This is a genomic window from Legionella parisiensis (assembly GCF_001467945.1).
In the GTDB taxonomy this organism is placed as follows: Bacteria; Pseudomonadota; Gammaproteobacteria; order Legionellales; family Legionellaceae; genus Legionella; species Legionella parisiensis.
Window position 1 is genome coordinate 452,626 of the sequence record NZ_LNYQ01000013.1, and the last position, 57,671, is coordinate 510,296.

The window sequence follows — 57,671 nt, forward strand, 5'->3', positions numbered from 1 at the left end:
CTTAATATACGTAAAATGTGAACCTCTTTATTTACCTAATGCATGTTTCGGGTATAATACGCCCATCCATGCAAAAACAGTTTTCCTGGCGACCATAGCGGTTTGGAACCACCTGAATCCATCTCGAACTCAGAAGTGAAACGAACCCGCGCCAATGATAGTGTGAGGTCTCCTCATGTGAAAGTAGGTCATCGCCAGGGTTTTATTCTTAGAAAGCGGCTCAAAAGCCGCTTTTTTTTTAACAAAAAATTCATTTTCTTGTTGTGATTATATAATTAATTGCATATTTAAAAAATTATCAACTTTTCCTTGTTTTTTCTCCTTTTTCGCTTTAAACGAGCTAAGGCCCTCTCGATAAAAGCCAATTCTCGAGTTACACTGAGTTAAAAATCGTTGGGGTTGAATTGATGAAAAAGAATTTCTTAATTTATGGTTCATACGGATATACAGGTAATTTAATTGCCCAATTAAGCGTGCAGCAAGGGTTAAAACCAGTATTGGCAGGAAGAGATGCGCAAAAATTAAAGCTCCAAGCTAGAGCTTTAAATTTGGAATACAGAGTGTTTGACGTAAATGATCTGGAACAAACTAAAAAGGCGTTGAAAGATCTCGTCGCGGTAATTCATTGTGCTGGTCCATTCAAATATACCTATAAAAACATGGTATTGGCTTGTCTTGCTGTAAAAACCCACTACTTGGATATTACTGGTGAAGTTAGAGTAATAGAACAGTTGATGGCAATGAATGAACAAGCTCAAGCAGCTGGTATTATGTTATTACCCGGCTCTGGTTTTGATGTAGTGCCTAGTGACTGTTTGACTTCTTATTTAAAGCAATGTTTACCTGATGCGAACAATTTAGTTCTTGCCATAGGAACATTTAATAAAGGTAATGGTTTAAGTATTTCACATGGAACTGCTAAAACTATGATGGAAGATATTCCTGAGGGCACTCTAATTCGTGATGGTGGAGTTTTAAAAAAAGTTCCTTTCTGCTGGAAAACCCGATTTTTTGATTTTGGCACCTCAAAGAAGCTGTTATGTGCCACGATTTCATGGGGAGATTTGGCATCAGCATGGTGGTCTACTCAGATTCCTCATATAGAAATTTATATGGCATTGCCTAAAAAGATAATTCAGCTTAGAAGCCTTATTAATCCTTTTAAAAAATTTTTGGCGTGGTCTCCAATTAAAAAATATGTAATGCAAAGGATTAATCAATTACCCTCCGGTCCTACTGAGGAACATAGACAAAATTCAGTTGTAAAGATTTATGCAGAAGTTAGCAATGAAGCAGGGAAAAAAATTGCTGCATTGATGACTACGCCTAATGGTTATACCTTTACTGCTTTATCCACACTAATGATTATACAACACGCTCTAGCAGGAAATGCTCCAATTGGTTTTCAAACCCCCTCCAGTGCATATACAGAAGATTTAGTCATGAAAATTCCTGAGGTGACTCGAGTTATGATTCAATAATTGTTAGTATTCACCTGAATCTCAGGCTTGGGAATATCATGACACAAATAAGTTAAGCCGACGAGTGGATTGATATTCAAGAAATTTTCTAAAAAAAGTATAAGGAGTATCATAATGTTTGGTAAGAGGCTTGTTGAGCTAGACGGTGGGATGGACGAGGTAAGGTTAATGCAATTGGATTTAGCTGAAAAGAGCGCTCGTTTACAACTTCTTATAGAACAGATGGAACAAGAACTAAATCGTATTGAGCGCTATAAAGATTCAGATGGACCCACACATGTGAATCAAGGTGAGTTACTTAGTACATATGGCATCATGAAAGCACCAAAACAAGAAGTTAGATCCTATGAGATATCCACAACACCTACTCCTTAAAATTTAAATTAAACACATAAAGTTTTAGGAATTATGAAGGTAGATGTAGAAGTTAAGCTAATTTGTATAATTTAATTGGATTGCCGCGATGTTTTAGAGTGGCGTTACCAACAAATTCAGCATTAACTTCAGATAGCTGCTTCATCGCATCTTCAGAAATAAGAACCTGGGAATTATACGTTTTATTTAACTGCTCTATATGGGCAGCTGAATTTACTACGTCCCCTATAATAGTATATTCCTGCCGTTTTTTTGTCCCGATTGTGCCTGTTACTGCATGACCAAAATGTAAACCAATTCCTAATTTCAGATCAGGTAAATTCCCCTTTTTTATCTCTTCTTCGATACGTTGAATAATCGTTAATGCTGCTTTTGTAGCATTAGCTACATCATTGCCGTTAGATAGTGGTGCACCGAACACTGCCATAAAACCATCTCCTAAAAATTTATTTATAATTCCTTTATTATCATGGATTATTTTTACAATATGCTTAAAAAGACTATTGAGATAATTAACAACAACAGATGGTTCGTTATGTTCGGTAAAATGAGTAAAATTTCTTATGTCCAAAAACATAATGCAAACAGGCAGGTTTTCGCTTGAATTAGCATCTTTTGATAGCAGCTTGGATACAACCTCCGGCGAAACATGCTGACCAAAAATACCCTCAATCCTATCTCGCTCCTTTTGAGCATCAAAAGCTGTAAAAAGCTGTTTTTTAATTTGAGAAGTAATGAATCCGGTAGCGATCCCCCCAACTAATAGAATGCCTCCACGGGCAGCGAAGGCATACCATTCTACTAAATATGAATCAATGTTTGTGGTATCCGTATAGTTTAGAACGAAATAAGAAAGCCCCCAATATTCAAGGGAAGCAACCAAACCCGAAAATCGGCATATCCATTCGTTTAAGGTCAGTGAAGAAAGAATAATGAAAATAAAATATAGTAAAACAGGCGGCATTAAAAGAGCATAGATGGGGGTTTGAAGATTCATTATTACAATGATCCCTAATGTTGGGATATTGATTTCTATAAATGCATTAAAATAACGTAAAACGGTCGGCATATTTTTCTTATGAAGAGCGTATCGACAAATAATTTTTCGCATTAATAAAAAATAAAGAGCCACGGCTGCTAAAGAACTAGGCATAGTTATGGCCGATACTTTCGCATGTCGATAATATACTTCCGGTGAGTGAATAAAAAATATTATCCATATGAGTGCCATAAAAATAAATATGATAGATAAAATCGTTGTTCTTAATTTTTCAGTTTTTAATATTTCCTCTTCTACAGGTGATTGCGGCATGTGTTTAATCCCTTTTCCTTTTTTTCTTTAGTTTAGATTATTTCAAATAAATTGTTGCAGTGAGAAGGGGCTATTCCCATCGTTAATATTTAAAAGAAATGAGACGGAGTTAGGAATGATATTTTGATAATGTTATATTACAAGGTGGAAAGCGTTGTATTTTAGCAAGCTATAATGATGCCAAATGTTTGTCTTTGAGCCGCACATAATGTTGTGCTGAATATTCTAACATCTCCAGTTCTTGCTGAGTTAATTTCCTGATTGCTTTAGCTGGGTTACCAAGATATAAATAGCCGCTTTCCAATATTTTTCCTGGGGTAACCAATGCCCCAGCACCAACCATAACATGATGCTGTATATGCACAGCATCTAAAATTAATGCGCCCATGCCAATGAGGGAGAAATCATCCACGGTGCAACCATGTAACACTGCTTGATGCCCAATTGTAATTCCTTGGCCTAAAATTAATGGCTGTCCGCCTGCAGTATAGGGTCCATCATGAGTAACATGCAAAACTGCTCCATCCTGAATGCTGCAGGCATTACCTATGTTAATCGAGTTTACATCGCCGCGTAGAACAGCCATCGGCCAAATAGATACATCGTCACCCAAAGATACATCACCAATGATTACTGATTTTGGATCAACATAGACTCGTTGACCCATCGAAGGAGATTTACCTTGAAAACTGCGAATGGCATCATTCATATTATTTAAACCAGAGTTACAAATTCTTCTGCACTTGTCGGATGAATGGCAACAGTATTATCAAAATCCTTTTTGCAGGCTCCCATTTTTATTGCCACACCAAAACCTTGGAGCATCTCGTCAGCTGCTAATCCAATGACGTGCAAACCAATAATTTTCTCTTCTTTTCCAAGCGTTACCAGTTTCATTACTGTAGGTGTTTTTTCTTCAGAAAATGCATCAAATATAGGTGTAAAACGGGTTTGATAGATTTTAATTTGATCCTTGCCGTATTGCTCAACAGCTTCCTCTTCACTAAGCCCAACTGTACCTATCGGAGGATGGCTAAAGATGACGGTGCAGATATTGTCATAGTTTAGGCAAGCTTCTGGTTGCTGGCCAAATAGACGATCTGCCAAACGGCGGCCTGCAGCAATTGCTACAGGAGTTAGAGCAGGCGCATTAGTCACATCACCTAAAGCATAAATACCTTGAGTACTGGTATTTTGGAAAGCATCGACTAAAACCAATCCCTGTTCATCAGTAGCCACACTTACCTTCTCGAGGTTTAATCCTGATGTTCTGGGCTTTCTTCCCACAGCGGCAATAATTACATCGATATCCTGAATAATTGAGCCACTGGAGCATACTATAGATTTTCTGCCATCACTATGTAAGTTTATTTCTTTTGCTTGATGATTTTGGTGAATATGAATGCCTTGTTGTTGCATGAGCTCCATTAAAGTATCACCCAAGACATTGTCAAAACGCGATAATGGCCGTAAGCCTCTCATTAGTAGGTGGGTTTCAGTGCCTAAACTATTCAATACGCCAGCCAACTCTACTCCGATATAGCCACTTCCGATTATTGCCACTTTTTCAGGTTGCTTCGTCAAGGCAAAGAAACCATCCGAGTCAATCGCATGTTGGCTCCCATGAATTGTTGGTTGAGAGGGTTCGCCGCCTGTTGCAATGATAATATGTTGTGCCTGATAAAGAATATCATTTACTTTAATTGATTGTGTATCATGGAATGTACCAGTACCCTGAATTAAAGTGATATTAAATTGAGTAAAACGCTTTGCATAGTTCTCTCTGAGTCGTTCTATATAGGCATTACGTTTATTAACCAGGGTACCCCAATCAAGGGCTGGTGCTGTGAGTGAAAAACCATATTCAGGTGCATGGTGCACGATATCATTAATCATGGATGCATTAAACATCACTTTTTTGGGAACGCAACCTAAGTTAACGCAAGTACCGCCCAAAAAACTGGGTTCTACTACCGCTACTTTGGCACCATATTTAGCAGCTCGAACAGCGCTGGCAATACCGCCGCTGCCCCCACCTAGTACAATGAGATCAAATTGATTGTTTTTCATAGACAATTTTTAAGAAATAAATTTATATTATCAGGAACTCTCCAACCAACCAACATAAAATTCCCAATAATGAAGCCTATTCATTGAGATAGTGTTTCTGTTGTCTTGTTTTTGTCACTTATGTTTAAAGAATTTGTATAGATAAGTGGTACAAACAAAACTTGATTTTAATACCGAATTATTTTTTGAAAAATTTGTAATGAATTATTTCTTTCCTTAGATTGATGCTTTTATAAAAACTTTTACTCAAGATACAGAAAAGATGAAAATAATAAAGCATAATAATTCACTATTTGATATTTTTGGATGTAAAAAAACGACTTATCCAGAGGATTATATTGGCAAATTGGGGAGAGCTGTTGCCGAAAATCTTAATGCACAGAAACAGCTCGCCATCTAATTAAAAAGTATGAATGAGGCAGCCCAAAGCTTCCGCTTCATTCAATAGGCTTTATTCAACACTTACTTTAAATTCCACATCGACATTGCCGCGAATTGCATTGGAATAGGGGCAAACTTGATGTGCTTTGGCGACTAAATCTTCTGCATCATTTTGACTTAAGCCCACAAGATGAGCATGCATTTCAACACCTAGCTTATATCCTTTTTCTGGTGTGGTGTATAAAGAGACCTGAGCAAGAATTGAGGCATCTTGTAAAGAAATTTTCTGTAAACTGGCAACATGACGCAGAGCACTCTCAAAACATGCGGAGTAACCTGCAGCAAATAATTCTTCCGGATTTGTACCGCCGCCTTGACCGCCTAATTCTTTTGGTTTTGCTAAGTCCAGTCTTAATAAACCATCTGAAGTTTCTATATGGCCGTTTCGTCCACCGTGCGTACGTGCTGTTGCTGTATAAAGTGCTTTCATATTAAGGTCCCTTTAATGATAACTGATATCAACGTTAGAATTGATTTATAGATTTGTCAATTAGTGAAAGCTTGATACAGCACCTGCCATTAAGTTCTATACATCGTTGCAAGCATTATGTACTTGTGTACTCTCCTTCACCTACTTTTACTTGCGCCTTGTCTAAACTTAAGTGATGACGCTATATATTGTGTTGCATTCATGACGAGGTACCTTGGAACTTTTTACTCCATAAAACAAACCCTTATCTAAATGATTACATACTTGTTCGGTATTTAATGTACTTAGGCATTGCGATAATATTTTGTGATGACACTGCGAAAAAATAGCACGTGGTGAGTGGAGAGCTTGGTATTGCTGATTTTTCCAATTGTTGAGATTACTCGTATAATAAGTAGTAAAATTATTAATTTTCAGATTATTATCCATGCTAAATATTTTCATGCCTGGGTAGTTATGATGGATTCGGCTAATTGCTGGCGTAGAAAAGGCATAAATATTGCCCCCATCATCTAGATGAATTTTTCTTATTTCATCCATATGCGTGTGCGATGTGAGGAGAGTAATTTCTCCATATGATTTTTTGTTGTTATTTAATATTTTTATAAATTCCTGTAAGTACGCTTTATGCCACATGGGTTGTCCCCGATATGAAGTTCCAGGTGGTACATGCATGGCAATTAATAGTTGTTTGGCATGATGTTTCTTTAATTGCTGATTCAGCCAGGAAAGCTGAATTAAAGCATCGTGTTTCTGATTAGGATATTTTGCAAATATGGGAGTATTTGTCCATTGAGTGGCATTTAGGGCAATTAAAATAATTTTTTTATTTCCTGGTATCACGTAACTGGAATAATACCCATCGTGATACATGTGGCTGCCATCAATAATTAATCCTTTGCAATGAGCACAAGCGCCATTCCAGTCCGTAGCAAAACTTAACGGGGAAACACCATTTGACTCGAAGGGTTGATAATTACCAAGTAAGGAGTCGTTATTACCAGTAATATAAAAAATAGGTTTTAAATCTTTATCGTTTTCATATAATTCATCAAATACCGTTTTTTCAAAAGCCCCTTTTTTAGGCATGTTAAATAAGGAATGAGTGGGTAAGTCACCTAAAAAAAGAATAAAGTCTACTTTTTGACTTAATTTTGCATATTCTTTCATCGTGATTTTCAGAAACTCCGGGCCTGTATCTTCTCCATCACGTGATGAGTTATTACTGCCATAATGAATATCACTAATTGTTAAAAAGCTTGGTGTTGCATATACAGAATGAAGAAAGCAAAAAAACACTAAAACAATCTTAAAAAATGAATTCAATTGAATCTCCATTGTGGTTTATATCAGGATATTGTTTATGAAAGTAGTCTCTACTTCACAGAGCACATTCCTAAGCTGCTTCACGAATATTCCAGGTCCTTTGCGCATGATTGGGAGTGTCTGTTTGCACCCAGAGTAGGGCAGGGCTAACTGAAGGATTAATCGATAGAGTATTGGAAGATAACATCACTCCAAAAGGATATTTCTTTACCACGGATTGCAGTGCGGTCCATACCTTTTCAGGATCGGCTTGGTTATCTTTTACTATAAGTTCATTACCTCTATATATTATATTTACAGATTGGCCCTTCAAAGCAGTTCGTATTGCAGATTCCAAACGCCTCCATTTGGCCTGATGGGCTCTTTGCTTTTCGGCTTGCGTAGGATTTGATTGGAAACTAATGCGTTGATGAGGTGAAAAAATTCGACTCAAACTACTGCTGTCTGGATTCTTTTGCAAGAAATAAGTGCATAAAGCATCCAATACAGGACGTCCAGGTCCAGAAGCTTTACCTGGCTGTCTGTTGACATACATTGCAAACGCTAAAGTATGGCCATTGGCAGTATATAAATATCCTGAAAGACTATTTATTCCAGTCATAGTCCCTGTTTTAGCGCGAACAAAACCCTGTTGCGTGGGGATGCGGAATCTCTTTTGCAAGGTTCCGTCACGTCCGGAGATAGGTAATGCGGATATGTATTCATAGGATAAAGGAAAACGCTGATATAAAAATTTTAATAGTGAAATGGTTTGCTCCGGGGTAACTAAGCTGTAGCGCGATAGGCCAGAACCATCCGTAAAAATCGCATTAGTAAAATCGATTCCTGTTTGTGATTGTAAAAAATTCTTAATTAAGGGTTCGGCATCTCGCCAATTGACTGGTGCACCATTGAGTTTTTCTGCTGCATGCAAATACAAACTGTCAGCATATAGATTATCCGATGGTTTTAAGGTATCTGCCATCAGTTGTGATACGGGCTTAGAGTGTTGTGTTGCAATTAAGATTGAGCCTGCCGGAGTTTTTCCTAATTGTACTTCGCCATTGAGTTGAATGGTCTCTTTTGCCAATTGGGCTTTGATCATGCTTTGAGCATACTTCAGAGGATTTTTTATCGCCAAACGTTGTTGTACTGCCCATTGAGCAACTCCAACACAGCCTCGGACAGTTAAATTATTGTCTTGATCCAAATGAAAACCGACGCCACAACCTTTGGCATTGGGTTTTGTTGTTGCCTGATTATTTAATGCGATAGCACCACCACCATCGTCTACTTCAACAATCGCAGTGTCTCCAGCTTGGGCTCCTGGGTTTACGGTAACAGTCAGACGATTGGAGTCAACCATGACCGGGGCATTTGGTGCTCCATAGCTGTAGGATAAATCGGTAGTGAGCCAGCCAGGTGGATAGGGATCGACTTGCGCGAGGCTGCTATCGATATATACATTACCTTGAATGGTATTGATATTCCATTCTTTCAATGAGGAAAGCAGTGCTATTAAATCATTACGATTAAATGAAGGATCGCCGCTTAGTTGCACATAAACATTTCCTTGGAGTATTCCCTGCTGTATTTTTCCCGCACTCATACTTAATCGATTTTCAAAGCGATAATCTGGACCAAGTACCATTAATGCAGCTGCCTCAGAAAAAAGCTTCATGTTACTTGCAGGGATATATAAACGTCCTGCATTGCGACGATAGAGCGTTTGTCCAGAAGTGAGGTCAAGAACGACGACTCCAAGATTAACATTTGGATTAACACGGCTAATTAATTTATCTACTTCGCCTTGAATACTTATCCCATATGATAAAGTGCATAATGCCAATAAAAATGCGCCGGTTAAAATCCTTTTCACTGGTGACGCTCCTTTTGTTTTATCATATACAGAATAGAAAATTGATAACCATTGCCTAATCATATCGCAAGCCTAACCGCTCCAAAAGACCCGCAAGCGTATCATTATCAAAAAATTTAACTTGTAACCATCCACCATCACTATTATCGTTTATTATTTGTACTGGTGCACCTAATTGTTCCCCCAATACGGATTGTAGCCGCTCAATATCTCGATCTCTTTTTGCATTTTGTGACGGAGAAAACTCTTTGTTTTTTTGAATTTTTACTGCGTGCTCTAACTGTCTTACTGACCATTGCTGCGTTATAGTTTGTTTTGCTAAATATTCCTGATAGTTTGGTTCTAACCCTACAAGAACTCGTGCATGACCAAGAGACAAGGTTTTATTGCGAATTAGATCTTTTATTTGTTCACTTAAACCCAATAACCGAATAATATTGGCAATATGGCTACGTGATTTCCCCACTAAGGTTGCTATTTCATCTTGATGATAATTAAATTCATCAATCAAACGTCGATAAGCACTTGCTTCTTCAATCAAGTTTAAATCTTCTCGTTGAATATTTTCTATTAGAGTGAGGGCACATGCTTGTTTATCACTATAATTTCCAATGAGGCAAGGGACAGTTTGTAATCCCGCTATTTTTGCAGCGCGCCATCGTCTTTCGCCTGCGATAATTTCATAACGCTGTTTTGCGATTGACCTAACGATTAAAGGTTCAATTAAACCTTGTGATGCAATTGATTGGGCGAGTTCTTTTAATGCGATGTCATTAAAATCTTGTCTGGGTTGATATTGTCCCGCTTGAATGTTTTCTATAGGTATGTGGTGAAATTCAACGTGCATCGAAGTAGTATTGAATAAAAATTGTTATGGATTGTTTCATATTTTGTTAGGAATGAAAATAGGAGTAGAGGTGTTCACCTTGTAAGCAAAGCAGCCCGAGATTTGCCCAGCCTGCGTTCCGTATTATAGCAAACCATACAATATTGCTGAAATAGCAATAATGCCCATGATTGTTGTAAATACATTACTGACACGATCTGTTTTATATTTTTTCATTGCTGGGATTTTGGCAATTGCATACATAGGCATAATAAACAATAGGATAGCAATAATGGGCCCACCTAGGGTTTCTATCATTTTTAAGATGTTGGGATTTATCGTGGCTACAATCCAGCACGTGACAACCATAAAAATTTCAATAATGCGTTGCAGTTTGCCTTGACTTATTGTTTTTCCTGTTGATTTTAAGAGGTTCACAATAATGCTGCTCAAACCTTCTTTAGCACCTAAATAATGTCCTAAAAAGGATTTGGAAATTGCAATAAAGGCAATAATAGGAGCGATGTAAGCAATCAAAGGTGTTTTAAAATGATTTGCTAAATAAGACAGGATAGAAATGTTTTGTTGCTTTGCTTGCAAAAGGTCTTGAGGTGAAAGACTAAAAACGCAACTGAATACAAAGAACATCACCGATAAGACCATGAATAAATGGCTGTAACGCATGATCGCTGTACTATTACTATCTGCATCAATTCCATATTGCTGTTTTTGATTAACAGCAAAAGAAGAAATAATAGGTGAATGATTAAAAGAAAATACCATGACCGGAATGACTAGCCATACAGTCATTAACAGTCCATGCACTCCATTCGCATGCAATAAGTTGCTATGTTGTAAAATGGCATTATTCCAGTTTGGAATTAAATAAATGGATAAAAATAATAATATTGTTGCAAAAGGATAAACCAATAAAGACATCGATTTGACAATAGCTTCTTGTCCAAATCGGACTATAGCCATGAGTGCAAGGATAAGTATTATGGATAGAAGTGCTCTTGGCGGGGCGGATATTCCTAGCTGATTGACAATAAAGCTTTCAGTAGTATTAGTAATGGCCACACTATACATTAATAAGATTGGATAAATTGCAAAAAAATATAAACCAGTCAGTATTCTTCCTGCAAAAATACCAAAATGTTCTTCAACCACATCGGTAATGTCATTCTGAGTAGAGGAACCTGATAAGACAAAGCGGCATAGCGCTCTATGTGAAAAGTAAGTCATGGGAAAGGCAAGCACCGCCATTATAATTAAGGGCCAAATCCCATTAAGTCCAGCATCTATTGGAAGAAAAAGGGTTCCAGCACCCACAGCAGTACCGTAAAGACTTAACATCCAAACGGTATCATGTTTTGCCCATGAATACTTTTTATTTACTGCCAGAGGTGAAAGTATTGCTGCAGATTCATTTGAAGACATTAAAACATCCTTTATATAATACCGGGCACGGTGTTCAATATTAACACTGCGAATCCAATATTTCAACAAAATTTGCTTTTGTACTGGGGATGTTTAATGTCTATGTACTTGATATTTAGTGGCTAATACTCCAGTTTTGTACCATAAAGTCTGTCTCCTGCATCACCTAATCCTGGAATAATATAGCCTTTTTCATTGAGCTGCTGGTCTATGGCTGCCGTGAAAATAGGAACATCTGGATGTTCTTCATGAAATGCTGTTATTCCTTCAGGAGAGGCGAGCAGACAGAGAAATTTGATGGATTTAGGCTCGATTGCCTTAATTTCCTTGACTGCAGCGATCGCTGAATTTCCAGTCGCCAGCATGGGATCAACTACAATCACATCACGGTCTCGAGTATGTTCTGGGAGCTTAATATAGTACTCAACAGCCTCTAGTGTTTTAGGATCACGGTACAAGCCAATATGGCCAATTCTCGCTGTAGGGACAAGTTGTAACATGCCATCGACTAAACCATTTCCTGCGCGCAAAATTGAAACAAAAACCATTTTTTTACCTTTTAAAACTGGCGATTGCATCATGGCTAAAGGTGTTTCGATTTCTTCATATTCCATTTCCAAATCACGAGTGACTTCATAAGCGAGCAGCATACTGATTTCATGCATCAATGTGCGAAATTTAACTGTGCTGGTATCTTTTCGACGCATAATGGTTAACTTATGCTGAATTAACGGGTGCTGCACTACAACAACGTGTTGATTATTCATTTTGACTCCAAACTGCGATTTTATCTGTAAGTTGTAACCTTACACCTTTTTGCCTGGCTACACATGCTTTAAATTAAAAAACGGTGCCATCACTAATAATCTGAATAGGTGGAGTACCTTGATGGCGTTTTTGTTTTGCAATTCGTCGTCCTGCTTCCCAAGTGCCTCCTTGCAAAATTTTAGCCAACGGAAGTTCTTTGGCATTTTTTTGCAGTTTTTTTCTGATTAATACGGCTAATTCATCCAATAGCACAATGGTCAATGCACGCCACTCTACAATCGCTTCTGCATCTGGTGGAAGTGCTTCTTCCAGAATTTTCTTATTTTTAATTTGCAACACTCCGCAATCAATGAGCAAACCACCATTTCGATATTCCGGCAAACCAGTTAGTTCTTCCAGATGAGTTACTGTAATTCCTGTTTGTTCCAGGGGTTCAATCAAAGAATAAGTTAACCATTGGGATAGTTTATGAAATGGAATGTATTCGGAGCCGGCTTCATTTGATTTTAATGCATTATATTGCCATACATCTCCAAGCGGGATTCCATGAAAACGCAGTCGTGTTGGCCATATTTCAGTAAATGTATCGAGCACTTCATGGAAAATCTGAGATGCAGTAAGCACATGATTTGATGCTAATGAATTAATGTAAGTATAAAAGTTACCTAAGCGGCTTCCTTTTTCAAAATGATGTTCGTCCTTTTGTACTAATGCACCGAGTCGATTCAGCAATGCAACTCGTCCGGAAAGCCCCTCTAGAGGATTGTTAGCAGTGACTTGAAAACCATCACGTAGGTCGGCTTCATTAAAAGCCAATAAACGCTCAGCATCCACTCTCAACGGTTGAGATGGATGAGCACTAAACATTCCTTTTTGATAAAGAGATAGGCTTGCCAGGGCAAGTCCTTCGGAGCGCGAATATTCGATTCCTGATTCGTATTCTTTATAGCGCCAGTATTGGCCGGCGCCTGCATCCAGGATTACACTAATGATAGCCAATTCGTAAAGAATTTTACCCCATTCATCTGCAGATAAGGTACCCAATTGTTCCTGCATTTTTTTTATTCGATTAATATTCCCAGCTTCAAAATGACGCCAACGGCTATGATATGGAATATCAAGATTTGGATAATTATCCTGAATGACTTCAATGACAAATGAAGCTGTAGTGGTCATTTTTTCTGGATCTAGGAAAAAGTATTGTGATTGGTTTTTTTTGACTCGCTCTAAAATAGCTTGGGAGCGTACGCGTATGGTACGTGGATCTCCTAATGTGGCTAATACTTTGGCAATTTCTTGTTCATTACTCATTAAGATCACGTCCTTTGGTTTTCGCTAACTCATTAATATCAACGATTCGCTCAGGTGAATAATAGCCTGCTGCACGTTTGGCATTCATTTCTACTTGTGCATCAAGAGGAATGAGTTCATCGGGAATGGTTACTCGTTCTACAACATGAATTCCTGATTTGAGTAACGCATCATATTTCATATTGGACATGGAAACAAAACGATGGATCTTGGTAATGCCAAGCCAATGTAAAACATCCGACATGAGTTCTTGGAATCGCATGTCTTGGACTCCGGCAACACACTCAGTCCTTTCAAAATATTTAGCAGCAGTATCTCCACCTTTCTGTCTTTTGCGGGCGTTATAAACCAAAAATTTGGTCACCTCACCTAAAGCTCTTCCTTCTTTTCGATTATAAACAATCAGACCAGCGCCACCTTTTTGGGCAGATTCAATAGATAATTCGATCCCATGTACTAAATAGGGTCGGCAGGTACAAATATCGGAGCCAAATACATCAGAACCATTGCATTCATCATGAATACGACAGGTAAGCTCAATTTTGGGATCGTGGATGGTGGTTACATCGCCAAAAAAATAAGCCGTTAATCCGCCTATAGGCGGTAAAAAAACATCAAAGTCAGAGCGTGTTACCAATTCGGGGAACATTCCGGCTGTTTGTTCAAATAAGGTACGACGTAAAAGTGATTCTGAAATTCCAAAGCGTTCTGCAATTCCAGGTAAATACCACACTGGTTCCACAGCGACTTTAGTGACCGAGACATCCCCCGACTCTTTTAATATTTTTCCATCGGGTGTGAGCCTGCCTTTTTGGATGGCGGTATGCAATTCGGGAATATTTATATGTGCTTTAGTAACTGCTATTGTAGGACGAATATCATATCCCGCTTGAATTTCTTCCGCGAATACACTGGCAACAAGATGTCCCCAGGGATCGATGGAGATGATTTTCTGGGTATCGTTCCACTGGGGATGTGGGCCAATGGCTACAGGAGGCGTAGTATCAGTAAGGTCAGGTACATGCTCGGAATCCAATACCCCGGCAGCAACCGCCAGTGCTCGATAAACGGAGTATGAGCCAGAGTGTGTGCCGACTGCATTGCGATTTTTTATATTCGTCAGAGAGGCAATTACCGGGCCGCGTTCTTTAGGATTTTCTGCTCCCCATTTTATTTTTAGCGGTGCAGCGGTATGCCCAGATGGATGGGATGATAGGACAATATGCCCTTTCGATTTTTTTTTTGACTCATCTTGCACCATAATACAATCCTTGAAATGATAACAACTCGATAAATTCATCATAACAGAAGAAATTAATTGGTAGAAAGTACTATTTTCCCTATTAGATAGGGGACGTGTGAGTCATTGTACTGGATTAATATTCTCGCTATTATGGTTTCGTTTTTAGTGATTAGAAGTAATCACTAACCCTTAGGCCTTGTAAACAGTACCTAATTTAAATTTTTTGTAACCCGGTTTGCATCGTTGCTCTAGGCTACGATGTTTTTATACAGAAGTTGCGAGCCATTACTAGCAGGAAAAATTGCCTATGACTACTTTAATTATTTGTTTGTTCATTGCGATATTGTTCCCTTACCTTCTCAAACTTGTTGTTGCTAATTTTATGCAAAAAGAAGGGAAATACGATAATCATTATCCACGAGTTCAACAGGCAAGGCTACAAGGAATGGGTGCACGAGCGGTTGCAGCCCACCAAAACAGTTTTGAAGCTTTGCTTGTCTTTGCTACTGCCACATTAACCGCAATAGCTACTCATCATATTGGAATAACAATTCAACTTTTGGCGATTATTTTTATCGTTTCTCGAGTTATTTATAGCTATTTTTATTTAATGGATAGAGCTTCCTTAAGATCAACTACTTGGTTTATTGGTTTTATTTGCTGTTTGATTATCTTAGGGCTATGCATGGTGTGATTGCACCATGGGTTAGTTTAGAGTAGATCATTAAATTCAGAAGTAAAAAAGGGCTTTTTGATGCACAAAGAAAATGATGTTCAACAGGTTTCGTTACAGCCTTTGCTGATTTTTGTTATTTTAATGCTTATGATATTGATGCAGATGACGACTGATCAATATATTCCTTCATTACCCGCCATTACTAAAGAGTTTCAAAGTAGTGAAGCATCCATTCAATTAACTTTATCTCTTTTTATGCTGGGTTTAAGTGTTTCCCATGTATTTTATGGTCCTTTATCGGATAAAATTGGTCGTAAACCACCTCTTATTTTTGGTGTCGGCCTAAGTATCTTAGGCAGCTTGTGCTGTTTTCTTGCTCCTTCAGTTTTAGTCTTGATTATTGGCCGTTTTATTCAGGGATTTGGTATTGGATGTTGTGGTTCAGTAGGTCGATCCCTGGTCCGCGATCTTTTTACTGATAGAATTTTATCTAAGATAGGTTCTTATGTAGGGATCGTGAGTGTTTTTATTATGGTGGCATCTCCAGTCCTGGGGGGATATATCCAGGAGCATTTTGGATGGCGTGTCAATTTTTTATTTCTGCTTGTATTCGGTATCGCGATATGGATTTTGGCATTATGCACGCTTCCTGAAACAAATAAAAATCTTAATCCCCAAGCAACTCAACTCAGGGTCATGCGCGATAATTATTTCACCTTGTTACAATCTAAAGTGTTTCTAGGCTATGCATTGTGCGCTTGTTTTGCTTCTGCAGGTATCATTGGCTATCTTGCGATTGCCCCCTTTCTTTTTCAGGACACCTTAGGCCTTAGTCCTATAGAGTTTGGTCAATTGACCATTTTTATTGCCGGTGCAATCTGTGTGAGCGGAATAATTAATAGTCAAATGGTGATGAGAAAAGGTGTATCCTACATGGTATTTATCGGAATTGTTTTTATGGTAATAGGTGGTTTTATCATGTTATTTTTGTCGCTCATAGGAGTGCAGAACGTACTCTCCATCATGATTCCCGTGTCGTTGTTTAGCATGGGGGTAGGGTTTACTTTTATCAATGCATTTGCTGGCGCTTTCCATCCATTTCCACATATGGCGGGAACAGTAGGAGCTTTATATGCATGCATGCAAGATTTAAGCGCTGCGTTGTCGAGCGGGATTATCGCTCTAGGTGAATGGTATGGCCAACTATCTTTAGCTATAATCTTACTTATTTTAGGCCTAGGTTCTTTCGCTTCATGGTATTATCTGGCCTCAAAAGATCATTAAAAGGTGTTGTTTATGAAAATTACTGAGACAGAATTAAAAAATATTATATCCAAATTATCAGGTAGTAAAGCAGAGGAAATTCATAATGATACGGCCCTAATAGAAGACTTGCATTTAGATTCTTTAAAAGTCGTTGAGTTACTGGCTATTCTTAGTGAAGAATATAATTTAACGGTGACTGAAGAGGATGCGATGAACTTTCATACATATAAAGATTTGTTTGCGTTTACTCAGGCATAACCGTTTTTTTACTTTTGTATTTTTGTTCATAGGGATTTGACATCTCTATACATAAAAGATCTGAAATAGCCCGGTTCCCATGTGAATACGTACTGAATCGGTTGTGCTTGACCACCTACACAGATCCTTAAAGCCGGGTTACGGCTGCTATGCCTCCACCCAGGCTTCGTGCATCCAATTCTAATCAGAGTTTCAATACAGAACCTAAAGAATTTTCATCATCTAATTGCATGAAATAAGAGATAAGCATAGAAATCGCTACAACGCCAGTTATAACGACTCCACTAAATAGCATAAGGTTTCGTGAGGAGTAGCCTGTCTCAGACTTCTTTTTTTCAGGAAGGGCAACCTTATACCATTCATGATCGGGAGAGAACAACTGTGAAGAAGGTTCAATGCTCTTATAGCGATTATATAAATTTTCCCATTTTTCTTTATGCTTTTTTTGATGGGATTCAGCATCTTCTTTTAATAACAGGCTACTGCTTTTTTCGAGTTCTGACTGGCGTAAAAAATTATCATATTTTTTGTGGAGCTCCTCAATTGGTTTTGCAATCTCTTGTGCGCAATAGCGAGTGGTAGCATTTTTTTTTAATATGATCCGTGCGTGTAGAGGTATGTTATTAGGGAGTTCCATTTCTGGATTCTCTTTGACGCTTTTAGCTAAATCTAAAATACGAAAGGCAATGGCACTACTGTCATGCTCACATTGTTTTTGTATATCAGTTAGTGGTTTGGAAGGTATGGCACTGTCAATTTGTGCTGACTCTCCTATTTGCTTGATTCGATGTAATTGTTCTTCTACCCGTTCTTTAACTTCCGAGTGAATGTTATTTTCAGAGAGCAACCACCCTGCATAGGCTCTTACATATTCTTGTTCAATATAAAATTTCGTTTGACTAAAAAGAGAAGTAAAATGTTCTTGAGTTGCGGTACCCTGTTGAGGATTTTCTAAGTCTTCTATAAGCTGTCCAGCAAACTCTAACAACTCATTCACTTCGTCTAAAACAAGTTTTGCATTAAGACGCGCATCTGGACCAACACCAAATTTTGCTAATGAAAAATATTTTTTAATTTGTATATCAATTAATTCACATAAAAACTCGAATAATTCTTTTTGACTCTTCATATTTTTGTTCCTTGTTTATTTGAGTCACTAGATTATTCGATGAGTCTGCTTGATGCAATTAAATCATATCGCTGATCTTCCTTAGTTGTTTCATTTGACTCTATTATTTTAAAGAGATGTATAATAAGAGAAGGAAGTCTTCGTCGGAAAAAATATGGAAACAAATCGTGGTTTATCAGTAACGACTCAATCATTGCAGGTTATAGAAAGCATCAATCACTTCCATCAACAAGTCTTGGGAGCAGGCAAGGAGCCTTATTTTATTTTAGATGCAGTCAAAACTAATCCTGATAATTTACTTCTCCAAGTTTATACCGCTGCATTTTATCTTTATGGCCAGACGGGTCCAGACACTGCTTTAGCAAAAGAACATTTATTGCATGCTGAAAAATTATTGTATTCGGTTAATTTAAGAGAAAAATTAACTTATCAGGCAGTTAAAGCGTGGATGAATTTGGAGTATGAAAGTGCTTTAACAATTTTAGCAGCTTTAACCGCTCTCTATCCGCGCGATACCTTAGCCGCAAAGTTTGCGGAATGGTTATTTTATTGTTCGGGACAAGCTTACAACGGCCATCATTATTTGAAATTTTGCGAACGAATAGCAGTACATAATCAGGATGAATCCCACTTTTTAGCCATGCACTCTTTTGCAGCGGAATTGTGTGGTCATATATCAGATGCACAACGTTTGGCAGAGCAGGCTTTGATCATCGAGCCGCTTACACCTTGGGCGCATCATACTCTGGCTCATATCTATCTCAACACAAAAAATAGTGCAAAAGGGATAGCAGCTTTAGAAACGTTCCGTGGGAGCTGGGAGCAGATCTCAACACTTCTTCGCGGACATAACAGCTGGCATTTGGCTTTATTTTACCTTGCATTCCGACAAGCCGATAAAGCAATGGGTTTATACCCTGTTATTTTTGGTACCTGTCCCCAAATCATTACTGAGCAAATAGACGCCATCTCATTATTATGGCGGATGGATATGGCAGGATTACCGCAATTAGAGCAATTTAATGCTCTTGCAAGTTATCTGGATGAAAATCCTTTTATGCATTATACCGGTTTTAACACAGTCCATTATGTATATTGTCTTACCCGTTTAGGCCGCGAGGACGCCGCTCAGAAATCCTTGGCATCAATTGAAACGTATGCCCAAACCCTGGTTAAGGGATATAATCAATCGTTGTGGTTTTCTGTTATCTTACCATTGAGTAAAGGAATTCATGCTTTTGTTAATAATGATTTTCAATCCGCCTGTGATTTGATAGCCCCTTGTATTTCCAGGTACCCTGAAATTGGCGGCAGTGATGCACAGTCAGAAATCATTGCACAGACTTATTTGATTTGTTTATTACAAAGCAATAAAAAAAAGGCAGCACAAGAATTTTTCAACCTTTATTTAGCACATTATAAAGGAACGCCTTTGGCTGAATATTGGTTTAGTTCAAAGCTAAGCTTTTAATAAAAATAGTAGCCTGGGTGTACGAAGCGGAACCAGTCAAAATTGGTCATCTCAACCCGGGTTCGCTGCACCCAGAGTACAATAATGCACTTTATCCATACTACGATGAAATCGTTTAAATCACTTCCAGAAGTCCACAAGCGGCAATACCACCTCCACCTGCAGCAACCAATAACACTTTATCTTTTGCTTTGATAGATGCATGTTCTCGAAGAAAATCCAGAGCAATACCTACACTTGATCCGGAAGTATTACCCGTTTCCTCCACGGTTTTAACAATACGCTCTTCGGGAAAACCCAATTGTTTTGCAACAGATAAAACTAAATTTTTATTTCCTTGATGTGGAACCAACCATTGGATATCCGCAGGGGTAAGATTTAATGCTTTGAGGAATTCTTCTGCTCCATCAACCATACCATGTACTGCTTTGACAAACAGGGCAGTATTTTCTTTAATCGTGATGTAAAACAGTTCGGGATCTTGGCAATGTGCTGCGGGCAGCCGTGACCCCCCTGCAGGGGTAGATACCGTATCGCTGACTTCGCCATCGGCAAATAAAGCGGAGGCAATAAAACGAAATTCTGCATTTTCTTTATTGGGAGATACAACACATGCGGCTGCTCCATCGCCAAAGAGAACACTGGTGGCAAAATTATTTTTATTTAAAAACTTGGAACGGATCTCGCTGGCAATTAATAAGACGGAACCCATACTTGCTTGGGTGATGGCTACACTTGTATGCAAACCAACTACAAAACCGGCACAGGCTGCTCCAACATCAAAGGCCCCTGTATTCTTTAATCCAAGTCGGTGCTGTACTAGTGGACTGGTTGGCGGTGCAAGGAAGTCTCCTGATATGGTTGCCAAAATAATTTGATTGATTTTGTTTTTTTCTGCCGGCTTTGCGGCAAACAGTTTTTCTGCCGCAAGTACAGCCAAATCACTGCATGCCTGATCTTCATTGACCCAACGTCTGTTTCTAATTCCTGTCGAGAAGCTGATCAATGTTGGACTTTGAGTACTATTCATCCAATTAAGCACTTCTTGATTACTCACAATCCTCTCAGGCAATGCGATAAAAGGTCCTTTGAGGTATATGTTCTTTTCAGCGCGCAACAAATTCATGATGATAATATTCCTTCAGAACGCATGAGGGGTAAACCTCCACTTACAGTAATGACGGAGCCTGTCATAAATGAGGTTTTGGATAATAAGGGATCCATCGCCTCTGCGATTTGAGCCGCTTCTCCCATCATGCCTTGAGGAATAATTTGTGCCATTTTTTCTTGATAGGCAGGTTTTTTCCAGAATTGTTCGGTTCTTGATGTTTTAATCAAACCAACACGTACAATATTGGATAAAATATTGTTGGCACTGTAATCTACTGCAAGATTTAAAAATAATCCTTCGAGGGCAGCTTTGGTTGCGCAATAAGCCCCGTACCGACTGGTTCCTGTAATTGCAGACAGACTGGAAACCAGAATCAATCGGCCAAATTTATTGGCTAATAAAGCAGGTAATAAGTGATGAATTAACCAGATATTGCCATGCAAATTATCATTAATGTAAGCGCGTAATGCAGGATAGGATAACGCATGTAATTTTCGTAGTTGGCTCACCCGTGTAAACGCGTTGAGAATGATACCATCTAAAGGTTCCTGCAGCATATTTTGCAGTTCTTCCTTACTGGCTTCCGGATTGGAAAAATGATACACCAAACCACGGACCTGCATTTCTTGGTGTTTATAATATTCCAGTGTTTTGTTGAGACTCTCCTTGCTGGAACTGGTAATAGTGACCGTGTCACCTAATTGCAGCCGTCGCTTTGCTATGGCTTGAGCGATACCCGATGATCCGCCAGTAATCAAAATATTCATTGTGCCCCCAGCTCAATTAAGTGTTTTTCAATACTGTTTATTGATTCATAATGTTCTTTTACTAAAGGCATAACAGGGATCTTAATTTTGAATTCCCGCTCTAACTCGATGATGAGTAAAGCTAACATTAAGCTGTCTAGACCTCCTTGTTCCAGTGAAGCGGATGTATCATGACGAGGATAGGCAAGTCCAATTTTTGTCAATGTATTGCGAATTCGTTCAGTGAGCATGGTTTTTTTCCTTTTGGCTTAAAAGCAGTGTTTTTCTATCAAGTTTTCCATGTTGGTTACGTGGCAATTTATCCAATAATTGGACTGTTATTGGCAGTTTTCTCGGTAAAAAATGCTGTTTTAACTGGTCACAAAGCATTTGTTCTGTGGTGGTAGTACTGAAACTATTCCTCTCCAGACATACAAGTAAATGGATACCATACAATTCATCAGGTACAGGGATTACAATCGCTTCTTTAATGCCTTTAATTTGGCAAATTTTGTGCTCTATATCAATTAAATTGACCTTTTCACCACCAATATTGACGATATGATCCAAACGTCCTTTAATTGCTACCAAACCTGAAGGTAATTGCTCTGCCAAATCCCCAGTAAAAAACCAACCATCTTGAATTCGGTTTTGTTTTTCCTCACCCAAATAGCCCAACATGAGTTGACTGCCTCTAATGAGTAATTCATTTTCCGCTGATAAACGTATTTGCCAATCTCCGACTGGATAACCGGCAAAATCTTCAAGGAATAATGGATCTTTGCTGGAATAAGTCAAGACACGCGGGGAGGCTTCTGTTAAACCGTAATTATTATAAACAATTGCTTTGGGAAAAGTATGCATTAAGCTGTCACGCAATATAATGCTCAAAGGAGCTCCAGCAGAGACAATCGCTTTTATTTTTGCTGCAGCTTCTGGGAAAAGCGTCGCCATTTTATGAATCGCGACCCAATGAGAAGGGACGCCGCTCCACATTTGCGGAATAGCGCAAGTTTCAAACAATGTTTTAATGTCAGTAAATTGTGTGATGAGTTGTGTTTTTATTCCAGTGATTAACCCGGGGAGTAATTGCCCAAGCAGGCCAAAAGAGTAAGATAAAGGTAAAAATAATAATTGATCGGTAATTCTAGGAAACTCAAGCGCTTTCATAACAGCCTGACAATTTGCAATGATATTTTTTAGAGAAAGCTGCACAGCCTTCATTTGGCCTGTGCTTCCTGAAGTAAAGAGCACTAAGGCGAGTTCTGGATGGTGGTTCCTCTGTGTATTTTCTTGAATTTCCAGGAGTTCACCTTGAGCATCTACGGTCATGCTTGTACTTAAAATGGCCCGTTTATGCTGTTCTGATTCTTGGTGGGCAAGAAGAGCGACAGGTTTTCCGATGTGTAAAGCAGCTAATAATTGAATTACAAATAAAGGTTGTGCGGTTGCATATAAAACCAATAAACCTTTGGGCAGTTTTTTTAATTGTAACGACATTTTGTGGACTGCTGTTTCTAATTCAGCAAAACTTAAAAGCTGATTTGCCACACTTAATGCAATTTTACTTGGCGAATCTTGTGCTAGAAATTGCATGTTCTTAACCCTCAACCTTATTCAAGCGCCACGAAGCTATCATAGGAAGTGTATTATCCAATACATGTTTGCGACAGAAATTTCGACGAATTTTGCCGCTGGTTGTATGCGGCATGGCTTTAAGCGGGATAAAAATAATATGATGAATTTCAAGTTGATGGGTTTGATAAACCAGTTCAAAAATACTATTGAATAAAGCATCTTGCTCTTCAGGCGACATGAAGCGGTTTTTTATCTCACACATGACCGTGAGTTCATATTCCTGTTCAGTTTGCATGACAAAAGCAGCGCACTTACCTAGATACTTATGGATTGGGGCATGGAGAATAGAATATTCTATGTCTTGCGGATAATGGTTTTTTCCATAGAGAATGATCAAATCTTTAATGCGGCCAGTCACATATAACTCCTCTTCATGTACAAACCCCAAATCCCCTGTTCTTAAATACAATTGATTGCTTGGATCATTAGCAATTTTACCATGAAACGCATGATGTGTTTCCTCATCCTGTTGCCAGTATCCCTGAGCTACACTGGCACTATGTACCCAAATTTCACCAATCTGTTCATTATCACAAAGCATACGTGTTTTTGGATCCACAATTTTTACTGTTTGAATAAACTGACCACAACTGACTAAATTGTGACTCTGTGGGTTTTCCTCCTGAGCAAAATGGACACGATGAGCATGATACTCTTCTTTAACCAAGGAAAGCGTTCGGTATGTAGCTTCGGGAATAGTTCCTGTCACTAATAAAGTAGCCTCAGCCAAACCATAACAAGGGTAAAAGGCTTTTTTACGAAAACCATAATTTTTAAAGGCTTGATAAAAATGCTCTAATGTTTCTTTTCTAATGGGTTCTGCTCCATTTGATGCAATTCGCCAGCAGCTTAAATCAAGACCATGTTTTTTTTCTTCTTTAATTCGTTTCACACAATAATCGTAAGCGAAATTGGGGCTGCCACTGATGGTTGCTCGGTATTTACTAATGTTTTGTAACCAGGAAAGGGGATTTTGTAAAAAAGAAAAAGGAGACATAAGATAGGCTGGTATGCCCGCATAAATAGGGGTCAGAATATAACCTATTAATCCCATATCATGATGCGGCGGGAGCCAGCTGAAGGATATAGTTTCTTCATTTAATTCAAACGCAGTGTATATCTTTTGGATGTTATCCCGTAAATTGCCGTGCGTGATAATGACTCCTTTCGGATGCATCGTGGATCCTGATGTGTACTGTAGAAAAGCAATATTATGTTCGCGAATAGTGGGTGGTTGCCAAAAAGCACTTATGTTCAGTTTCATACTGTCTATGGCTAAGCATGGAACTTTATCTAAATACGGTTTTCCTTTGTAATCCAGGGTGGCAAATTTAGCTAGATGATTAGCCGTCATCATCGCGAGCACCGGTTTTGCATTGCGGATGATGCGATGTGCTTTATCTAGTAATTTCGCTTGTGCGGGAGGATATATAGGTACAGCAATGCAGCCCGCATAAAGGCAGCCAAAAAAAGCTTGGATTAGGGGAAGCCCGGGGGTAAATAATAATAAGATCCTATCGCCAGGTTTTGCTCCCTGTGCCTGTAATTCCGCTGCAATGGCTCTTGCCTGTTCATCCAATTCAGCATAGGTCATCTTTTCTTCTAGATTTCTATTGATAAACGTACAACTTACTTTTTCTGGTGTATGCAGTGCTCTGCGGTGAACCGCATCAATTAGGGATACGCCTTTGCAAAGCTCTTTACTCATCAGGCATCCCTATGGAATTGCAAGACTTGTCCTGCATAAGAGAGCCCCCCGCCTACACTCATCATGAGTATTTTTCCAGGTTTATCAAAAATTTTTTCCTCTACTGCTCTTGCCAAAGAATAAAGAACAGAAGCGCCGCCAATATTTCCAATCGTATCTGAATCCCAAATAATTGCCTTGTGACTCATTTGGTACTCTTGAAGAAGTTGAGTAATTAATTTGCGATTTACTTGATGAGGAATAATCCATGTGATGTTATTTTTGTCTTCTTCTGTTGGTAATAAATGATCCAGGATTTGCTTGTACTTAGCATAGGCCAGTTCTTTCATCAGTGATTCATCGCCAATCAAATGGTAGCCTGTGGTGTCGATTTGCTCTTTGGTAGGGGGAAAAACACCTTGCGTGGTAAAGGCTTCAACGTATTTTCCCTCCGTGGAAAAAAATGTTTTTTCAACCGCGAATGCACCGGTTTCCTTTTTTTCCATGAGCAATGCTGCTGCTCCATCGGCTAATCCTATCCATGTTTTTTCATTTTCAGGATCGATTACTTTGGACAAAGTTTCGGCACAACTGACTACCACATTCGCGTAACCTAATGTCATTAAGGCATAGCCAAGATGAAGTGTCGCTAAGGATGTCGAACAGCCAGCTTTTAAATCATAAGCAGGGGCATCTACGCCTAAATTCCCAAGAACCGCCGCTGCTTGGGACCCTGTAAATCGTTTATTAGTAGTTGATCCTAATAGAAGCGCATGTATTTTTTTTGAGTCATAATCGGCAAACAGTTTTTGTACTGCTTCAGTAGCTAATGATTCAGCAGTCAACTCCCTGGAGTCATCTAAAGATTCCCAAGGTTTATGACACCAATAACGGGAATAAAAACCAAATTCTTCACCGATTTTTTCAGCAAATTTTTCTAAAAAAGATAAAGAGTGACCGGATGTTCGTGGAAAGTTTTGTAAAATTTCCAGATTGGTAACAGGGGGAGAGTCTGGAAGAACACGAGTTGCTGCTGTAATATCAAAACGGATGTGGGGATACAAAATTTCCATACGTTACCTTTAAATTGTTTTTTCGTTTGCTTTTATTTCGATTACACTATGAGTTCAATGAGCCTAAAATTATAGATGTTTTTTTAGGAAAATTGACCATGGTAATGACGAAGTGTATATTTTATATTAATTTTAATAAAAAGTTGAGTGCAAATATGTCCTCATCGTCTGTTGATAAAACCACGATAAAATGGATAGAAAATCTTATCGATGATCATAGTTTTCTGCCATTACTTCCAGATTATGCCATAAATAATCAGTCTCATTTGCAATTTGGGGCTGAAGTGATTACGGGTTTAGCTAAAGTAAATCAAAGACCCGTAGCCGTATATGCTCATAATAATTCCGTGAACCGAGGATATATTACCAGCCAAGGCGCAAAAAAAATTCTACGACTCATGGATAGGGCCAAAGATTTACAGATTCCCATCATCGCTTTTTTAGCGTCTCCCGGTATTTCTTTGGAAGAAAATTTATTAAGCGGTGATGAATACACGAAAATTATCGCACACAACATCAACTTATCTGGTATGGTTCCGCAGTTTGCCGTGCTTGTTGCGCCAACTCTTGGTGCGCCTGCTTATTCTGCAGTATTGATGGATTTGCTTTTTTTTAACAAACATCGTAGTTATCTGATGGTCACCAGCCCTATGGTAGTGCGACAAGCAATCGGTGAAAAAGTCAGTATGAGTGAATTGGGTGGTAGCGCGATGCATGCGAGTACTACAGGGATTGCTGATTTTGTCGATGACAGTATCAGTGCGCAAATTAATCATGTTAAAACCATGCTCAATTTTTTTCCGTCACATAGTGGAGAATGTCCTCCTCTACATTCTGTTCAGGAACCTTTGCAGCCCTTGCCCAATATACCGGCTGATCCCAGAGTGCCATTTAATATGCTCGAATTGATTCAGGCGATTGTGGATAATTCTGAAATATGGCAATACAAAAAGTCCTATGGGCAGGCTATGATTTGTGCATTTGTCCATATTCACGGATATGCAGTGGGTATTGTTGCAAATCAGAGTATTCGGTTTAGTGGGGCCATTGATTCAGATGCAGCACAAAAAGCAGCTAAATTTATTCGAATATGTGATGCATATCGTATTCCAGTGCTTACTTTAATTGATGTTCCTGGATTTATGCCTGGAAAACGTGAAGAGCAAAAAGGATTATTACAGTATGGAGCTAGGTTATGTGCTGCGATGCAAACTCGTGTATCTAGGATGAGCGTGATTGTTCGTAAATGCTATGGAGCTGCAGCATTTCTAATGATGCAAACTGCATCTCAACAAGGAGATCTTGTTTTGGCTTTAGAGACTGCAACCCTTGGAGTGATGGGCAAAGAGACTACGAAAAAAGTTCAAAGTACTGATGGGCAAGCATCTGTTGAGATGAAACAACCTGCATCTGATGTGCAGAATCTTGATCCTTCTTTAGCGGAGGCTTATCTATCTGGTTTAATCGATGAAATTATTGCCCCTCAACAAATACGAGGTAGATTGGCCCAATATTTGGAGTATTTATCTCGCAAAATGAATGATCTGCCGATTGCGCGACATTCTATTGTATAGAAATACGTTCTCCCTCAGATAGAAGGATTATTATGTCTTCTTACCATGATTTGCTGCAATTAATTCATTCATTCGAAACTTATCTGGGGAATCCTGCAAAACAGGATACCCCAGTCAATTTTCAAGAGGTCTTGCATTATGATGAGCAAGAGGAACTTGCCTGGCCGCAAATCAGATTCATACAGGAGTGGGGATTTATGGAGTACCTAATCCCTCAACATCTTAACGGGCAGTTTGTTTCACTCGATGTCGCATTTTTTTTAGCAAAATCACTATGTAGACGTGATTTAACTGTCGGTATTGCCTTAGGTTTATCATTTTTGGGAGCCTTACCTCTTTGGATAGCCGGAAATGAACGTCAGAAAAAAGATTTGGCAGCGTCTTTACGTCGAGGCGACATTACTGCATGTGCTTTAACCGAAGAAGATCATGGTTCTGATATCATGGCGAATGAAGTAGTTGCCCAACCTTGCAAGAATGGATGGGAGCTATTCGGGAGAAAATGGTGCATTAATTTCGCTACTCAGGGGCAGAGTGTGACTCTTCTGTGCCGTACTCATGCTGGAGGAGGCCCTTTAGGTTTTTCTGTTTTTTTTCTGGATAAATCGGCTCTATCGGGTTTTATGCCAACGCCCAAACTCCCTACGCTTGGGGTCAGGGGATTGGATATCAGCGGTTTTTCTTTAGACAAGGTTTTTTTGCCTGATGATGCATTGATTGGGGGAAAGAAGCGGGGTTTAGAAATCATTTATAAAACGTTACAGGTTTCTAGAACTCTCTGTGCTTCTTTTTCTATTGGTGCTGCAGATACTGCTTTACGATTAGCGCTTTCTTTTAGTCTACAGAGGCAGTTGTATGGGAAGACGGCATATGAAATTCCTGTAGTGAAACAAAGATTGGGGGAACTATTTGCTCAGTTATTGATAGCAGATTGTAGCGCTTTAATAGTGGCCCGTGCCGCTTCGGTGCTCCCTGAAAAATTATCTTTTTGGTCTGCCATTATTAAATTCCTTGTTCCTAAAATAACTGAAGGAATTGTCGAGGAATGCAGCATCGTGATGGGTGCACGCTCCTATTTACGGACAACACAGTGGGCTATGCTGCAGAAAATCAGACGAGATATTCCGGTGGTGGGTTTATTTGACGGAAGCAGTCAGGTCAATTTATCGGTGATTGCAGGTAGTTTAGTGCCCCAAGCTGGAATGAGAGGAAGTTGCTCCTCAAACCAGTTACAAAAAATGGAACATATTTTTAATCTCAATTGTATTTGCCCAGAGCTTTCTCTGAATCGCTTAGGTCTTTTCACTATTGGCGAAGACGATATTTTGGCTGGTATATCTGTTCTAAAATCGAAAAAAATCAGCCCATTAATCACAGCGATTCGCAGTGAGATAAAGCGTTTGGATCACCAAGTCATCGCATTGCAAGAGCAAAAACAATTTGACCCGCGCAGTTTGGCTGCTTTTCGTTTGGCCGAGCACTATTGCTGGATTTTTGCAGCAAGTTGTTGTGTTCATTTTTGGCATCATAATCAGGAGTTAATGGATAAAGTATTATCGGGCTTGGACTGGCTTAATTTGGCAATTCAATTCATTCTTAATAAATTAAACGGGCGAGTAACTATTGAGCCTAAGTTGCAAGAGTCTATTGCGGAGCATTTAGTTTTGTTTTATGAACACCATAAGATGTTTTCTGTGGTTCCTATTAAAATACCTGATTAACCCGGAGAATTCAGTGCCTTTAGCTTGCGTAGCAAGCATCACTGCTTTTTCCAGGTTAATGCACCTCGCCAACTTTAGTTTTTGAGGTTATCATTTCGTATCGTATTCATTTTGGTTCGTAATGAGAATGAATTGGAAAAGAAGATTAATCGCACTAATTACCCGAAAAAAATATCAAGCTTTTATTGAAGATACCAAATACCCCGAACGTTCCCTTGAAAGGCTGTGGAATCAAGAGATTGTGCCTTTGTTAAAAAAATCAGCTTATTGGCATCCTTTATTACAAAATTTCCAAACTTTAAGTCTGAATAATTTTCCAATTACAACTTATGAAGATTATGAAAAAGATCTTTTGGCTGCACAATATAGTCTTATTCAGCCCTTAAATGGGGAAAAATTGATTTTTTGGTCAGAAACTTCAGGAACAGCAGGTGTTCGAAAATTTTTTCCGATTACTGAATCTTTTCAAGCACAGTTTCAACGCACCATGCCTCCTTATATTTATACTCTGACTCAGAACTACCCAGGGTTGTTTCAAGAAAAATTACTGTATTTGGCTGCCGTAGATTCTCATAAAACGTCACCCGCAGGCATTCCTTCTGGTTGGATTAGCAATTTTAATTATCGTAATTTACCCTCTTTTATTAAACGTTTTTATGCGATACCAGATCAAGTATTCGACACTACCGAAGTCTACACCCAATGGTCCGCTTTGTATGCCCTGGCCTCAGATCTTAGCGCTATATTCGCAGTCACTCCTATGGTTATCGAGGTTCTTTTTGAGCGTTGTCTTAACAATTTTAAGCATTTCTTACCCTATTTATTAGGTGAAAAGAACGTTCCTGACTTTTTACCACCGCTCCAAGTGACGAAGAAACGGCAGCGTTATTTGCTCCAATTGGCACAGCAAGAACCAGGGTCGTTCAAAGAGTTTTGGCCATCATTGACTGTAGTCGGATGCTGGATTTCAAGCATGTGTGAATATCCTGCGCGTCAATTACAAAAATTGTTAGGGCCTGGTATTGAGATAGTCGATGGCACTTATTCCGCTACAGAAGGATGGCTTACTGTTCCAATTGACAATCAGAGCGGGGGCTTTTTGCATCCTGGTGCACATATTGCTGAGTTTATTGAGGAAGGTAAGGCCATTAAAAAAGAGAACCTTTTACAATCTTGGGAGTTAGAGCAAGACAAAAATTATGAAGTTTTTCTAACTACAGCCATGGGTTTTGTTCGTTATCAATTAAAAGATGTAGTGAAATGTATCGGCTTTTTAAATAAAGCACCAAGACTTGAATTTTGTTATAAGACACAGATGCTTAAATTAGAAAATTGTTCTGTTTCTGGGCAAGAACTGCAGGAAATGTTGAGTGATATTTCTTTTGATGTAGCGCCGCATTGGTATTTTGCCCGTAATAGCTTGGGGAACAGAATTGTTTTGGTTACGGACGATACAACTCAAATATCGGATTCTATATTAGTAAAAATGCACGAACGTTTAATACAGATTAATGAGCCTTATGCCCATGGAGTGAGCACTAACGAAGTACTGCCCATGGTTTTATTCCAATTGCCCAAAGATGAGTTATTAGCGGATAGTCATGCGCAGACCAAACCGAAGCTCATATCTCAGCAAGTAATTACGGAAAAATAAATTCGGCCTCCGTATCATTTTTGATAATTTGTTATGATTTCACCTTCGCCAAACTATTATAAAAAAGGAACATTATGTTATGACTGAGAAGAATAAAACCAAGGCAAAAAAAACTCCAGAAAAAACTGAATTAACTACCTCTATACTTCTTATTATTGACCTGGTATCCATCTTATTCAGTTTGATGCCTAGTGTTGTTGCATTTAGCTTAACAGGTTTATTTATTTATCATGGCTATACATACACCTGGTTGGTTCTTCCGGCAGCCCCCTTTGTTTTATTTGCTGCTTTTATCATGATAATCGCAGGAATTAGATTGTGTCTGCCACGCTTAAAACCAGGCCGGTATAAACGTGAAATGAATCAAATGACTATTGCCTGGTTTTGTCATTTTGCTCTTGCTCGTTCTGCTAAAGTGGTGGGTTTAACTCCTTTATTGCAAACATTTAATGTGATTAAGTTTTTTTATTGGCGTGCATTGGGTGCCAAAGTTTCCTTTCACATTGTAAATTCTTTTGATATAGATTTTGTTGATTGTCCGTTAATCACTATAGGAAAAAATGTCACTCTTGGTAGTGGGGTGTCAATTAGTTGTCACTCTGATGTAGGTAGCTTGCTTTTTCTTGCCCCTGTAATTATTGAAGATAATGTTTTTATAGGGATGTCGACTGCTATTGGTCCAGGAACGACCATTAAAAAGGGATGCTGGATTGGTTATGGCAATACATTTGTCAATCAGGTGGTTGAAGAAAATACACGATTTGGTAATCTCAGGCCGACTCCAGATATAGAATAAAAAATATGAATCCTTCTCCCTGACCTGTAGTGCTACCACTAAGCTCTATCCTTGCAAGCACGCTCAGTCATGTACTTGAGCTTTGTCTCGAACTTAGTGGATGACGCTATATTATTGGGCGCCTACCTGAAAGATTATTGGCATATAAGGAAGATTGAACAAAAAAAGAACAATTATAAAATACAATGCAGAACTAATGTTACCTATCCGTACCCATTTTTGCTCCAGATTTTCAGGCAGCCAGGCCGTGATTGCATAAGTCAGGCTGTATAAAATCCCCGTGATGATACAAATGACGACATTAACATCCACAGAATACGATTGAAAAATTTTATAAGTCATCATTAAAACTAAAAACAATAAAATCACTCGATAAATGCGTAATAGTAATTTCAGCCACGATGGGGCTCCTGACTCCACACTTCCATCTTGAAAGTATGCGTTAAAAAATATAATTCCCAATACAGCTAATGGAATTAAAATAAGGAGGGGATTGACGTATTCTTCACCGCCACTGATAAAATGGCTTAAATAAAGAATAAAATACACGATACTAATCAATGCCAAGAAAGGAAATAAGTAGTACATCATCCTTAACAGTAGAAAGCGCAAGCTATAGATAATCCTGATGTTTTGCTGACCAACCCCTAATCCAATAAAAAATAAAGTAACATGGGAAATCAATTGAAAATGGACGTTGTTGGAATATAAATTCCATAAAAAATCATTACCTACTGTTTTGAAAATAAAAGCGCCTAACAGGATAAGTATGTTGGCTAAAGCTGCAAATAGAGAAGCAACAAAAAGCAGAAGAATAGTATTCCATACCGCGGCAAATAAGCTGTTATAATGGATACGCCAGGTATTGTCATGATGGAATGCGTAGTGAAATGAATGCCCCACATAGACAAATAGCGGGAAGGCCCCCAGAAATGTGATCCAATGCTCAAGATGTATGGATGTATAATGAGCCTCTATAGGAAGCAGGGGTAACGACAAGAATAGAGCAATAATGAAACTGCTTGCAATTAAGCGAAAACTATTTTTTTCGTTATAAGCCAAGCCATACAAAAGGGCAAAAAGACTAATTAAAATGTAATCAAATAACTTAGTAATTTCATTGCGAAATAATCCATCAAGGGCGAAGCCAAGGAGTAAGCCAATTAGAGTAAAAAGATAAATTCCTTTTTTTGATGGCATGCTGTTTCTCCATAGGTATATAAATTTAGAATAGCTGATTTTAAAAACACTTGCATTATTTCGCTGATATCATTCGTTTTTTTCAATTTATTAGGTCCCCTGGAACAATTAAGTCAGTATTATTGTTTTATTTTAATTTGCGTTTTTGTAGAATGGACTTTAGGGATCTATTAACTAATTCGTTGAGCCCACTATGCTGAGTAAAAAGGAACGTTTCAAACAATGGCGTGGTAGTAAATTCCATGCAGAGCAAAAGGCTCTCAACTCAGCGTTGCTTATTAGCAATTACGTTAACTCAGCAGATAATCTTGAAGTCATCAAAGCGAATGCGCAGATAAAGTATAACGAATTTAATCAATATAATGCTCGCGCATGGGGAACAGCTGTTTTTGTGAAGCTTTTTATCGATGAAGCAATTGAACAACTACCCGAGACAGCCGATAAAGAAATAGCATTGCTGACTCATTCCAGCGAAGTCATCGCTACTTTATATGATAACTGGAAAGATAATACTACAGGCAATCTTTTTGCTTTAATTGGAAATATTGAAAAATTACTTGCTTTGAACAGCATTCCTTTTACTGATAAAAATCAATATAAAACATTTCTTCTCTCTGCATACATGCTGTTTCATATTATCCAAATAGCAATTGCCCAAATAGAGAGGGATTGGAAGGCGCAAATTGTCGTTTCTTTTCTTGTGGATCTTGAAAAAATCAAGCCTAAGATAAACTTTTTTTTATTGCAAGTAGAGAAAAGAATGGGACAGTTAACGTCAGAGCAAACAGTAAAAAACACAAACGATATTGTCCCCGATCCTTTAAAACCCGTTAAAGATCTCTTGAGTAAACGTTATCTCAGAGTATTAGGTATTATTGGTCCTTTGAGCAGCGTAAAGCATCAAGGAGCAATAGGTTTTCCTCATAATAAGCGACCTGCTCCAGGAGGGGCTAGGTTTCACCAGGCAGAGAAACCTATAAGACGAAGCATTCATGACAGCCTTGCAGCACTTGAAGCAGATATAGACAGAGTTTTATCAGGTATTTTCAGTCTCATTGAACTGCGGAATAAAAAGGCAGATTTTGACGCCAAAATAGAGGCGGTAAATAAACTGCTTTTATTTGCAGAGGAAAATGATAAAAAAATCACCGGCAGAAAAGATTTTTTAGATTTTATAGGAGAGCATGCTCAGTTATTTCAAATACTTTTAGAAATTACAGAAGAAAACTCAAAACAACAATTGCTCGAAAAAATAAAGCAATTAAAAGCTATTGTTGAATGTCCTGATCTGTCTTCAGAAGTGCTGCAGCGAGTGAGCTGGGTGGCTTCACCAATACAGGTTGTTTATCGAACTACCACACCCCAGGTATTGCAAAGCATGATTGCAGGCACTCTTCCAGTTACCTTGGATGGCACTTGCAAAGCGGGGCTTAAAGATTTGGCAAAAACCTGTTTGCTAGACTTACGAGAAAAACTAAAGAAAAAAGAGCACCAAATTACAGCCATAAATAACCGTTTTTTTAACCAGGATGAAGAGTTAAAACTGTTAATCGCAAAGGAAAGTTCTGAGCGGCTTGCTGCGTTACAAAAAGCAAGTGAGGTAATGAAAGAATCGGTGCAAGCTATCTCTAGGTTGCTTCATACTGTAAAAGAAAATTTATTTTTTCTTCAGGATCTTCAGGCAAAGAGACAAACCTTGAGCGCATTCATCGAACTACATGATGGTTTTTTCGTGAAAATTTCTAATTTTCTAGCTCAGTACTTCTCCTTTTTTAAAACTAAGACTGCAAAAATGATTGATGATGCTGCTGCATGGAAAATTAAAGTGGATGGGTTAATAGGTGAGTATAAAAATATTGTGGATCAGGGCATACGCCAAATTGAGTTAATTCCAAATTTGGACGATTCGATTAAAATTCAAATAAAAAGCCAGTTCGTTGCCGAAGAACAGCGGCAGATACGCAGAGAAAAATCAAATCACATAAATCCAAACAAGCGCAACGTACGTTTGTTAATGAACAATTTATCGCATTTGTTTGCTGCAAAAACCAAACCCCTTAGAGTGCAAAATGAACTCGACGAAGAGCAATCTATTTTAGTTTGTCTTTAATTGATCGATATGTTGTGTCTAAAAAAGTTCATAGGGCATTTCCCAGATTATATTTGAGATTATTGATGCAGCATTTTGTCGTTACATTTTTCTTTATATCGTTTAGAAGAAACTGAGTTGCGTGTGCTTGAATTTCCTGAGCTCTCAACGAAATAAAGTTCTTGATTTTTCTGCACGCCATGTTTAAAGTTCGATCAAACCTAACTACATTCAGGAGGATAAAAAAATGGTAGGTTTTTTCAATAAGGAAAATAAATGGCGTGCAGCCATGCAAGTTACAAATGGCCTTTTTCTCGCTATGACCGCATATAAGATGTTCTCAGATCCGGAAACTGTTTGGGAAAATGGTTTTGAGATAGCAATGCTTGCTCTTAACATAGTTACCTTCAGTAGAAATGATAATGCATTAACCAGTATAGGAAATGCTGCTCTTAATTTTACTGGTTTGGGTACTGCTTATGCGGGAGCGACATTGGGTTGTTCTGCGAATTCGCTCACGGAGAATGTAGGGAATGCTCTGTTGCATCTGACCAATGCAGTAACGAGTATTTGTTACAAATATGAACCAAATCAGGACGCTCCTAAAGAATCTCTAGTAAAAGCAATGTGACTAATTGTGGTTGGGCTGTAAAGCCCAGCGTTCTTTATGTATCCAAACTATCTAAAAATAAATCACTCCTTATCTTTTAAAATTATCAGTTGTGATAGAAAATTTGAGCTATATTAAAAATACAGGATTTGAACAATTATAAAAAGGACAAATCATGAGTGCTCTCCTGCTATTATTTTTAGCAGTAACTGTAACCTCTTTTCCGCAATTGCCATTAGAGTTACCTCATACACAAGCAATTAAGAGCGATATTCGTTTCATCAGCGAAATAACACCTTTTTCAGAGCCAGAGCAAATTAACGACCAATCATTAAATGTTATTAAGATGCTGTTGACTCATGAAGCTCCGAACTTAAATCCACTCGTGATTGATAAGGTACTCACTACCCTTAGGTGTGCTACTGCATATAATGTGGATCATAATAATATTTTAACCATTATCGATTATTCTTTACCTTCAAATGAAAAGCGTTTTTGGGTGTTTGATTTAAAAGCAAAAAAATTATTGTTTCATACTTACGTGTCGCATGGCATTAAATCCGGTGCTTTATTGACCAATTTCTTTTCTAATAAATTCAATAGCAAAGCAAGTAGTATTGGGGTTTATCAAACACAACAAGCTTATTATGGTCGAGATGGTCTTTCATTGCGTTTGGATGGTTTAGACCGTAATTTTAATGATAATGCATCGGGTCGAGCTGTTGTAATGCATTCTGGGTGGTATGTGGAAGAACACTTTATTAAAAGATATGGCAGGCCTGGGCGAAGCTGGGGATGCCCGGCACTTCCTTTGGAGACCTCCCAAGCAATTATTAATACCATAAAAGACAAGTCTTTATTAGTTATTTATTATCCTAGTGATGCGTGGTTTGCCAAATCAAAATTTTTAAATTGTGATAAAGCACCCACATCTCAATACCCGGATTCTTTGACCGTTCAAATACCTGATGCCGCACCTGATGAACAACGTGATGCTATTTTATTTGTAGGTCGCGGATATAAAGGCAGCAAACAGGCAGAAACCAAACCTGTTACAGTTATTTCTTCAGATACCTATGAACGGGTATTTCATACCACAGCACCATTGACACGGATGCTACGACGTCAGATTAATAACGCAGAATACATTGCACTGAATGCACAAGAGCTGTTTTATTTGTCCAATAACGCCAATCCAGATGGCACTGGTCAAGAGGAGGGTATTAATGCTATTCGTTTTGTAATACCAGTTCTAAAAGTAGTACGGGGTGGCTATTATGAGACGCAAATGCAGTTTGTCAATTTAGGTAAAATCAAGGCAGTTAAAATCAATGGTGCTTTAGCCAGAGACAATTCTCTTGCCAATAGCTTCACTGTCTATTTCGAGGGAAACTCATCGGTTAATTTAAATGCACATAATGAATTTATCCGTTGGGTAGGATTGTAGGAGCTGTATGCCTTTGTGCAGTGAAAGAAAGCCCAGGAGTATATTATTTTCCTGGGCAATGTCTCAGTAAGCAGGTTACTTTGACTCATTTTTCGAGTCTTCCAGTTCAATCCACATTGCATTTAAGATAGCAAAACAACAGGCCAGTCCAGTACCCAAAATCCAGGAAAAATACCACATAATTACCTCCTAATAGGCTGTATCTTGATTTTTAGCAATTGTTTGTTCTGTTATTTTTCCGCGTAATACGCGGTATACCCAAGCGGTATAAAGCAAGATTATTGGTAATAAAATAACAGTAGCTACTAGCATGTTAAACAAAGTTAATTGACTTGATGAGCTATCCCAGACCAGCAAGCTCTGTTCAGGATTAGACGAAGAGGGCAGTATAAATGGAAACATACTGACACCTACAGTGGCGATAATGCCCGCAACCGAAAGGGCGCTGCAAATGAAGGCTGTTTTGGCATGTTTAGCAGCAATGAAGGCTGATAATGCCGCAAGCATACCAACCCCTGGGGCAAATAAAGTGATGGGCAGCTCGCGATAGTTAAAAAACCAGGCATTTGCAAGTCGAATAGCCGTTTTGTAATGTGGATTCGATGGACCATCATGAGTTAAAACTCCTGTCACACTATAACCATCAATGCCATAATGAAGCCAAATTCCAGCGCCTATAAAGATAAATAAGCTCAGGAGAGCAGATATTTTTCCTGCAGTTCTTGCTCGCTTTTGGATGCGATCTTCTGTTCTTAAGTTAAGGAAAAAAGCACCATGCATGGCAAGCATCAAAACCGATAGCAACCCACACAGCAGGGCAAAAGGGTTCAACAAATCAAAGAAGCTGCCGGTGTAGAATGGGCGTAAATATTCATCAAAATGAAAAGGAACACCTTGTAATACATTGCCAATGGCAATACCAAAAATAAGAGCAGGGACAAAGCCGCCTATAAATAAAGCATAATCCCAGAATGAACGCCATTGGGGATTCTCTAATTTTGAACGGTATTTAAAACCAACGGGACGTAAGATTAACGCTAATAAAACCAGAAGCATTGCAAAATAGAAGCCCGAGAAAGAGAGAGCATATAAGGCTGGCCAGGCAGCAAAAATGGCACCGCCCCCAAGAATAAACCAAACTTGATTTCCTTCCCAGGTTGCGCCAATACTATTAATTAGTATGCGTCTTTCTATATCTGTTTTTGCAAGCCAAGGTAGCCACATAGCAACACCTAGGTCAAAACCATCCATGACTGCAAAACCAATCAATAATAGACCAAGCAGCAGCCACCATATAATTCGTAATGTTTCATAGTCCAAGGGCATAATGAATCTCCTAGTGCGCCATATTATCAGGACCAAGACGGATGTATTTAGCCATCAAGAAAATTTCAACTATGGCAAGAATTGTATAAAAGAGGATGAATCCGCTTATTGATGTTAATACTTGGTTAGCGCTTATGCTGGATGCGCCCATCGCAGTAGGTAAAATGTCCTGGACTGACCAAGGTTGACGTCCATATTCTGCAACTACCCAACCTAGCTCTGCAGCAATCCAAGGCAATGGTAGTGAAAAGAGTGCTATTCGCAAATACCAACGCGTTGTATGTAATTTACGTTTCATGGACAAGTAGAAACCCGTCGCGAATAATAAAATAAAGAAAAATCCACACGCTACCATGATCCGGAATGAGAAAAATAAAGGCGCGACTCGAGGTTTCAGATCATGTGCTGCCTGGTTAATTTGATCTTCAGTGGCATCAACTACTTTTTCAGTATATCTCTTCAAGAGCAGGCCGTAACCTAAATATCTATTGTGTGCAGTAAAATCAGCTTTTGCTTGCTCGTCATTAGGTTTTTTTTGTAATCGGGTTAATGCTTCATAAGCAAGCATACCTTCTTTGATTCGTTCTTTTCCTTGTTCGATCAATTCAGAAATACCCATCAGTGGCTCAGTGAAGCTGCGTGTTGCAATTAAACCCAATACGTAAGGGATGTTTATTGCATAATCAGTTGTCATTGTTTCTTCATTGGGAATCCCAAAAACCGTAAGACCAGCAGGAGCCTTTTCGGTATGCCATAGGGCTTCTATTGCTGCAAATTTCATTTTTTGACTTTCATTGTCAAGATGGCCGCTTTCATCACCTAATACCACTACAGCTAGCGCAGATGCAAGTCCAAAGCTTGCCGCTACTGTTATTGAGCGTTTTGCAAATTGGATGTTTCTTCCGCGTAATAAAAAGTAAGCGCTAATGGATAAGACAAAAATTGAACCTGTAACGTAACCAGCACTAATAGTATGAACAAATTTGGCTTGGGCAATAGGATTAAACAGGACCGCAACAAAATCGGTAACTTCCATTCGCATCGTGTGGAAATTAAATTCCGCTCCAACAGGATTTTGCATCCAACCATTAGCAATCAAAATCCATAATGCAGAAAGATTTGTTCCTAAAGCAAGTAACCAGGTACAAAACATATGTTGCAAGCGACTTAATCTGTTCCAACCAAAAAAAAACAAACCGACAAAAGTGGCCTCTAAAAAGAAAGCCATAAGTCCCTCAAGAGCCAGCGGAGCACCAAAAACATCACCAACATAATGAGAGTAATAGGCCCAGTTGGTACCAAATTGAAACTCCATAGTCAGTCCGGTAGCTACACCTAAAACGAAATTAATGCCAAAGAGAACTCCCCAATATTTAACCATCTGTCGCCAAATATCATGGCCTGTCATTACATATACTGTTTCCATAATCGCTAAAATTAGCGATAAGCCCAATGTGAGAGGAACAAAAAGGAAATGATAAAGGGCGGTCAGGGCAAATTGCAAACGGGAAAGATCAACCAGGTCACTACCAGGAATCATTGCTCACCTCACATGTCGTATACTGTATTGATAAAAACCTTGCTAAAATCTTTTTGTAATCTTTAAAAAAGCATTAGGGATTTTCTTGGTTCATTTTTCTTTAGCAAGAATATGTATTTTTTGTTGGCTGGTACCTAACAGCCATTGCTCATTGCTTTGGTGTGATCTTCGCACATCCTTAAAGCAAATTAACCATAGTAAAATCAATAAGCTAAACTTGATAATCAAGGTTATTAGAATATCACGAGTTAGTGGCTTAATCATGTTCTTTAACCCCGTTTTTCTTGATCTAACATCCCATATTTTAAGGATTTTGCGATGTATGAGGCCTTTTGAAAAATTTCCTTGGCAGCATCCCAAGGCAAATGATTTACCGCTTCTTCTTGGAATAAATTCAGCCAACGGACAAAATGTGTTTCCTCAATTTGGATGCGTTGTTTTAATAGGGTATGTTTTTGATAGGCATTACCGTGATACTCATTAGTTTTCAACATAATGCTATTCCAAAATTGGCAAAGCAGGGGGATATGTTCATCCCAGTCAATCTGTGCTGTATCATTGAAAATTGGACCTAGGATCTCATCTTGTTGTACTTTTTGGTAAAAATGAGTCACTAGTTTTTCGATATGTGTTTTATTCAGCTCAGTCATAATTACTACTACCTGCTGATACAAATGAGGTAATGATAATAAAGTTTCATTTTAAATACAACTTTAAAGTAGTACCAAAATTTATTATTTCTTTTCCGCATAAATTAACTCAAGTAAAGCCTGAGCATTATTACGTTTTTCATCTTTAGCGCTGTATAACAAAGTTACAGTTTGACTTTTTGCTTGAGTCGTGATCGTTGTGATGTGTGCCTGCTTTTTTGTGAGTTCTTGGGCATAGCGTTTTTTAAACTCTTCCCATTTATTAGGTTCATGATTAAACCATTGGCGTAGCTCGTTGCTTGGGGCAACTTCCTTTAGCCATAAGTTTATAGCGGCAGTCTCTTTTTTCACTCCACGAGGCCATAATCTGTCAACCAATATTCTATATCCGTCTGATGAGTCTGGTTCGTCGTAAGTTCGCTTGGTTTTAATTTTGTACATCGAGATTTTCTCCTTTAGGAGTAAGGTTGACTAAGGGGTAGAGTTCAACTTTATTCTGAATAATATCTGCCAAGCTAAATTGTTCCAAAATCGCAAAAAAGGCATTTTGTGCATCAATGAGAATTTTTCGTAATTTACAGGTGGAGGTGATGCAACAATTTGCTTCTTTATTAAAACAAGGTACTAAATCAAAGTGAGGTTCAAGTTTTAAGACTAGCGTTTTGAGATTAATTTCTGCAGGATTTTCAGCCATGATAATGCCACCATTTTTTCCCCTAATTGTTTTAACAATTCCTAATTTAGATAAATTATGGATTATTTTTATGAGATGATTGTGTGAAATAGCATAGGCTGTAGCAATGTCCTTAACGGTACATGTATTTTGTTTTATCGCAATATAAATTAAAGCACGTAAGGAATAATCAGTAAATTGAGTAAGCTGCATTAATTACCCTAAATGTGAAATTGGAACTTATTATTTCTTTTTATCAGGTGTATTTCAAATATGGATTTTAAAGTAACAAAAACTTAACAAACCTACTATTTTTAAAGCGAGTTTACGTTATAATTAAACGTATAGTATTAGAAAACAGGAAATAATTATGAGCAGAAATTCTATGAGTAGTATCATACGTACAGTAGTTTTTGCTCTTGGCCTATGTGCTGCTGGAGCAAGTTTTGCACATGGTGGCTGGCATGGTGGTTATTATCGTGGCGGTGGTTGGCACGGCGGCTATTATGGTGGCGGTGGTTGGCACGGTGGCTATTATGGTGGCTGGGGTGGAGCCGGTTGGGGGGGACCTGCTGTTGTCATTGGAGTTCCTTACTACAACGATTATTACTACCCTGAGTGTCAATCTGTTCGAGTATGTAATCAATATGGACATTGTTGGTATCAAGATTCCTGTTATTAATTAAAGTAGTTGCACTTTTTAGCCTGCGACCTAGATTGCGGGTTTTTTATTTTTTAAAATCCCATAATATGTGATGACTAGTGGTTGTTCCATGAGATGCTTTTTCTCAAAGAAATATTACTATTTTAAAAATTGTTTAAAAACAATAAATCTCTTAACTTCTACTAAGATAGAAAGTTCATAGTATCCATAGGTACAATTGATACTATTTGGCAGTGATAATGGTTTCATTCGTATTCCCAATGAAGGTTTAATTAAATTAGAAATTACCAATTTAAGTACTTATCCTTAAAAACGGGATGAAATACCCTCAATTGGTGAGAAATGCAGTTCTATGTTACCCGCATCCAAGGCCACATTTTTATTATCACAGATGATTGATAGGGGTTATTGAGCTAAAGTGTTGTATTAGGCAAAAAATGATTTTGCAATCGTATGGGATGATGTGTTTTCTGCAATTAAAACAACTTTTGATCGCAATCAATTACTTTCGTAAATCAACCAACTTACATATCGTCACTCCCTCCTTCTACAATGCCATTACCTTTATGGTCCTGAGCAGAAAAGAGCAACGAAATTGAATCGATTCATTTGTTGTTTATTTTATATACATATGTTGCTTCGTTTCTCGAGTTCCAATATTAAGGCTACTTGCGAGTCTCGCATACTAGGTGTATGTTGAATAGGAATGGATTGTAAAGTTGGGAGTTGAAATGGAATCAACGATCGAAGTTATTGGCTATGTTGCCTGTTGCCTTGTTTTAGCGACTTTCTATGTCAAAAGGATTTTGACATTACGTCTTATCGCAATCTGCTCTAATGTAGCATTTATTCTTTATGCTCTTGGGAGCACGCTCTACCCGATTTTTGTTTTGCATTCGTTATTATTACCGTTGAACTTGTATCGGATTTTTGAAATAAAGAGAGGCTCGTTCTGCGCTATTAATAGTTCGCCGGAAACCGGGGTGCCCATGGAGGAAGTAAATGGTTAAGAATATGTAAATAATAGCCGCAAGAGTCAAAACAGAGAGGGCTATTTGCTATTATTAAAAATTAGATCATGATGATCCTAATCGGTGGAAGAATATGCCCAATTTAAAATACTCAGATAGCAGCAGATTTATATTACAAGCTCTATCGCTTGCGCCAAACAGTATAGGCATGAGAAAACAGGAAGCTTCCAAGCGCGAGACACTGGATTTACTATCAAATGAGGAAGTAATTGCGGATACAACGTCAATGAACCTGTTTGACTTGGAAGAAATGCTCGAGTTTTTATCTTTTGGCGATGATGGCGAACAAAGTGCAAAAATAATTCGGCCTAAACCCGGTCTTTTATTGTACAACGAAAAAGATATTCAGGAGATTATCCGGATTCTGAAATTGGTTTTTGATCAATTTAAAATTGCTTTGGAAAATAAAGGGGTGCCAGTAGATAATTTCACGGTAACTCAGAATAAAAATGAGTTAACTATAAGTAATGCTTTTATTAAAGAGCTTATTAGTAAAAACTTATTTCCTAAAGCGTATGCCCCTAACCAGGCTCCAGAAAACCAACCCACTCGTTTAACACCTTATACTACAACACCAACACCACGTAGTCACAATGAGGAAGAACAAGATGAGTCTGCGAAGGAAATGGAGTATACATCAGGAGTAGATAGCGCCTTTAATCCATCTCCCTTTTCTTTTTCATTGACCAAGCTTTTTGGCCGGTGATCGCAGTACCCTGAAGGCAATCTAAAAATTCTTGCTCTACTGTTGCATCCAGTTGCAAATAGAGTTTTGAAACCCTTATTGTGTGTGGCCTGGATGAAGATAACCGTAGCCCATGTTTTCAGATAGTTCGTGTAAAATACTAAGGCTACGTTTTTTTATTTTTCTGTTCATGCTCAAGAAGCCATTGCTTCCGTGCTATCCCCCCGCCATAACCCCCTAAATTACCGCTGGAATTAATGATTCGATGACATGGAATAATTATCGACAGCGAATTTGCGCCATTTGCATTGGCAACGGCTCTGTATGCAGTGGGTTTTCCTAATGCCTGAGCTTGTTCGGCATAACTTCTTGTTTCTCCATAGGGAATAAGCGTTAAAGCATGCCATGCCATTTTTTGAAAGGGGCTGCCTAGCATTTGTATTGGGGTATTAAAGTGCTTCAGAGTTCCTGAAAAATATGCTTTAAGCTCTTTTTCAATGGAGCGAATTGGCGAAGTTTCTCCTGGAATAATGGCTGCTTTCATCCTCTTTCTTAGTCGCTCTATTTCACGCTCTAATCCTCTTCTATCAACGAACTCCAAAAGATATAACGCTTCTTCATCAGCTACTGCAAGCACTGGTCCAAGAGGTGAGTCGAACCAGGATGCTTTCAAAACCATAGAATGTTTTTCCAGTTGCGAAGGGGCCGCACCCATTATTTTAGAAAAAGCATCTCGAAAACCGCTTCCGGATTCGTATCCTACATTAAGTTGTGTTTCAAGCACTATTGTACCCTCACGGATTTGTTTCATGGCTATACCCATTCTTCTTGCACGTGCATAAGCAACAAAAGTCATGCCAAAACGCTTTTTAAATTGCCTGCGTGCAGTTGATGTATCAACTCCTAATGCTGCAAAGTCTCTGTCCTTCCATCTCTTTTCAGGGTTTGCTTCTACAGCAGCAATCAATTTTTGAATTAAATTGGAAGCTTGATTAGGATAGGACAATGGCTGGCAGCGAATACACGGTCTATATGAAGCAAGGAGTGCTTCTTGGACTGTTTGAAAGAATTCACAATTTTCAAATTTTGGTTTTTTGGCTGGACAGGTAGGTCGACAAAATATTCCGGTTGATTTAACTCCAACATAAAATACACCTTCATAGTTAGAGTCTTTCGTAATCAATGCCTGGTAATATTCTTTTTCCGCTTTATTAGTTAACATGAATCGCTCAATCAGTTACTTCAATAGTTACTATAGCGTTTTTAAAAAAAAGTGCGACCGAAATTCAGGCATTGAATTTTAATGGGAGTATTTTTGCGCTCCAGTATTTTGTAGCCAGGGTGAAATGAAAGCTGGAATTAACACGTTCATCCCAGCCAAGAAAAACGGGGTTTCGCTGTACTGTATTTTGCTTAAGTTACATCAAGACCGCTAAAACAAATAGGTTTTTTTATTTTCCCTTTGGCGGGCAAGACAAGTTGTACCATGCCACACTGATCTGTTCTAAAAAAGGGAATATTCAATGATTTCATATTTGCCAAAGTCTTTGCATGAGGAAAGTGAAAACGATTATCAAAGCCTAAAGAGGCTATGGCATACTGTGGTGCAATTTCAAGTAGAAATCGATAAGAAGAGGAGGTTTTACTGCCATGATGAGGGACAATTAAAACATCAGAGGCAAGCCTTTCTCGATAAGTTCTTATTAAATAATCTTCAGCTATTTGTTCAATATCTCCTGTCAATAATACTTTTCCGGCTTTGGTGCTTTGTAGAATGCACGAGTTGTTATTTTTATTCTTAAAGTGAGCTGTAATCGGCAAGAAACGAAAATAAACACTATCCCACTTCCACTGAGGGTAATTATGACATGTCACACCATGCCCATAGTAATGAGGATCATTGACTAATAACAGATCCACGGGTATCGCTTGTTCAAGCGAATGGAGTCCGCCACGATGATCTTTATCTGGATGGCTAATGACTATAAAGTCAATTTTTTTTATTCCTAACGTTTTAAGATAGGGTAAAATCACCATTTTCCCTAGATCATTTCCTTGAAAAAATCGATCTCCAGTATCATAAACCAGAGTATGCCGTTTGCTTCTAATGACAATTGCCAAACCTTGGCCAACATCCAAAATATCAATTATTGCTTCTCCTGGTGAGGGTACAACACGGGGTGGAAAAAATGGGAGTAGTATCCACAACAGTGCAATCCATTGAAAAGGTTTAATTGGCAATAGAACCCATATCAATAAGGCCCCCATTAAGATAACAACCAAGCCAATATGAGAAATAGACCAATCAAGGTTCATGACTGCTAAATGTTCAATTAAATATAATCCTTTAAATAGCAAGACAACAAGCAAGGATAAGAGTTTCATTAAGGGGGCAGCAACAGTCCATGAGCAAAGTGTCATAGTGATTAATGCTAAGGGGACGATCAAAAGACCAACTAGAGGAATAGCAAATAAATTTGCAATAAAGCCATTAATTGAACCATAGGAGTACCAGTACAGGGTTAAAGGCATGAGCCCAATTAAGCAGCTTAATTGTAAAGCTAAATTTCCTTTGTAACCCTTTAATCGCCAACGTTGTTGGGTTAAAAGCAAACACGCCACTGCAAGAAATGAAAAATAAAATCCTTGCATAAATACTGCATGGGGTTCGATACATAAAACGCCAAACAAGGCGTAACGCCATACTTGCCAAGTCGAAAAACGTTGTTTTCCTAAGCAGTAGAGGGTGTAAAAAAAACACCCAATTAATGCTCTTTGTACAGGTGGAGCAAATCCTGCTAGAAAGGCATAGGATAAAGCAGCTAAAAGGCCACTAACACTGGCAACATAAGGAGCCGGGATAAACAAACAACAGCGGGAGCTTTTAGACCATAGCCAGCGCACTAGCCAATAAATCATCCCCGACACCAATGCAATGTGTTCTCCTGAAATCCCAAAAAGATGGGTTGTGCCTGTACGTCTGAATAAATCCCAATTGTGTTGGCTAATATGGGTCGTTAAATTTAAAGTTAATGCCTCTACAACTCCTGCAGTGGATTGATTGGGTGCTAATTGGCTGAGTTTATTTCCCAAATGCTCACGTAATAGAAGCCAATTAAAACACGACTGTGATTCCGGGAACAATTGATTGTTTTTGGAGAGAATATAACCAGTCCATTCGATGTGACGTGCGGCAAGCATGCCTGCATAATCTGCACTTCCAGGATTAAGATAGTTTCGAGGCTTTTTTAATTTAACCGTGAATTGCCAACGTTGGCCTACGTGTAATTTTGGAGCATTGTTATACCAGGATAATTGGATTAATCCTTGTGCTGGGTGATGATTGAATTGTTCAAGGGCAAATAAAAATTGTGTTTTGGTAAAATCTTGGTTTGGAATTGATGCAATTGTTCCTTGCACTGTTACTTTAGGGAACACGGTACCATTGGGTATTCCTTTATCTGAAACAAGGGCTTGATGCAATCCTGCTAACGTAACCCCTAAAATAAAAAACAAAATTAACGAGTACTTTGGGCTGAGGAAAACAAAGAGCAAGCCAATTAAGAGTAAAGAATGATTAAAGGTATATAGATAGAGTATGCCTATGAAAAAGCAAAAAATTTCCATTTTATTTTTAAGTTGGACTTTCCGTTGACTGTGATAGTAGAGAATCGAGTTTTTTTTGTAAAGTAAATTTTTATTTGGGGAGAGACCTCGATCTAATACGACATGCCCCTAATATAGAGAGGCCTGTATTTCGATTCAATTTGTTATTATGGATTCCAACAAATAGTTTGTGCGGTTCCTGACGAGTCTACAGCGGTTTTTACGTTAGATTGATCTACCGTCATACTGGCACAGGTTGTATCCTCAGCCTGACTCCCAATTGGTGTTGCTGTCAGTGTATAGGTTGTTGGCCCTACATTTGATAAGGTAATATTGTAGAAACCTTGAGCAGATGTTTGTGGAAACGCAGGTAATGAGCCACAAGGTGCATTATAAGAAAAATTTTGTGAGTAACACCGTTCGAGAATGATTTGATCTTGTGCTAATGTGGCCATGGCATCAGAACGACGCGATTTTAGTACGAAACCGGTATAGTAAGGATAGGCTATTGTGGCCAGTATGGCCATAATAAGTACCGCTATCATTAATTCAATTAAGGTGAATCCTTGTCTTCGTACATTGTTCATCATTAGTTTTACCTATTGTTGTATTTGTATTGTACTTTGGAGCATCACTGTGGTATTACCACTGGCACCTATGGAGCGTGCAGTAATCCGATAGACACGAGTAGGTGTTTTCATATTTTGTCCGGGCTGAATAATCGAAGGTAGCTGCTCAATAATGTAACTCGCCGGTGTATTGGAATACCCTTGGAAGCTTGAGATTACTGATGTAGAGCTGGACCAATTTGCTGTGCTCCACAAGGGTGGGGCAGTAGGATTCAGCACATATAATCCATTACTATTCTGTAGGAAATTTGTTGCGTCGTAGGTTCCCTTTATCAGATTATTAATCGCTTCGTTTAAAGCGCCTTCTGTTTTTTCCAAACTGATTTCGGTATCAGTGGCATTGGCTGCAATTCGTGTTTGTGTTGTATTGAGTGACACCGCTGTGAGCGCTAAGACTATGAGAACAAGAAGAAAAATCATGGTCATTAACAGGACATACCCCTTTTGAGGTGCTGAAACCACTTTCTCTATAGAGAGTTTCGAAATCGGTTTAGTGCTGTTGGATAAGCGAACAGACTTTGTGTTTTCAGAAATAGAATTCATGAGCTCGCATTCCTTAAAGCAATATTGATTTCATATACATGACGAAGTCGATTGTCATTGGGAACGGTGACTAAAGTATTTAATACATTATATTGAGTCGTATTCAGATTACCCGAAGCAACTTGTCCCGCGATTAAAAAACCCAGGCGAATCGCATACACTTGAGCCCAGTTTGTGACAGCGTCGGCGGAGACATACTGAGAAATTGTACCATTAGCTCCTATGCCATACTGTACTTTCATTACTTCAACTCCGGGAACCAGAGGTTGAATGGTCCACCCTGCTCCAGTTAAAATACCCCGCATCAATGCACTTTGTGCACCTTGTCCTTGTCCCACGAAAAAAGCGGTTTGTTGTAGTGGAATAAATTGAGATCCTGCCTGGTAGTTTGAACTAAAAGTAGACGAAGAGTTTTCATATTGTCCCGCACCTGATCCATGGCTAATCGTTGTTCCCGCGATATTAGTCACGAGAAAAACAGAGGATTTACCACAATCAGAGATTGCAGCGAACTGTCCAGCACTAAGGTTCATGCCGCTCGTGCTTTGCACTGTAAAGAAGTCGCTACTTGAATCGATCGCTGTAATTGAGACAGGAAAACTACCGGGAGTTGCACCGAGAACAATTAAGACATCACTCGTATTTTGGACATTTCCTGCCAATGATGAATCCAAAGACGGTGTCCAATTACCTGGATTGCTATCATTAGAAGGATTACCGTGGTTAATTGTAATTGTTGTTCCATTTCGGTTGTAACCAGTGAGTAAGCTTGAGTTGGTATTGAGCGAGCCAATAGGGGCTGAACCACCACCATTTAATTGAGACATTGCGGTACTGAGTGAACCACAACCTACAAATCCAGCAGAACGAATAATGGGTGTGACTAGATTGGCAATCGCATTTTCTGTGCTTTGAATAAGAGCCTGTGAGTTTGTTACTTTATAGATTTGAGTTTGTGTTACATAAATTTGTATCATTGCATAACTCAGTAAAAGACCAATGACTGAGGCAACCATGAGTTCGATTAAGGAAAAACCCTGCTGATGTGTTTGATAATTGTTCATAATTGGCTTTGTACGATAAGTTGGACATAGTTAGGGTTGGGAGCAGGAGCGCTACTTGCACCAACAAGATTTTGTGCCAGGCTGTCATCCCATTGCACGGTTACAGTAATCAGTGTATTTCCACCCGTTCCAGGCGCGGGGGATGAGGTGATTGAACCACTGCCGCTGGGTAATTTACTGACATCATTGGCAAGCCAGTACCATGTATCATACGCAGCTAATTGGGTACTTGAACAAGGGGATTGAGTGCATATAACTCCCGGTGCGGGGGGAGGAATTGGTGCCCCACTACTGTTGATATTGCTGATATTGTAGTTACCATTGATTGCAGCCTGATAGTTAGACCGAATTTTGTCAAATATGCCAGAAACACTCTGCACCGCAGCTTGTTTCGCATAACTTGAATTATTTGCTTTGCTCGACATGATTAACATACCTGCAATGCCTAACAGACCGATAGCCAAGATCACAAATGCAATGAGCACCTCGATTAACGACAGTCCTGTTTGTCGAGTGCTGTATTTCCTGGAATTCATGTGTTATCTCCCATTAAGGACATGTAAGTGCGCTGTTATCCCAAACAGCTTGTCCGGGCGTGGGACCTGATTGAACATACCCGGTAGCTAATACTTCTATGGAGCGCGCAAATGTTCCTCCTCTGCTATCACAAAATTTGAAATTACTTGGGGAAGTGGTCACACCATGTGGATCGAAGACTACACTTACAACGTTACCCGACAATACAGGATCCGATGGTGAAAATTGTTGGCTTTGTAATAAGGTACTCGTACCTACTACCGGTTGTGTTGCCACTATCCATCCGGCGCTCCAATTTCCGCCACAAGTAGTAGATTTTGCTGCTCCAAATGGGCAAACTATGACATTCATTGATCCATTAAGTGCACTGTTGCGCGCATAATTGAGTGCATTCACAAACATATCTGTGTAAGCGGTTTGGCGATTATTCATGAGCAAATTGCTTAAGGAGGGCACTGCTATAACCAAAGCGACGCAAAGTACCAATAAGGTCACCAAAAGTTCAATTAAGGTGAACGCTGTCTTTTTAGCTAGCATGAATTTCAAAGTTCCATCCCTGTTTTGAGAGCAAATCCATTTTTAAGTGCCTACATATTTAGTTTAGGTTAAGACTAAAATTTTACCAAAATTTATGCTGTAACGTTTATATGAAAAGAAAAGTGTAATACGGGTAGAATAGTTCCTGCAACAATGTATCTATTTTTCACTGAGTTCTTTTTGCTTGTCTTTTAACCTAAAAAAGTGGTTGAAATTTACGGTGTCTTTAGTTTGCTCGAAACGACTTCACCTGCTTATTCTTGGTTAATCCCACTCAATAAATGTCTCAATATCAGCATGCCTGGCGATCTTTCGTTGTTGATGTTGTTTTTGGTTTTGTGCAAGTATATGAGATCGGGAACATTGAACTGGGGATTTAAATGTTTTCAATGCTTCTTCCAAGTGAACAAATTCGTACCCATTTTGTTTATATAAATTGATAATATCTGGTAATACATAGGCATTTAGTAAATTAGCATGGATCAGCAAAATTTGTGCTTGTTCGGGATTTTGATGAAATTGATTGTGTTCTTCGGCGCGAAGTGTTTGTTGCCAAATGAAATCAAGATAAAAGGGTTTCAATTCTTCAAGATAGGCACGTCTCTTTATCTCGGGTACTGATAATAACCGTTGATTAAAGACAAAATCTTTGGAGTCTACAGTAATAGGAGCAACATGGTAATTTTTTTGTGCCAGATAACAGAGAATATCCTCTTTTTTTTGTCCAGAACTCATGGCTAAATAAGGATAACGAAAATACTTAGGCTCAGTCAAAACAGGAAGCAAAATGTTGTCTGCTTCCTGAATTTCCTGAATGTATCCTTCAGTATCCATTTTATTTAAATTGGCGTGGGTAAGGGTGTGATTACCTAATCCGAAGCCGGCATCGCGAAATTTGTGTAATATTTCCCAGTTATTTTTACGTACTTCACTGGCAATAATAAACCCTGTAGCAGGAATTTGCTCCTTAGTCATGGTATCAATCATCATATTCAAATGAAAATTTCGAGACTCGCCCACAAAAGGGAGATCATCAATAGTTATGGATACCGTTTTTTTAAAGGGTAATTTTTTGGAGGACTCCTTTTTTTTATCGTAGGCAGTCCCTTGAGCTTGATTTTTTGAGTTTGTAATACTACTGCTGTTGTTTCCAGAAATGCTATGCCCATAAGCAAAACTGGCATTTTGACATACTATTAAAAGCATTAGAACGAACGATATTTCTTTGATAATTAATTTAATATTCATTAGTGCAAGGTAAAACAAATTGGAAAAAATGGTATTGTAACAAAAAATTGGCCTAAATGGCTTATCTGAAGTGAAGTGCTTATTAAAAACTTTAAGAAGATAAAGCGGAATGTTGTTCCGCCTTATCGAAGGTTAAGTTAAAAAAGCTTGAATATCAGAATTAGTGGACAGAAGGAATACCGCTTTTATGTTCTAGGACCTCATCTTCCTCTTCTGAGTCATCTTCTTTCTTGGCTCTAAAATAACCTAAAGCTGAAGCTAAGTAACCGCCTTTAGAAGTTTTTTCAGGTAATTTAGTTTCTTTCTTAAATTCCTCAACCGCATCGTTTAGTGCATCCGTACGACAAGCGTAGATCATGTCAATCAACAAATTAAAAGTAGCTTTTAAATTAAAGTCTGTAATTGATGAAAAAATATGGTTACTACGAATTGCTTTTTTACCATTGTTCTTCGGATCTACTGTCATAAATTGTATAAATTGGGTTGCTGAAGCAAGCAATGACTCAACATCTTGTTGGTTTACTACATCTACAGCAAGAATCTTACTTAATCCTGTGAACACAACGGAATTTTCTTTTTTTGAAAGATAGGATGCATCATAAACAACTTTGATTTGTTGACGAACCAGGTGCATTGCTCCAGCAAGAATGGCAACTTTTTCTGCCTCATCGATTTCTGATGTTTTTAGTGTGTTTCTTATAGCATTTAAGAAATGAAATTGAGCAACACGTTCTTTTGATAACTTTTCAATCCTGGAAACATTTTTATCAGCAAGTTCATCTTTGATTAATTCATCAAGATCAGCATTGAGTTTATCCCAACCACCAAATCGGTCTGTTGCAGAGGCTGGAGATTTTTTAGCTGCCTTGAATTTGCTGAGTTCAACAGGTGTTTGTCCGTCAGTAGTAAAAGAAGCAATTATTGCTCTCTGAGCTTCATTTTCCAGTTTATAAGATGTATGAATTAATTTGCTTAAGTTCTCTGTTGGTACAGCGGTTAACATATGGTTTTTTGCAAAGCCTTTACGAGAGTCATCTTCTATAAAAACGTGGTTCAAAAACGCATTCAGAGCAGTATAGAATTTAGAAATTTGATATAAATCAGGTTTGTCTTCTGTTTTGACATCATCTCCGTTGCCTATTGCATCTACTAGTCGAGCGTGAAGCAATCCTGATGATTCCAGCAGACCACGGTTATTTTCAATATCTTGTATTACGGTTAACATGGCACCGTAAAATATATTTACAAGATTTGTAGCGACTGCGGTGGAATTTTTTTCTTGTGATTTTTCTTCTAATCTTTCGAGGATGGAACTCAGGAATTGAAGTTCGAATTTTCTTTTGTTAGGAAGGTCTTCAATTTTTCCCTTATGTTCGCGCTTTAATATGATTTGAACCGTATCGTCAAAATGTTTTCTTAATTCACTTAGTTCCTTTGATACAAACGTCATGTTAGCCTCCAAATTTCCAATGGATTGATAATGTAAGTTCTTCTTACAAGGCCTCAGTGTAAACTAAAGTAAACCGCTCGTCATGTATTTTCATTATACATTTTAGTCTTTGAATAAAACGCAAGGAAATTCATTATGTTAGCTTATTTATTGGGTATTAAAATTGATTTATTTTTTATCAGTGAATATAAAAAAATTGTATTAATTTAAATAATGGGTAATATTCTGTCATTTTTTATAACTGCTTTATCAAGATATCCCAGATAAGCACGCGTATTTCATACACCTTGCATACGTGCAAGGGGGAAATTTTTTAACGAGGTCTGTTTTGAATATTGAAAACGACAAACAGTTGAGCCATCGGTTTTTTAAGAATGCAGGGTTTGCATTAATCTTTCTTCTTGTATGTCGTATTATCTCCATGTGTTTTATTCCTCTAAACGATGTCTCTGAGGCACGTTATGCAGAGATCGCTCGCAAGATGTTGGAAACCGGGAATTGGGTGACTCCGCTACATGATTATGGGGTTCCTTTTTGGGCGAAACCACCTTTGTCGACTTGGTTGTCTGCTTTTTCAATGAAGCTTTTTGGGATTAATGAGTTTGCAGTTCGTTTGCCTGGCTTACTTTTATCTTTGGCGACACTGTGGCTTATTTGGGACTTAGTTAAGAAGCGTAGTGGATCTGTGATTGCCATGCTCACAATTTTAGTTCTTGCAGGAACGTTGGATTTTTTCGTTGATGCAGGAACCGTAATGACTGATCCATCTCTGGTTTTTTGCATTACTTTAGTTTTAGTTGCTTTTTGGCGAGCAATCATTGATGGTAGCAAGCTCTGGTCTTATGTTTTTTTTATAGGTTTGGGATTAGGGCTATTGGCAAAAGGCCCTGTTGCTGTTGTTTTATCAGGAATGCCGATATTTTTTTGGGTTTTATTACGGAATCAATGGCGTAATTTATGGGAAAGGTTGCCTTGGATAAAAGGTGTCTTTTTGATGCTTATTATCGCGCTGCCCTGGTATATTTGGGCAGAACTACGCACGCCTGGGTTTTTAAATTATTTTATTGTTGGTGAGAATTTAAATCGATTTTTAAAACCAGGATGGACTGGTGACAAGTATGGCTATGCGCACCAGGAACTTTGGGGGATGATTTGGGTTTATGCAGTGGTTGGTATCTTTCCTTGGTGTCTGCTCGGTGCTGCTTGGTTTATTAAGTACAGACATAATCCATGTAAAGTATTTAGCGACAAAGATGGGTGGCTGAGTTTTTTCTTTCTTTGTACGGTAATTCCACTGTTCTTTTTTACTTTTTCCAGGAACATTATTTATACTTATATCTTTCCTAGTCTTCCGGCTTTTTCAGTGTTTTTTATAGAATACTGGGAGCGTGTTGGTGCTGTAGCAAAAGCAAAGCAGCTCATTACCGTACTTTCTATTATTGTTGGTGTATTTGCCTTTGGGATAACCCTTGCATTTAATATAGTTCCCAAAGCGGTTTCCAAAACAGAAAAGTCTGTAGTTGCCGCATGGTTAAAACAACATCCAGCTCCCGGAAGTTATCTTATTTATTGGGATTTCAAAGTTGAGTTCTCAGCCCAATTTTACTCACGAGGTCGAGGAAAATTTGCTTTTCATAACGAAGATCTTTGTAAATTATTAGACAATAATCGAGACAATTATTTAGCAATTAGGCCGCAAGATACAGAAGAGGTTTCGCCGGATATGTTTTCCAAAATGATCCTCACTCAACGGGTGTACTCTGGTGACAGGCCGTATTTATTGATGCGTATTCCAGTTTCTGTAATGAATTTTTGTAAGAAGAATACGTAAGACAGTTGAGTCAGTCACAATCAGAGAAATAGGATTGCATTACTAAATTTCTCTCTGCTGTGCTTGGTTCTTTGTTTGTTCAATAAAGATACCAATTCATTTAGAATTTTGTTATAATCGGGCGCAATTTTTTATGCCATAAGGAGTAACTGTGTCGCAATCTCTTACAGTGGATTCGAGAACTTTGGTGCCCCGTGGTGACTTCATGGCCTGGGTTGTATGCCTATCAGCTGGACTATTTTTTTTCTATGAATTTTTCCAGCTCAATATTTTTGATGTAATCAATCAACCCTTGCGAGATGATTTCCATATTGATGCTACTCAATTAAGCTGGATGTCCAGCGCTTATTTGTGGGCCGATATTCTATTTCTTCTTCCTGCAGGAATTATCCTGGACCGCTTTTCTACCCGTACAGTGATTTTAAGCGCAATGTTTGTTTGTGTTTTAGGGACTGTAGGTTTTGCTTTAACCCATTCATTTATTGTCGCCTCATTTTGTCATTTTCTTTCAGGAATAGGTAATGCATTTTGCTTTTTATCCTGTGTAGTATTGGTATCGCATTGGTTTCCACCAAGAAGACAAGCCCTTGTCATTGGTTCTTTAGTGACTATGGCTTTTGTTGGCGGCATGATGGCTCATACCCCTTTTGCTTATCTTTATGAATTGTTTGGATGGCGTAAGGCTTTATTAATCGATGGTGCAGTAGGTGCTGGATTATTGCTTTGGATTTACTGGATGGTTAGCGATAAACCTGAAGATTCACCAATAAAAGCAACTTCCAATCAGGAACAAGTAATTTCTGGATTCATCAAAGCTTTATCCAATTCACAAAATTGGTTAGCAGGTTTTTATACTTCTTTTCTTAATTTGCCGATTATGGTTTTATGTGCTTTATGGGGGGCTAGCTACCTGCAAGCAGTTCATCATTTACCTGACATGGCTGCCAGTAATGTGGTCAGTTTAATTTTTATGGGTAGCGTCGTGGGTTGTCCCCTGGCAGGATGGTTATCTGATTCCCAAGGCCGACGTAAGCCCTTAATGATATTAGGGGCCATTGCCACGCTTATCACGGTTGTTCCCTTATTCCTGGATATGACTTTATCCCAAACTACCTTAAGCATTATATTTTTTGCCTTAGGCTTTTTTACCAGCACCCAGGTAATTTCCTATCCTTTAATCGCTGAAAGCAATTCTGCTGAAAACACAGGCGCTTCTACAGGAATTGCCTCAGTAATTATTATGGGTGGCGGCGGTGTAGGACAGGTGCTCTATGGCTGGTTAATCGCGCATCATGCTGATGCGGGAGCAGTGACAACTTATTCTGTGGCAGATTTTCAATACGCCATGTGGATGTTTCCTATAACTACAGTTTTGGCTTTAATCGCCGTATTACTAACCCGCGAAACAAATTGCAAGCGGTAAGCTGAGGAGTAAAAATGCAAGTGGTGGATGAGTTTCAAGGATATAACGAGATTAAATCGTCATTATTACCGTGGATGGTATGTTTTGCTGCGACTTTATTCTTTTTTTATGAGTTTATTCAGGGGAATATGTTTGCATCCATCGCTGCAAATATCATGCAGGATTTTCAAATACAGGCTGATAGAATGGCTTGGCTATCAAGTATTTACTATCTTTCCAATGTCTTGTTTCTTTTTATTGCGGGAATGCTACTTGATCGGTTTTCGATTAAAAATACTTTGTTGATTGCTATGTTTTTGTGTGTGGCTAGTACTTTTCTGTTGGCATATTCTCATTCATTTTACATGGCCTTGTTTTGCCGGTTTATTACTGGCATTGGCAGTGCCTTCTGTTTCTTAGGTCCGGTGCGTTTAGCATCTCATTGGTTTCCTCCAAAGCGTATGGCTTTGGTAACCGGTGCTATAGTGACTATGGCAATGGCTGGAGGCATGTTGGCTCAATATCCATTAACTCAATTAGTTATTTTGGTTGGATGGCGCCAAGCGGTACAAGATGTGGGAGTTCTTGGTTTTGCCATGTTGGTCGTGATGTTCTTTTGTATCAAAGAAAAACCTCCTGGTGCAGTGAAGCAAGTCGTTAAACCAATAAATGTAGTCTCCGCTGCTAAAAAGGCCTATTTAAACACTCAATACTTGCGGGCAGCATTCTATGCCAGTTTAATGAATATGGCTATTGCCGTATTTGGTGCCATGATGGGTACTTTATATCTGGTGCAACGATTAGATATCAGTACTGCACAAGCCTCTATGGTAAATGGTATGTTATTTTTGGGGTCGATTATTGGATCGCCTCTGGTGGGGTGGATATCTGATAGGATGGGCTTACGGGTTATGCCTATGAAAATAGGAGTCATTGCTTCCTTATTGACGTTACTCGCGGTGCTTTATTTCCCTGTTTCTTATAGTGCAATGGCATTTTTGTTTTTCTTACTGGGTTTCTTCACTTCAGCCCAAGTGATTAGTTACGCACTGGTTGCTGAAAGTAGTTCACCTGCCATGACTGCAACAGCTGTAAGTGTTATTTCAATATTGACTCAAGGCGGTTATATCGTATATCAAAATCTCTTTAGTTATTTATTAACGAATCATGGCGGGATGCAGATGCTCAATGGGACTCCTGTTTATCTACTCAGTGCTTATCAATATGC

At 38.6% G+C, this 57,671-nt stretch carries 54 protein-coding genes and 1 rRNA gene (1 of these 55 running past the window's edge); 20 read left to right on the forward strand and 35 right to left on the reverse strand.

The genetic code is table 11. The annotated features are described in order from the left end of the window. The first annotated feature begins 84 nt into the window (after positions 1–84). The 3 genes from rrf (at position 85) to Lpar_RS08095 (ending at position 1,856) form a co-directional block, all read left to right on the forward strand. Positions 85–200: ribosomal RNA gene (gene rrf / locus Lpar_RS08085) — 5S ribosomal RNA — on the forward strand. Between the two features lie 207 nt (positions 201–407). Next, positions 408–1,481, forward strand: coding sequence for a saccharopine dehydrogenase family protein (locus Lpar_RS08090; RefSeq protein WP_058517466.1), 1,074 nt, complete (start codon positions 408–410; stop codon positions 1,479–1,481). 114 nt (positions 1,482–1,595) lie between these two features. Continuing rightward, positions 1,596–1,856, forward strand: a complete 261-nt coding sequence (locus Lpar_RS08095) for a hypothetical protein (RefSeq protein ID WP_058517467.1) — start codon at positions 1,596–1,598, stop codon at positions 1,854–1,856. A gap of 52 nt (positions 1,857–1,908) precedes the next feature. Here the strand turns inward: Lpar_RS08095 and Lpar_RS08100 are convergent, their stop codons facing one another. The 11 genes from Lpar_RS08100 to Lpar_RS08150 all read right to left on the reverse strand — a co-directional run bounded on the left by Lpar_RS08100 (position 1,909) and on the right by Lpar_RS08150 (position 14,899). Further along, entirely contained in the window at positions 1,909–3,168 is a 1,260-nt protein-coding gene (locus Lpar_RS08100) for an adenylate/guanylate cyclase domain-containing protein (RefSeq protein ID WP_058517468.1), read from the reverse strand. 169 nt (positions 3,169–3,337) lie between these two features. Next, positions 3,338–3,877 carry a gamma carbonic anhydrase family protein gene (locus Lpar_RS08105; protein ID WP_058517469.1) on the reverse strand — a complete coding sequence of 180 codons (540 nt, stop codon included), beginning with the start codon at positions 3,875–3,877 and terminating at the stop codon, positions 3,338–3,340. A gap of 5 nt (positions 3,878–3,882) precedes the next feature. Further along, positions 3,883–5,238: a glutathione-disulfide reductase gene (gorA, locus tag Lpar_RS08110; protein WP_058519208.1), complete on the reverse strand. Its 1,356-nt coding sequence runs from the start codon at positions 5,236–5,238 to the stop codon at positions 3,883–3,885. Between the two features lie 451 nt (positions 5,239–5,689). Next, positions 5,690–6,109 (reverse strand): organic hydroperoxide resistance protein, encoded by a 420-nt coding sequence (locus Lpar_RS08115; protein WP_058517470.1) that lies wholly within the window; start codon positions 6,107–6,109, stop codon positions 5,690–5,692. A gap of 168 nt (positions 6,110–6,277) precedes the next feature. Further along, on the reverse strand, positions 6,278–7,435 hold the full coding sequence (locus Lpar_RS08120; RefSeq protein ID WP_058517471.1) for a metallophosphoesterase: 1,158 nt from the start codon (positions 7,433–7,435) through the stop codon (positions 6,278–6,280). Positions 7,436–7,505: 70 nt separating this feature from the next. Continuing rightward, on the reverse strand, positions 7,506–9,293 hold the full coding sequence (gene dacB / locus Lpar_RS08125) for a D-alanyl-D-alanine carboxypeptidase/D-alanyl-D-alanine endopeptidase (RefSeq protein WP_058519209.1): 1,788 nt from the start codon (positions 9,291–9,293) through the stop codon (positions 7,506–7,508). A 55-nt stretch (positions 9,294–9,348) separates the two neighbouring features. Continuing rightward, the gene (locus Lpar_RS08130; protein WP_058517472.1) at positions 9,349–10,140 is read right to left on the reverse strand and encodes a ParB/RepB/Spo0J family partition protein; all 792 of its coding nucleotides are present in this window, start codon (positions 10,138–10,140) and stop codon (positions 9,349–9,351) included. 123 nt (positions 10,141–10,263) lie between these two features. Beyond that, entirely contained in the window at positions 10,264–11,559 is a 1,296-nt protein-coding gene (locus tag Lpar_RS08135; RefSeq protein WP_058517473.1) for a serine/threonine transporter, read from the reverse strand. Between the two features lie 122 nt (positions 11,560–11,681). After that, positions 11,682–12,326 (reverse strand): uracil phosphoribosyltransferase, encoded by a 645-nt coding sequence (upp, locus tag Lpar_RS08140; protein WP_058517474.1) that lies wholly within the window; start codon positions 12,324–12,326, stop codon positions 11,682–11,684. Positions 12,327–12,399: 73 nt separating this feature from the next. After that, positions 12,400–13,638, reverse strand: a complete 1,239-nt coding sequence (locus Lpar_RS08145; protein ID WP_058517475.1) for a URC4/urg3 family protein — start codon at positions 13,636–13,638, stop codon at positions 12,400–12,402. Further along, positions 13,631–14,899, reverse strand: coding sequence for a GTP cyclohydrolase II (locus Lpar_RS08150; protein ID WP_058517476.1), 1,269 nt, complete (start codon positions 14,897–14,899; stop codon positions 13,631–13,633). Before Lpar_RS08150 ends, Lpar_RS08145 begins: the two co-directional genes overlap by 8 nt. A 289-nt stretch (positions 14,900–15,188) precedes the next feature. Between Lpar_RS08150 and Lpar_RS08155 the strand changes: the two genes are divergently transcribed. From Lpar_RS08155 to Lpar_RS08165, 3 genes are read left to right on the forward strand one after another with little or no spacing between them, the layout of a single operon-like run. Continuing rightward, complete coding sequence (locus Lpar_RS08155) at positions 15,189–15,575, forward strand: MAPEG family protein (protein WP_058517477.1); 387 nt, start codon at positions 15,189–15,191, stop codon at positions 15,573–15,575. A 60-nt stretch (positions 15,576–15,635) separates the two neighbouring features. Then, positions 15,636–16,841 carry a multidrug effflux MFS transporter gene (locus Lpar_RS08160; RefSeq protein WP_058517478.1) on the forward strand — a complete coding sequence of 402 codons (1,206 nt, stop codon included), beginning with the start codon at positions 15,636–15,638 and terminating at the stop codon, positions 16,839–16,841. 12 nt (positions 16,842–16,853) lie between these two features. Further along, complete coding sequence (locus Lpar_RS08165) at positions 16,854–17,081, forward strand: acyl carrier protein (protein WP_058517479.1); 228 nt, start codon at positions 16,854–16,856, stop codon at positions 17,079–17,081. Positions 17,082–17,265: 184 nt separating this feature from the next. Here Lpar_RS08165 and Lpar_RS08170 read toward each other — a convergent pair whose 3' ends face one another. Beyond that, on the reverse strand, positions 17,266–18,210 hold the full coding sequence (locus tag Lpar_RS08170; RefSeq protein ID WP_058517480.1) for a hypothetical protein: 945 nt from the start codon (positions 18,208–18,210) through the stop codon (positions 17,266–17,268). Positions 18,211–18,364: 154 nt separating this feature from the next. On the opposite strand from Lpar_RS08170, the gene Lpar_RS08175 reads away from it, so the two are divergent. Next, a complete protein-coding gene (locus Lpar_RS08175; protein WP_058517481.1) occupies positions 18,365–19,681 on the forward strand; it encodes a tetratricopeptide repeat protein in 1,317 nt (438 codons plus the stop codon). Between the two features lie 115 nt (positions 19,682–19,796). Here the strand turns inward: Lpar_RS08175 and Lpar_RS08180 are convergent, their stop codons facing one another. From Lpar_RS08180 to Lpar_RS08205, 6 genes are read right to left on the reverse strand one after another with little or no spacing between them, the layout of a single operon-like run. Then, positions 19,797–20,807 carry a 3-oxoacyl-ACP synthase III family protein gene (locus Lpar_RS08180; RefSeq protein WP_058517482.1) on the reverse strand — a complete coding sequence of 337 codons (1,011 nt, stop codon included), beginning with the start codon at positions 20,805–20,807 and terminating at the stop codon, positions 19,797–19,799. Then, positions 20,804–21,559, reverse strand: coding sequence for an SDR family NAD(P)-dependent oxidoreductase (locus tag Lpar_RS08185; RefSeq protein ID WP_058517483.1), 756 nt, complete (start codon positions 21,557–21,559; stop codon positions 20,804–20,806). Before Lpar_RS08185 ends, Lpar_RS08180 begins: the two co-directional genes overlap by 4 nt. After that, positions 21,556–21,789 carry an acyl carrier protein gene (locus Lpar_RS08190; RefSeq protein WP_058517484.1) on the reverse strand — a complete coding sequence of 78 codons (234 nt, stop codon included), beginning with the start codon at positions 21,787–21,789 and terminating at the stop codon, positions 21,556–21,558. The genes Lpar_RS08185 and Lpar_RS08190 overlap by 4 nt, the downstream gene beginning before the upstream one ends. Beyond that, a complete protein-coding gene (locus Lpar_RS08195) occupies positions 21,779–23,134 on the reverse strand; it encodes a class I adenylate-forming enzyme family protein (RefSeq protein WP_058517485.1) in 1,356 nt (451 codons plus the stop codon). The genes Lpar_RS08190 and Lpar_RS08195 overlap by 11 nt, the downstream gene beginning before the upstream one ends. 4 nt (positions 23,135–23,138) lie before the next feature. Beyond that, positions 23,139–24,884 carry a fatty acyl-AMP ligase gene (locus Lpar_RS08200; protein ID WP_058517486.1) on the reverse strand — a complete coding sequence of 582 codons (1,746 nt, stop codon included), beginning with the start codon at positions 24,882–24,884 and terminating at the stop codon, positions 23,139–23,141. Then, entirely contained in the window at positions 24,884–25,936 is a 1,053-nt protein-coding gene (locus Lpar_RS08205) for a 3-oxoacyl-ACP synthase III family protein (protein ID WP_058517487.1), read from the reverse strand. Before Lpar_RS08205 ends, Lpar_RS08200 begins: the two co-directional genes overlap by 1 nt. Before the next feature lie 155 nt (positions 25,937–26,091). Between Lpar_RS08205 and Lpar_RS08210 the strand changes: the two genes are divergently transcribed. The 4 genes from Lpar_RS08210 (at position 26,092) to Lpar_RS08225 (ending at position 31,681) form a co-directional block, all read left to right on the forward strand. Beyond that, complete coding sequence (locus Lpar_RS08210; protein ID WP_058519210.1) at positions 26,092–27,510, forward strand: acyl-CoA carboxylase subunit beta; 1,419 nt, start codon at positions 26,092–26,094, stop codon at positions 27,508–27,510. Between the two features lie 32 nt (positions 27,511–27,542). Beyond that, positions 27,543–29,231 (forward strand): acyl-CoA dehydrogenase family protein, encoded by a 1,689-nt coding sequence (locus Lpar_RS08215; RefSeq protein WP_058517488.1) that lies wholly within the window; start codon positions 27,543–27,545, stop codon positions 29,229–29,231. A gap of 127 nt (positions 29,232–29,358) precedes the next feature. Beyond that, entirely contained in the window at positions 29,359–30,885 is a 1,527-nt protein-coding gene (locus Lpar_RS08220; protein WP_058517489.1) for a GH3 family acyl-acid amido synthetase, read from the forward strand. 79 nt (positions 30,886–30,964) lie between these two features. Further along, positions 30,965–31,681 (forward strand): DapH/DapD/GlmU-related protein, encoded by a 717-nt coding sequence (locus tag Lpar_RS08225; RefSeq protein WP_058517490.1) that lies wholly within the window; start codon positions 30,965–30,967, stop codon positions 31,679–31,681. Positions 31,682–31,792: 111 nt separating this feature from the next. Here the strand turns inward: Lpar_RS08225 and Lpar_RS08230 are convergent, their stop codons facing one another. Next, the gene (locus Lpar_RS08230) at positions 31,793–32,881 is read right to left on the reverse strand and encodes a hypothetical protein (RefSeq protein ID WP_058517491.1); all 1,089 of its coding nucleotides are present in this window, start codon (positions 32,879–32,881) and stop codon (positions 31,793–31,795) included. 193 nt (positions 32,882–33,074) lie between these two features. Between Lpar_RS08230 and Lpar_RS08235 the strand changes: the two genes are divergently transcribed. The 3 genes from Lpar_RS08235 to Lpar_RS08245 all read left to right on the forward strand — a co-directional run bounded on the left by Lpar_RS08235 (position 33,075) and on the right by Lpar_RS08245 (position 37,027). Further along, a complete protein-coding gene (locus Lpar_RS08235) occupies positions 33,075–34,991 on the forward strand; it encodes a hypothetical protein (RefSeq protein ID WP_058517492.1) in 1,917 nt (638 codons plus the stop codon). 226 nt (positions 34,992–35,217) lie between these two features. Next, entirely contained in the window at positions 35,218–35,601 is a 384-nt protein-coding gene (locus Lpar_RS08240; RefSeq protein WP_058517493.1) for a hypothetical protein, read from the forward strand. Positions 35,602–35,755: 154 nt separating this feature from the next. Then, entirely contained in the window at positions 35,756–37,027 is a 1,272-nt protein-coding gene (locus tag Lpar_RS08245; RefSeq protein WP_058517494.1) for a murein L,D-transpeptidase catalytic domain family protein, read from the forward strand. Positions 37,028–37,102: 75 nt separating this feature from the next. Here the strand turns inward: Lpar_RS08245 and cydX are convergent, their stop codons facing one another. The 7 genes from cydX to Lpar_RS08275 all read right to left on the reverse strand — a co-directional run bounded on the left by cydX (position 37,103) and on the right by Lpar_RS08275 (position 41,429). After that, positions 37,103–37,207 carry a cytochrome bd-I oxidase subunit CydX gene (gene cydX, locus Lpar_RS08250; protein WP_058517495.1) on the reverse strand — a complete coding sequence of 35 codons (105 nt, stop codon included), beginning with the start codon at positions 37,205–37,207 and terminating at the stop codon, positions 37,103–37,105. 9 nt (positions 37,208–37,216) lie between these two features. Further along, positions 37,217–38,353 carry a cytochrome d ubiquinol oxidase subunit II gene (cydB, locus tag Lpar_RS08255; protein WP_058517496.1) on the reverse strand — a complete coding sequence of 379 codons (1,137 nt, stop codon included), beginning with the start codon at positions 38,351–38,353 and terminating at the stop codon, positions 37,217–37,219. Positions 38,354–38,363: 10 nt separating this feature from the next. Beyond that, entirely contained in the window at positions 38,364–39,893 is a 1,530-nt protein-coding gene (locus Lpar_RS08260; RefSeq protein ID WP_058517497.1) for a cytochrome ubiquinol oxidase subunit I, read from the reverse strand. A gap of 90 nt (positions 39,894–39,983) precedes the next feature. Further along, positions 39,984–40,157, reverse strand: a complete 174-nt coding sequence (cydP, locus tag Lpar_RS19080) for a cytochrome oxidase putative small subunit CydP (RefSeq protein ID WP_165482428.1) — start codon at positions 40,155–40,157, stop codon at positions 39,984–39,986. A gap of 5 nt (positions 40,158–40,162) precedes the next feature. Continuing rightward, positions 40,163–40,543, reverse strand: a complete 381-nt coding sequence (locus Lpar_RS08265) for a group III truncated hemoglobin (protein ID WP_058517498.1) — start codon at positions 40,541–40,543, stop codon at positions 40,163–40,165. A gap of 84 nt (positions 40,544–40,627) precedes the next feature. Continuing rightward, positions 40,628–40,984, reverse strand: coding sequence for a DUF488 domain-containing protein (locus Lpar_RS08270; RefSeq protein WP_058517499.1), 357 nt, complete (start codon positions 40,982–40,984; stop codon positions 40,628–40,630). Beyond that, a complete protein-coding gene (locus Lpar_RS08275) occupies positions 40,971–41,429 on the reverse strand; it encodes an RrF2 family transcriptional regulator (RefSeq protein WP_058517500.1) in 459 nt (152 codons plus the stop codon). Before Lpar_RS08275 ends, Lpar_RS08270 begins: the two co-directional genes overlap by 14 nt. Before the next feature lie 157 nt (positions 41,430–41,586). Here Lpar_RS08275 and Lpar_RS08280 point away from each other — a divergent pair, with 157 nt between their 5' ends. The 3 genes from Lpar_RS08280 (at position 41,587) to Lpar_RS08285 (ending at position 43,617) form a co-directional block, all read left to right on the forward strand. Beyond that, positions 41,587–41,898, forward strand: a complete 312-nt coding sequence (locus tag Lpar_RS08280) for a hypothetical protein (protein ID WP_058517501.1) — start codon at positions 41,587–41,589, stop codon at positions 41,896–41,898. A 713-nt stretch (positions 41,899–42,611) separates the two neighbouring features. Beyond that, the gene (locus Lpar_RS18465) at positions 42,612–42,890 is read left to right on the forward strand and encodes a hypothetical protein (RefSeq protein WP_082650424.1); all 279 of its coding nucleotides are present in this window, start codon (positions 42,612–42,614) and stop codon (positions 42,888–42,890) included. Positions 42,891–42,984: 94 nt separating this feature from the next. Then, positions 42,985–43,617, forward strand: a complete 633-nt coding sequence (locus tag Lpar_RS08285; protein WP_058517502.1) for a hypothetical protein — start codon at positions 42,985–42,987, stop codon at positions 43,615–43,617. Between the two features lie 145 nt (positions 43,618–43,762). On the opposite strand, the gene Lpar_RS08290 is transcribed toward Lpar_RS08285, so the two are convergent. From Lpar_RS08290 to Lpar_RS08330, 9 genes are all read right to left on the reverse strand, one after another. Beyond that, positions 43,763–44,818: a bifunctional transcriptional activator/DNA repair enzyme AdaA gene (locus Lpar_RS08290; RefSeq protein WP_058517503.1), complete on the reverse strand. Its 1,056-nt coding sequence runs from the start codon at positions 44,816–44,818 to the stop codon at positions 43,763–43,765. A 191-nt stretch (positions 44,819–45,009) separates the two neighbouring features. After that, on the reverse strand, positions 45,010–47,223 hold the full coding sequence (locus tag Lpar_RS08295) for a DNA internalization-related competence protein ComEC/Rec2 (protein ID WP_058517504.1): 2,214 nt from the start codon (positions 47,221–47,223) through the stop codon (positions 45,010–45,012). 146 nt (positions 47,224–47,369) lie between these two features. Continuing rightward, a complete protein-coding gene (locus Lpar_RS08300; RefSeq protein WP_420324260.1) occupies positions 47,370–47,792 on the reverse strand; it encodes a type IV pilin protein in 423 nt (140 codons plus the stop codon). Positions 47,793–47,801: 9 nt separating this feature from the next. Beyond that, on the reverse strand, positions 47,802–48,374 hold the full coding sequence (locus tag Lpar_RS08305) for a pilus assembly PilX family protein (protein WP_058517505.1): 573 nt from the start codon (positions 48,372–48,374) through the stop codon (positions 47,802–47,804). Further along, complete coding sequence (locus Lpar_RS08310) at positions 48,371–49,438, reverse strand: PilW family protein (protein ID WP_058517506.1); 1,068 nt, start codon at positions 49,436–49,438, stop codon at positions 48,371–48,373. The genes Lpar_RS08305 and Lpar_RS08310 overlap by 4 nt, the downstream gene beginning before the upstream one ends. After that, positions 49,435–49,974 (reverse strand): type IV pilus modification protein PilV, encoded by a 540-nt coding sequence (pilV, locus tag Lpar_RS08315; RefSeq protein ID WP_058517507.1) that lies wholly within the window; start codon positions 49,972–49,974, stop codon positions 49,435–49,437. Before pilV ends, Lpar_RS08310 begins: the two co-directional genes overlap by 4 nt. A gap of 13 nt (positions 49,975–49,987) precedes the next feature. Further along, positions 49,988–50,512 (reverse strand): GspH/FimT family protein, encoded by a 525-nt coding sequence (locus tag Lpar_RS08320; RefSeq protein WP_058517508.1) that lies wholly within the window; start codon positions 50,510–50,512, stop codon positions 49,988–49,990. Positions 50,513–50,776: 264 nt separating this feature from the next. Further along, positions 50,777–51,760: a polysaccharide deacetylase family protein gene (locus tag Lpar_RS08325; RefSeq protein ID WP_058517509.1), complete on the reverse strand. Its 984-nt coding sequence runs from the start codon at positions 51,758–51,760 to the stop codon at positions 50,777–50,779. A gap of 160 nt (positions 51,761–51,920) precedes the next feature. Beyond that, on the reverse strand, positions 51,921–53,210 hold the full coding sequence (locus Lpar_RS08330; RefSeq protein ID WP_058517510.1) for a hypothetical protein: 1,290 nt from the start codon (positions 53,208–53,210) through the stop codon (positions 51,921–51,923). Positions 53,211–53,538: 328 nt separating this feature from the next. On the opposite strand from Lpar_RS08330, the gene Lpar_RS08335 reads away from it, so the two are divergent. From Lpar_RS08335 to Lpar_RS08345, 3 genes are all read left to right on the forward strand, one after another. Continuing rightward, positions 53,539–55,041 (forward strand): ArnT family glycosyltransferase, encoded by a 1,503-nt coding sequence (locus tag Lpar_RS08335; RefSeq protein ID WP_058517511.1) that lies wholly within the window; start codon positions 53,539–53,541, stop codon positions 55,039–55,041. Between the two features lie 151 nt (positions 55,042–55,192). Further along, entirely contained in the window at positions 55,193–56,464 is a 1,272-nt protein-coding gene (locus Lpar_RS08340) for an MFS transporter (protein ID WP_058517512.1), read from the forward strand. Between the two features lie 14 nt (positions 56,465–56,478). Next, on the forward strand, positions 56,479–57,671 hold the 5' portion of the coding sequence (locus Lpar_RS08345; RefSeq protein ID WP_058517513.1) for an MFS transporter. Its footprint extends 88 nt past the window's final position; only the first 1,193 of its 1,281 coding nucleotides appear in the window; it begins with the start codon at positions 56,479–56,481; the stop codon falls past the right edge of the window.

Excerpts from the sequence above, each read along its gene's own strand:
- Lpar_RS08090 (WP_058517466.1), top strand. The coding sequence starts at position 408 with ATGAAAAAGAATTTCTTAATTTATGGTTCATACGGATATACAGGTAAT.
- Lpar_RS08095 (WP_058517467.1), top strand. The coding sequence starts at position 1,596 with ATGTTTGGTAAGAGGCTTGTTGAGCTAGACGGTGGGATGGACGAGGTA.
- Lpar_RS08100 (WP_058517468.1), bottom strand. The coding sequence starts at position 3,168 with ATGCCGCAATCACCTGTAGAAGAGGAAATATTAAAAACTGAAAAATTA.
- Lpar_RS08105 (WP_058517469.1), bottom strand. The coding sequence starts at position 3,877 with ATGAATGATGCCATTCGCAGTTTTCAAGGTAAATCTCCTTCGATGGGT.
- gorA (WP_058519208.1), bottom strand. The coding sequence starts at position 5,238 with ATGAAAAACAATCAATTTGATCTCATTGTACTAGGTGGGGGCAGCGGC.
- Lpar_RS08115 (WP_058517470.1), bottom strand. The coding sequence starts at position 6,109 with ATGAAAGCACTTTATACAGCAACAGCACGTACGCACGGTGGACGAAAC.
- Lpar_RS08130 (WP_058517472.1), bottom strand. The coding sequence starts at position 10,140 with ATGCACGTTGAATTTCACCACATACCTATAGAAAACATTCAAGCGGGA.
- Lpar_RS08135 (WP_058517473.1), bottom strand. The coding sequence starts at position 11,559 with ATGTCTTCAAATGAATCTGCAGCAATACTTTCACCTCTGGCAGTAAAT.
- upp (WP_058517474.1), bottom strand. The coding sequence starts at position 12,326 with ATGAATAATCAACACGTTGTTGTAGTGCAGCACCCGTTAATTCAGCAT.
- Lpar_RS08145 (WP_058517475.1), bottom strand. The coding sequence starts at position 13,638 with ATGAGTAATGAACAAGAAATTGCCAAAGTATTAGCCACATTAGGAGAT.
- Lpar_RS08150 (WP_058517476.1), bottom strand. The coding sequence starts at position 14,899 with ATGGTGCAAGATGAGTCAAAAAAAAAATCGAAAGGGCATATTGTCCTA.
- Lpar_RS08155 (WP_058517477.1), top strand. The coding sequence starts at position 15,189 with ATGACTACTTTAATTATTTGTTTGTTCATTGCGATATTGTTCCCTTAC.
- Lpar_RS08160 (WP_058517478.1), top strand. The coding sequence starts at position 15,636 with ATGCACAAAGAAAATGATGTTCAACAGGTTTCGTTACAGCCTTTGCTG.
- Lpar_RS08165 (WP_058517479.1), top strand. The coding sequence starts at position 16,854 with ATGAAAATTACTGAGACAGAATTAAAAAATATTATATCCAAATTATCA.
- Lpar_RS08170 (WP_058517480.1), bottom strand. The coding sequence starts at position 18,210 with ATGAAGAGTCAAAAAGAATTATTCGAGTTTTTATGTGAATTAATTGAT.
- Lpar_RS08175 (WP_058517481.1), top strand. The coding sequence starts at position 18,365 with ATGGAAACAAATCGTGGTTTATCAGTAACGACTCAATCATTGCAGGTT.
- Lpar_RS08180 (WP_058517482.1), bottom strand. The coding sequence starts at position 20,807 with ATGAATTTGTTGCGCGCTGAAAAGAACATATACCTCAAAGGACCTTTT.
- Lpar_RS08185 (WP_058517483.1), bottom strand. The coding sequence starts at position 21,559 with ATGAATATTTTGATTACTGGCGGATCATCGGGTATCGCTCAAGCCATA.
- Lpar_RS08190 (WP_058517484.1), bottom strand. The coding sequence starts at position 21,789 with ATGCTCACTGAACGAATTCGCAATACATTGACAAAAATTGGACTTGCC.
- Lpar_RS08195 (WP_058517485.1), bottom strand. The coding sequence starts at position 23,134 with ATGCAATTTCTAGCACAAGATTCGCCAAGTAAAATTGCATTAAGTGTG.
- Lpar_RS08200 (WP_058517486.1), bottom strand. The coding sequence starts at position 24,884 with ATGAGTAAAGAGCTTTGCAAAGGCGTATCCCTAATTGATGCGGTTCAC.
- Lpar_RS08205 (WP_058517487.1), bottom strand. The coding sequence starts at position 25,936 with ATGGAAATTTTGTATCCCCACATCCGTTTTGATATTACAGCAGCAACT.
- Lpar_RS08210 (WP_058519210.1), top strand. The coding sequence starts at position 26,092 with ATGTCCTCATCGTCTGTTGATAAAACCACGATAAAATGGATAGAAAAT.
- Lpar_RS08215 (WP_058517488.1), top strand. The coding sequence starts at position 27,543 with ATGTCTTCTTACCATGATTTGCTGCAATTAATTCATTCATTCGAAACT.
- Lpar_RS08220 (WP_058517489.1), top strand. The coding sequence starts at position 29,359 with ATGAATTGGAAAAGAAGATTAATCGCACTAATTACCCGAAAAAAATAT.
- Lpar_RS08225 (WP_058517490.1), top strand. The coding sequence starts at position 30,965 with ATGACTGAGAAGAATAAAACCAAGGCAAAAAAAACTCCAGAAAAAACT.
- Lpar_RS08230 (WP_058517491.1), bottom strand. The coding sequence starts at position 32,881 with ATGCCATCAAAAAAAGGAATTTATCTTTTTACTCTAATTGGCTTACTC.
- Lpar_RS08235 (WP_058517492.1), top strand. The coding sequence starts at position 33,075 with ATGCTGAGTAAAAAGGAACGTTTCAAACAATGGCGTGGTAGTAAATTC.
- Lpar_RS08240 (WP_058517493.1), top strand. The coding sequence starts at position 35,218 with ATGGTAGGTTTTTTCAATAAGGAAAATAAATGGCGTGCAGCCATGCAA.
- Lpar_RS08245 (WP_058517494.1), top strand. The coding sequence starts at position 35,756 with ATGAGTGCTCTCCTGCTATTATTTTTAGCAGTAACTGTAACCTCTTTT.
- cydX (WP_058517495.1), bottom strand. The coding sequence starts at position 37,207 with ATGTGGTATTTTTCCTGGATTTTGGGTACTGGACTGGCCTGTTGTTTT.
- cydB (WP_058517496.1), bottom strand. The coding sequence starts at position 38,353 with ATGCCCTTGGACTATGAAACATTACGAATTATATGGTGGCTGCTGCTT.
- Lpar_RS08260 (WP_058517497.1), bottom strand. The coding sequence starts at position 39,893 with ATGATTCCTGGTAGTGACCTGGTTGATCTTTCCCGTTTGCAATTTGCC.
- cydP (WP_165482428.1), bottom strand. The coding sequence starts at position 40,157 with ATGATTAAGCCACTAACTCGTGATATTCTAATAACCTTGATTATCAAG.
- Lpar_RS08265 (WP_058517498.1), bottom strand. The coding sequence starts at position 40,543 with ATGACTGAGCTGAATAAAACACATATCGAAAAACTAGTGACTCATTTT.
- Lpar_RS08270 (WP_058517499.1), bottom strand. The coding sequence starts at position 40,984 with ATGTACAAAATTAAAACCAAGCGAACTTACGACGAACCAGACTCATCA.
- Lpar_RS08275 (WP_058517500.1), bottom strand. The coding sequence starts at position 41,429 with ATGCAGCTTACTCAATTTACTGATTATTCCTTACGTGCTTTAATTTAT.
- Lpar_RS08280 (WP_058517501.1), top strand. The coding sequence starts at position 41,587 with ATGAGCAGAAATTCTATGAGTAGTATCATACGTACAGTAGTTTTTGCT.
- Lpar_RS18465 (WP_082650424.1), top strand. The coding sequence starts at position 42,612 with ATGGAATCAACGATCGAAGTTATTGGCTATGTTGCCTGTTGCCTTGTT.
- Lpar_RS08285 (WP_058517502.1), top strand. The coding sequence starts at position 42,985 with ATGCCCAATTTAAAATACTCAGATAGCAGCAGATTTATATTACAAGCT.
- Lpar_RS08290 (WP_058517503.1), bottom strand. The coding sequence starts at position 44,818 with ATGTTAACTAATAAAGCGGAAAAAGAATATTACCAGGCATTGATTACG.
- Lpar_RS08295 (WP_058517504.1), bottom strand. The coding sequence starts at position 47,223 with ATGGAAATTTTTTGCTTTTTCATAGGCATACTCTATCTATATACCTTT.
- Lpar_RS08300 (WP_420324260.1), bottom strand. The coding sequence starts at position 47,792 with ATGATGAACAATGTACGAAGACAAGGATTCACCTTAATTGAATTAATG.
- Lpar_RS08305 (WP_058517505.1), bottom strand. The coding sequence starts at position 48,374 with ATGAATTCTATTTCTGAAAACACAAAGTCTGTTCGCTTATCCAACAGC.
- Lpar_RS08310 (WP_058517506.1), bottom strand. The coding sequence starts at position 49,438 with ATGAACAATTATCAAACACATCAGCAGGGTTTTTCCTTAATCGAACTC.
- pilV (WP_058517507.1), bottom strand. The coding sequence starts at position 49,974 with ATGAATTCCAGGAAATACAGCACTCGACAAACAGGACTGTCGTTAATC.
- Lpar_RS08320 (WP_058517508.1), bottom strand. The coding sequence starts at position 50,512 with ATGCTAGCTAAAAAGACAGCGTTCACCTTAATTGAACTTTTGGTGACC.
- Lpar_RS08325 (WP_058517509.1), bottom strand. The coding sequence starts at position 51,760 with ATGAATATTAAATTAATTATCAAAGAAATATCGTTCGTTCTAATGCTT.
- Lpar_RS08330 (WP_058517510.1), bottom strand. The coding sequence starts at position 53,210 with ATGACGTTTGTATCAAAGGAACTAAGTGAATTAAGAAAACATTTTGAC.